This is a genomic window from Pontibacter rufus, from assembly GCF_015694705.1.
GTDB lineage: Bacteria > Bacteroidota > Bacteroidia > Cytophagales > Hymenobacteraceae > Pontibacter > Pontibacter rufus.
This window is the reverse complement of the sequence record NZ_JADQDR010000012.1, coordinates 1-57,671: the sequence shown is the minus strand read 5'-3', so window position 1 is coordinate 57,671 and position 57,671 is coordinate 1. Positions and strand designations below refer to the sequence as shown.

At 48.7% G+C, this 57,671-nt stretch carries 52 protein-coding genes and 1 tRNA gene (1 of these 53 running past the window's edge); 25 read left to right on the top strand and 28 right to left on the bottom strand.

The features are described from left to right. The 4 genes from gldD to mutY all read right to left on the bottom strand — a co-directional run. A protein-coding gene (gene gldD, locus I2I11_RS18110) for a gliding motility lipoprotein GldD (RefSeq protein ID WP_196269157.1) crosses the window boundary here: on the bottom strand, nt 1–550 show its 5' portion. The gene continues 71 nt to the left of window position 1, outside the view; the window shows 550 of its 621 coding nt (coding positions 1–550); the start codon lies at nt 548–550; the stop codon falls past the left edge of the window. Beyond that, the gene (gldE, locus tag I2I11_RS18105) at nt 510–1,880 is read right to left on the bottom strand and encodes a gliding motility-associated protein GldE (protein ID WP_230680403.1); all 1,371 of its coding nucleotides are present in this window, start codon (nt 1,878–1,880) and stop codon (nt 510–512) included. The genes gldD and gldE overlap by 41 nt, the downstream gene beginning before the upstream one ends. Nucleotides 1,881–1,906: 26 nt before the next feature. Continuing rightward, entirely contained in the window at nt 1,907–2,383 is a 477-nt protein-coding gene (locus tag I2I11_RS18100; protein WP_196269156.1) for a single-stranded DNA-binding protein, read from the bottom strand. A gap of 107 nt (nt 2,384–2,490) precedes the next feature. Further along, nucleotides 2,491–3,582 (bottom strand): A/G-specific adenine glycosylase, encoded by a 1,092-nt coding sequence (gene mutY / locus I2I11_RS18095; protein WP_196269155.1) that lies wholly within the window; start codon nt 3,580–3,582, stop codon nt 2,491–2,493. 618 nt (nt 3,583–4,200) lie between these two features. On the opposite strand from mutY, the gene I2I11_RS18090 reads away from it, so the two are divergent. The 3 genes from I2I11_RS18090 (at nt 4,201) to I2I11_RS18080 (ending at nt 5,626) form a co-directional block, all read left to right on the top strand. Beyond that, on the top strand, nt 4,201–4,575 hold the full coding sequence (locus I2I11_RS18090) for a hypothetical protein (RefSeq protein WP_196269154.1): 375 nt from the start codon (nt 4,201–4,203) through the stop codon (nt 4,573–4,575). Nucleotides 4,576–4,988: 413 nt separating this feature from the next. Next, entirely contained in the window at nt 4,989–5,231 is a 243-nt protein-coding gene (locus tag I2I11_RS18085) for a hypothetical protein (protein ID WP_196269153.1), read from the top strand. Beyond that, entirely contained in the window at nt 5,231–5,626 is a 396-nt protein-coding gene (locus I2I11_RS18080; RefSeq protein WP_196269152.1) for a type II toxin-antitoxin system VapC family toxin, read from the top strand. Before I2I11_RS18085 ends, I2I11_RS18080 begins: the two co-directional genes overlap by 1 nt. Nucleotides 5,627–5,674: 48 nt before the next feature. Here the strand turns inward: I2I11_RS18080 and I2I11_RS18075 are convergent, their stop codons facing one another. From I2I11_RS18075 to gldB, 4 genes are all read right to left on the bottom strand, one after another. After that, the gene (locus I2I11_RS18075) at nt 5,675–8,464 is read right to left on the bottom strand and encodes a TonB-dependent receptor (protein WP_196269151.1); all 2,790 of its coding nucleotides are present in this window, start codon (nt 8,462–8,464) and stop codon (nt 5,675–5,677) included. Between the two features lie 561 nt (nt 8,465–9,025). Then, nucleotides 9,026–9,493 carry a DUF4890 domain-containing protein gene (locus tag I2I11_RS18070; protein ID WP_196269150.1) on the bottom strand — a complete coding sequence of 156 codons (468 nt, stop codon included), beginning with the start codon at nt 9,491–9,493 and terminating at the stop codon, nt 9,026–9,028. Between the two features lie 128 nt (nt 9,494–9,621). Next, nucleotides 9,622–10,827 (bottom strand): glycosyltransferase family 4 protein, encoded by a 1,206-nt coding sequence (locus I2I11_RS18065; protein WP_196269149.1) that lies wholly within the window; start codon nt 10,825–10,827, stop codon nt 9,622–9,624. Nucleotides 10,828–10,989: 162 nt separating this feature from the next. After that, entirely contained in the window at nt 10,990–11,994 is a 1,005-nt protein-coding gene (gene gldB / locus I2I11_RS18060; RefSeq protein ID WP_230680402.1) for a gliding motility lipoprotein GldB, read from the bottom strand. A gap of 76 nt (nt 11,995–12,070) precedes the next feature. Between gldB and I2I11_RS18055 the strand changes: the two genes are divergently transcribed. Next, entirely contained in the window at nt 12,071–12,742 is a 672-nt protein-coding gene (locus I2I11_RS18055) for a porin family protein (protein ID WP_230680401.1), read from the top strand. 77 nt (nt 12,743–12,819) lie between these two features. On the opposite strand, the gene I2I11_RS18050 is transcribed toward I2I11_RS18055, so the two are convergent. From I2I11_RS18050 to I2I11_RS18015, 8 genes are all read right to left on the bottom strand, one after another. Then, nucleotides 12,820–14,418, bottom strand: a complete 1,599-nt coding sequence (locus tag I2I11_RS18050; RefSeq protein ID WP_196269148.1) for an Rne/Rng family ribonuclease — start codon at nt 14,416–14,418, stop codon at nt 12,820–12,822. 208 nt (nt 14,419–14,626) lie between these two features. Continuing rightward, on the bottom strand, nt 14,627–15,490 hold the full coding sequence (locus I2I11_RS18045) for a tetratricopeptide repeat protein (protein WP_196269147.1): 864 nt from the start codon (nt 15,488–15,490) through the stop codon (nt 14,627–14,629). A gap of 65 nt (nt 15,491–15,555) precedes the next feature. Beyond that, complete coding sequence (locus I2I11_RS18040; protein WP_196269146.1) at nt 15,556–15,861, bottom strand: HU family DNA-binding protein; 306 nt, start codon at nt 15,859–15,861, stop codon at nt 15,556–15,558. 490 nt (nt 15,862–16,351) lie between these two features. Next, nucleotides 16,352–17,035, bottom strand: coding sequence for an endonuclease III (gene nth, locus I2I11_RS18035; RefSeq protein WP_196269145.1), 684 nt, complete (start codon nt 17,033–17,035; stop codon nt 16,352–16,354). Between the two features lie 19 nt (nt 17,036–17,054). Continuing rightward, nucleotides 17,055–17,285 carry a hypothetical protein gene (locus I2I11_RS18030; protein WP_196269144.1) on the bottom strand — a complete coding sequence of 77 codons (231 nt, stop codon included), beginning with the start codon at nt 17,283–17,285 and terminating at the stop codon, nt 17,055–17,057. After that, nucleotides 17,260–17,862 (bottom strand): RNA polymerase sigma factor, encoded by a 603-nt coding sequence (locus tag I2I11_RS18025; RefSeq protein ID WP_196269143.1) that lies wholly within the window; start codon nt 17,860–17,862, stop codon nt 17,260–17,262. Before I2I11_RS18025 ends, I2I11_RS18030 begins: the two co-directional genes overlap by 26 nt. Before the next feature lie 497 nt (nt 17,863–18,359). Continuing rightward, a complete protein-coding gene (locus I2I11_RS18020; RefSeq protein ID WP_196269142.1) occupies nt 18,360–18,740 on the bottom strand; it encodes a group III truncated hemoglobin in 381 nt (126 codons plus the stop codon). 371 nt (nt 18,741–19,111) lie between these two features. Next, complete coding sequence (locus tag I2I11_RS18015) at nt 19,112–19,456, bottom strand: hypothetical protein (RefSeq protein WP_196269141.1); 345 nt, start codon at nt 19,454–19,456, stop codon at nt 19,112–19,114. 487 nt (nt 19,457–19,943) lie between these two features. Here I2I11_RS18015 and I2I11_RS18010 point away from each other — a divergent pair, with 487 nt between their 5' ends. Further along, nucleotides 19,944–21,215: an MFS transporter gene (locus tag I2I11_RS18010; protein WP_196269140.1), complete on the top strand. Its 1,272-nt coding sequence runs from the start codon at nt 19,944–19,946 to the stop codon at nt 21,213–21,215. A gap of 144 nt (nt 21,216–21,359) precedes the next feature. Here the strand turns inward: I2I11_RS18010 and I2I11_RS18005 are convergent, their stop codons facing one another. Further along, complete coding sequence (locus I2I11_RS18005; protein WP_196269139.1) at nt 21,360–21,482, bottom strand: 30S ribosomal protein THX; 123 nt, start codon at nt 21,480–21,482, stop codon at nt 21,360–21,362. A 388-nt stretch (nt 21,483–21,870) separates the two neighbouring features. Between I2I11_RS18005 and uvrA the strand changes: the two genes are divergently transcribed. Further along, nucleotides 21,871–24,678 (top strand): excinuclease ABC subunit UvrA, encoded by a 2,808-nt coding sequence (uvrA, locus tag I2I11_RS18000; RefSeq protein WP_196269138.1) that lies wholly within the window; start codon nt 21,871–21,873, stop codon nt 24,676–24,678. Between the two features lie 91 nt (nt 24,679–24,769). On the opposite strand, the gene I2I11_RS17995 is transcribed toward uvrA, so the two are convergent. After that, nucleotides 24,770–25,123, bottom strand: a complete 354-nt coding sequence (locus tag I2I11_RS17995) for an endonuclease domain-containing protein (protein WP_196269137.1) — start codon at nt 25,121–25,123, stop codon at nt 24,770–24,772. A 199-nt stretch (nt 25,124–25,322) separates the two neighbouring features. Here I2I11_RS17995 and tpiA point away from each other — a divergent pair, with 199 nt between their 5' ends. From tpiA to I2I11_RS17965, 6 genes are all read left to right on the top strand, one after another. After that, on the top strand, nt 25,323–26,084 hold the full coding sequence (gene tpiA, locus I2I11_RS17990) for a triose-phosphate isomerase (RefSeq protein ID WP_196269136.1): 762 nt from the start codon (nt 25,323–25,325) through the stop codon (nt 26,082–26,084). 96 nt (nt 26,085–26,180) lie between these two features. Continuing rightward, a complete protein-coding gene (locus I2I11_RS17985) occupies nt 26,181–26,552 on the top strand; it encodes a 7(1) septoil knot domain-containing protein (protein WP_196269135.1) in 372 nt (123 codons plus the stop codon). An 8-nt stretch (nt 26,553–26,560) separates the two neighbouring features. Beyond that, nucleotides 26,561–27,400 (top strand): 50S ribosomal protein L11 methyltransferase, encoded by an 840-nt coding sequence (gene prmA, locus I2I11_RS17980; protein ID WP_196269134.1) that lies wholly within the window; start codon nt 26,561–26,563, stop codon nt 27,398–27,400. 562 nt (nt 27,401–27,962) lie between these two features. Then, a complete protein-coding gene (locus I2I11_RS17975) occupies nt 27,963–32,762 on the top strand; it encodes a hypothetical protein (protein ID WP_196269133.1) in 4,800 nt (1,599 codons plus the stop codon). Nucleotides 32,763–32,909: 147 nt separating this feature from the next. Then, a complete protein-coding gene (plsY, locus tag I2I11_RS17970; protein WP_196269132.1) occupies nt 32,910–33,554 on the top strand; it encodes a glycerol-3-phosphate 1-O-acyltransferase PlsY in 645 nt (214 codons plus the stop codon). 113 nt (nt 33,555–33,667) lie between these two features. Continuing rightward, nucleotides 33,668–35,035, top strand: a complete 1,368-nt coding sequence (locus I2I11_RS17965) for a dipeptidase (RefSeq protein ID WP_196269131.1) — start codon at nt 33,668–33,670, stop codon at nt 35,033–35,035. 87 nt (nt 35,036–35,122) lie between these two features. On the opposite strand, the gene I2I11_RS17960 is transcribed toward I2I11_RS17965, so the two are convergent. From I2I11_RS17960 to I2I11_RS17925, 8 genes are all read right to left on the bottom strand, one after another. Next, nucleotides 35,123–35,776, bottom strand: coding sequence for a porin family protein (locus I2I11_RS17960; protein ID WP_196269130.1), 654 nt, complete (start codon nt 35,774–35,776; stop codon nt 35,123–35,125). Between the two features lie 170 nt (nt 35,777–35,946). Further along, nucleotides 35,947–36,624 (bottom strand): porin family protein, encoded by a 678-nt coding sequence (locus I2I11_RS17955; RefSeq protein ID WP_196269129.1) that lies wholly within the window; start codon nt 36,622–36,624, stop codon nt 35,947–35,949. Nucleotides 36,625–37,097: 473 nt separating this feature from the next. After that, the gene (locus tag I2I11_RS17950; protein ID WP_196269128.1) at nt 37,098–38,636 is read right to left on the bottom strand and encodes a YifB family Mg chelatase-like AAA ATPase; all 1,539 of its coding nucleotides are present in this window, start codon (nt 38,634–38,636) and stop codon (nt 37,098–37,100) included. A 144-nt stretch (nt 38,637–38,780) separates the two neighbouring features. After that, on the bottom strand, nt 38,781–39,446 hold the full coding sequence (locus I2I11_RS17945) for a hypothetical protein (RefSeq protein ID WP_196269127.1): 666 nt from the start codon (nt 39,444–39,446) through the stop codon (nt 38,781–38,783). A 302-nt stretch (nt 39,447–39,748) separates the two neighbouring features. After that, nucleotides 39,749–40,321, bottom strand: a complete 573-nt coding sequence (gene lpcA / locus I2I11_RS17940; protein WP_196269126.1) for a D-sedoheptulose 7-phosphate isomerase — start codon at nt 40,319–40,321, stop codon at nt 39,749–39,751. A 9-nt stretch (nt 40,322–40,330) separates the two neighbouring features. After that, nucleotides 40,331–40,666: a hypothetical protein gene (locus I2I11_RS17935; protein WP_196269125.1), complete on the bottom strand. Its 336-nt coding sequence runs from the start codon at nt 40,664–40,666 to the stop codon at nt 40,331–40,333. A gap of 131 nt (nt 40,667–40,797) precedes the next feature. Further along, entirely contained in the window at nt 40,798–42,636 is a 1,839-nt protein-coding gene (locus tag I2I11_RS17930) for an ABC transporter ATP-binding protein (protein WP_196269124.1), read from the bottom strand. Nucleotides 42,637–43,218: 582 nt separating this feature from the next. Continuing rightward, nucleotides 43,219–44,889 (bottom strand): hypothetical protein, encoded by a 1,671-nt coding sequence (locus tag I2I11_RS17925; protein ID WP_196269123.1) that lies wholly within the window; start codon nt 44,887–44,889, stop codon nt 43,219–43,221. Between the two features lie 207 nt (nt 44,890–45,096). On the opposite strand from I2I11_RS17925, the gene upp reads away from it, so the two are divergent. Continuing rightward, on the top strand, nt 45,097–45,753 hold the full coding sequence (gene upp, locus I2I11_RS17920) for a uracil phosphoribosyltransferase (protein WP_196269122.1): 657 nt from the start codon (nt 45,097–45,099) through the stop codon (nt 45,751–45,753). Between the two features lie 217 nt (nt 45,754–45,970). After that, nucleotides 45,971–46,378 (top strand): hypothetical protein, encoded by a 408-nt coding sequence (locus I2I11_RS17915; RefSeq protein WP_196269121.1) that lies wholly within the window; start codon nt 45,971–45,973, stop codon nt 46,376–46,378. Between the two features lie 89 nt (nt 46,379–46,467). Here I2I11_RS17915 and I2I11_RS17910 read toward each other — a convergent pair whose 3' ends face one another. Beyond that, nucleotides 46,468–47,817 carry a DEAD/DEAH box helicase gene (locus I2I11_RS17910; protein WP_196269120.1) on the bottom strand — a complete coding sequence of 450 codons (1,350 nt, stop codon included), beginning with the start codon at nt 47,815–47,817 and terminating at the stop codon, nt 46,468–46,470. 119 nt (nt 47,818–47,936) lie between these two features. Here I2I11_RS17910 and I2I11_RS17905 point away from each other — a divergent pair, with 119 nt between their 5' ends. Next, nucleotides 47,937–48,563, top strand: a complete 627-nt coding sequence (locus I2I11_RS17905; protein ID WP_196269119.1) for a hypothetical protein — start codon at nt 47,937–47,939, stop codon at nt 48,561–48,563. Between the two features lie 55 nt (nt 48,564–48,618). Here I2I11_RS17905 and I2I11_RS17900 read toward each other — a convergent pair whose 3' ends face one another. Further along, nucleotides 48,619–48,837, bottom strand: coding sequence for a hypothetical protein (locus tag I2I11_RS17900; RefSeq protein ID WP_196269118.1), 219 nt, complete (start codon nt 48,835–48,837; stop codon nt 48,619–48,621). Between the two features lie 182 nt (nt 48,838–49,019). Between I2I11_RS17900 and I2I11_RS17895 the strand changes: the two genes are divergently transcribed. From I2I11_RS17895 to I2I11_RS17850, 10 genes are all read left to right on the top strand, one after another. Continuing rightward, nucleotides 49,020–50,255, top strand: a complete 1,236-nt coding sequence (locus tag I2I11_RS17895) for a serpin family protein (RefSeq protein ID WP_196269117.1) — start codon at nt 49,020–49,022, stop codon at nt 50,253–50,255. Nucleotides 50,256–50,382: 127 nt separating this feature from the next. Then, nucleotides 50,383–51,717: a dihydroorotase gene (locus tag I2I11_RS17890; protein WP_196269116.1), complete on the top strand. Its 1,335-nt coding sequence runs from the start codon at nt 50,383–50,385 to the stop codon at nt 51,715–51,717. Nucleotides 51,718–51,789: 72 nt separating this feature from the next. Continuing rightward, nucleotides 51,790–51,865, top strand: a tRNA-His gene (locus tag I2I11_RS17885). 206 nt (nt 51,866–52,071) lie between these two features. Next, nucleotides 52,072–52,995, top strand: a complete 924-nt coding sequence (locus I2I11_RS17880) for a PfkB family carbohydrate kinase (protein ID WP_196269115.1) — start codon at nt 52,072–52,074, stop codon at nt 52,993–52,995. A 207-nt stretch (nt 52,996–53,202) separates the two neighbouring features. Continuing rightward, nucleotides 53,203–53,406 carry a hypothetical protein gene (locus I2I11_RS17875; protein WP_196269258.1) on the top strand — a complete coding sequence of 68 codons (204 nt, stop codon included), beginning with the start codon at nt 53,203–53,205 and terminating at the stop codon, nt 53,404–53,406. Between the two features lie 311 nt (nt 53,407–53,717). Beyond that, on the top strand, nt 53,718–53,876 hold the full coding sequence (gene rpmH, locus I2I11_RS17870) for a 50S ribosomal protein L34 (protein ID WP_162428478.1): 159 nt from the start codon (nt 53,718–53,720) through the stop codon (nt 53,874–53,876). 43 nt (nt 53,877–53,919) lie between these two features. Further along, nucleotides 53,920–54,324: a ribonuclease P protein component gene (gene rnpA, locus I2I11_RS17865; protein ID WP_196269114.1), complete on the top strand. Its 405-nt coding sequence runs from the start codon at nt 53,920–53,922 to the stop codon at nt 54,322–54,324. 30 nt (nt 54,325–54,354) lie between these two features. Then, nucleotides 54,355–56,004, top strand: coding sequence for a S41 family peptidase (locus tag I2I11_RS17860; protein WP_196269113.1), 1,650 nt, complete (start codon nt 54,355–54,357; stop codon nt 56,002–56,004). A 282-nt stretch (nt 56,005–56,286) separates the two neighbouring features. Further along, nucleotides 56,287–56,988, top strand: a complete 702-nt coding sequence (gene tsaB, locus I2I11_RS17855) for a tRNA (adenosine(37)-N6)-threonylcarbamoyltransferase complex dimerization subunit type 1 TsaB (RefSeq protein ID WP_196269112.1) — start codon at nt 56,287–56,289, stop codon at nt 56,986–56,988. Between the two features lie 3 nt (nt 56,989–56,991). Continuing rightward, nucleotides 56,992–57,504: a DUF2480 family protein gene (locus tag I2I11_RS17850; protein ID WP_196269111.1), complete on the top strand. Its 513-nt coding sequence runs from the start codon at nt 56,992–56,994 to the stop codon at nt 57,502–57,504. Nucleotides 57,505–57,671 lie beyond the last annotated feature (167 nt).

Genomic DNA, 57,671 nt, shown 5'->3' with positions numbered 1-57,671 from the left:
GGGCCAGCGAGTCGTTGGCAGTGGCGGTTTTAAAGTATAAGGCGCCACGCAGGAAGTGCTCTGTAGAGTCGGTTACATAAAACTGGAACTGGCTGGGAACTTCTCCGGTCAGCTCAAATACCGAAGCTATATCACCGGCAGGCGTCTTAATCTCTGACTCTTCGATAGAATAGGCTTTTATCTGGTGCTTGGACGTGAGCTTGCGGGAGTCTTCAATCAGGTCATTCAGCATTTTGTCGCTATGGCCGATGCTTTTGTAAGTGAGCTGCACATTTGCGCCCAGCGAGGGGTAAATAATGTTTATCCAGTGCGGCTGCGCAATGCCCGAAGAATCCGGACGGATTTTGGCATATTTAGAGTACTCGAAAGTATAGGGATGCTGATCCGGTAGCGGCTGGTAGGCGGCAGGCGGCAAATCGATGCGGTTGTAGCCTTTGGGCTTGGGCGTATACTCGGCACTGCAGGCGGCCACAGCAGCCGCTAAACCCAACCACAGCCATACCTGCAGCTTAGCCAGCTTTGTTATATTGTTCTTTTTTAGTAGCAACATTTATCTTAACCCGTTTGACGCGCTTTGAGTCCGCCGACTCGACCGTAAAATGGAAACGGCCATAAGAAGTGCGCTCGCCTGCCCGCGGAATGCGGGAGAACAGTGCCAGCATCAGTCCGGCTACTGTTTCGTTGTCGCCTTTAACTTCGTTAAAGGCATCAAAAGGCGCTTCTGTTATCTTACAAAAGTCGTGCAGCGAAGTCTTTCCGTCAAATATAAAAGTATTTTCATCGAGTTGAGAGTAGATAATGTCATCGTCGTCATCAAACTCATCGTTAATCTCCCCTACAATCTCTTCTACAATATCCTCGAGTGTAAGCAGGCCGGAGGTGGCGCCATACTCATTCACCACAATGGCCATGTGCACATGTTTTTCCTTAAAGTTCTGGAAAAGATCGGAGATGCGCTGCGTTTCGGGCACAAAGAATGGCGGCCGTATCAGTTGCTGCCAGTTAAAGTTTTCGCCCTCGTGCAGGTGGGGCAATAAATCCTTGATGTAAAGTATACCTTCAATTTTGTCGGTGCTTTCGGTGTATACCGGAATGCGCGAATAACCCCACTGCACAATGCGGGGCAGCAGTTGCGGCAATGTAGCCGTCGTGCTGAAAGCTTCCATGTCCACGCGGGGACGCATGATCTGCCTTACGGTAATAGAGCCGAAGTTAACCACACCCCGCAAAATTCGCCGCTCCTCCGGCGATGACTCCTCGTTGGTGAGGGCCACGTCCAGGCTGTGGTGCAGATCTTCGATGGTATGGTTGTAGCCCCGGATCATGTAATGCTTCTCGATGTAGCCGCTGATTGCCATCAGTACCCGCGAGAGCGGGCTCGTAATTGTTTGCAGGGCCCGCAGGAAAGGGGCGGTGCGCCGGGCTATATCGAGCCGTTTTTTCTGGGCATATACTTTGGGCAACACCTCGCCGCAGAATACAATCAGAAAAGTGAGCAACAATGCGCCGCCAACAATGATAGCGGCTGGCAACGACCTGGTGCCGAACACCAGCCAGGCCACATACGCAAACAGCATGATGAGGCTGACGTTGATGCCGTTGTTGAGCACCAGGATGTTGGTAAGCAGTTTACGTGGATTTTGCAGGAGGCTGTATACCAGCATCTCGGATTTGCGGGTGCTTGTGCGGCACCGGGCTATCTCCTGCTCGCTGAGAGAGAAAAAAGCTGCCTCTGCCCCCGAAGTGAGGGCAGAGAGCAGCAAAAGCAGGAACCCCGTAAGTATAGCGGCCAGATATTCTATACTTTGTAAGGTATAATCGTTCTGGAGTAATTGCAGTAAACTATAACTCAGGGGGTCGCCGGAATCTGTACTTTCCAAAATTAATGGATTTAGTTAAACATAGGTTAGAACGGCAGGTCGTCCGGCTCGTCGTTCTGGAAAGCCGAAGCATTGCCCTGGGACGAAGCAGATCCGCCACCAAAGTTGCCTGAAGCCTGTGCCGTTGCCGGTTGTTCCTGATAATTGCCGCTGTTGCCATTACCATTGTCACTGCGGCCGCCCAGCATGGTCATGTTGTCGGCTACAATCTCGGTGCTGTAGCGTTGCACGCCTTCTTTGTCCTGGTAGTTGTTAGAGCGTATTTTGCCTTCGATGTACACCGACTGGCCTTTGCGCAGGTATTTCTCCGCTACTTCGGCCAAGCCGCGCCATAACACAATGTTGTGCCACTCGGTACGCTCCTGCTTCTGACCGTTTTTGTCTTTAAAAGTTTCGGAAGTAGCCAGGGAGAATCTTGCTACCGCCACGCCGCCTTCCAGGTGACGTACTTCGGGGTCCTTACCTAAGTTCCCAACCAGAATTACTTTGTTTACACTTGCCATGCTTTCTTGTCTTTAGTATTTAATTATTTGGGCTACTCCGGCAACCTAGCCGGAGGCAATATGGCATACTGAATATCTGAATGCTTTGACTTTCAGAATAGTTCAGTTTATAAATTTACTAAAACTTTTGCATCTTTCAAATAGCTGCTGATAAGAACCGACTTCGGTAATTCCTCTATTTTTTCAGGGGTATACAGGGCCAGCCGGGTTTCCTGCAATACCTGCTCCCTTAAACGTGTATTCAGCTTTATTTGATAAAATCGAGCCGTGATTTTCTGGTGAGTGAGGGTATGTTTATAGTCTTTATGCGGCAATTGCAGTTGGGCCTCCTGCACCGGTATGCCTGCCGCTTCCAGTTCCTGCAGCAGCGCTTCCGGCCGCAGGTTTTTGTCGTCGCTCTCGTACAGGTAAAAATCATACAAGCCCTGCCAGATGTCGCCCTCCAGCCGCTTGCGCAGGTAGTAGCTTCCCTCAAATACAAACACAATGTAATGGAAGTAACGTGGCCGCGCTGCTTTCGCCTTTGATTTTACGGGCAGCTCCTGCACCATGCCATGGTTAAAGGCAAAGCAGCTTTGTTGCAGCGGACAAAACAGGCAGTCGGGCATCAGGGGCGTGCACTGGATGGCGCCAAATTCCATAATGGCCTGGTTGTAGGTGTCAGGCGCCTCAGCAGGCACCAGCTTATCCGCCAATTGCTGAAATACTTTTCTGGATGCAGGGGCAGCAATATCATCCGTTATGCCAAACACACGCGCCAGCACCCGGAACACGTTGCCGTCCAGCACCGCCACCTGCTCCCGGAAAGCAAAGGCAGCAATGGCGGCGGCGGTATAGCTGCCCACGCCCTTCAACTTCAGCAGCTCGCTATACTTGTCCGGAAAGTGGCCGTTATACTTGTCTGCTACCAACTTTGCCGTGTGGTGCATGTTCCTGGCCCTGGAGTAATAGCCCAGTCCCTGCCACAGCCGCAATACTTCATCTTCAGGCGCAGCCGCCAGTGCTTGCACCGTAGGGTAAGCCTGCACAAACTTATGATAATAGGGGAGGCCCTGCGCCACGCGCGTCTGCTGCAAAATTACCTCCGACAGCCATATAAAGTAGGGGTTAATGGTATCGCGCCAGGGCAGGCTGCGTTTGTGCTGCCCGTACCAGGTGAGGAGGGTGCGAGCAAAGTAAGTATGGTCGGTGGCTTGCATACAGCGTTGGTTTATACCTGGAGTTGATAGCAGGATTCAGAAGAACAGGCAAATTAATGTTTTGTTGGGATTTAGGTATCAGGCCGCCTATACTTATGCTTGCTAAAGCATGAGATTTCTTTTGCTGACAGCAGTTGTTTTTATTTCTTCGGTATTCATACTAAGCGGAGGCTTTTTTTACATATCTTGTATAAAGTATGTATGATATTAGCGTGTTTAGGAAAGCTGGGGAAGATTTTCCCTCGAATAGTTTGCACATTAAATCTGATAGCCATTGGCTCTTGGGTTATTGAAAGAACAAGAAAATCGCAGCACAACAAAAACTAAAACACACCAAAGCGTGCCTTAGCCTAGCCGTTGTAATTATAGAAAAGAAGAATTTGAAAGTGTAATGGAATGATGCGAGTAGCTTGTATTCTTATGTTTATTCTTACGGCTACATCAAAGGCGCAAGTGGTAGAAGAGAAAGTAAACAGCTACATTGACAGCATGAAGTCGGAGGGTGTGGACACTTTCCTAATCTACACTTACTATAGTTCAGGAAGACTACCTGCAATTAACCCTTGTGATTCCGAAAATAACCAGTACTTGTTCTGGGTAAAAAACAAACAGTCGTTCTTGAAAAAGTTCGACAAGTGTAACAGGTATGAAACTGTAAAGCTTCCTAAAGCGAGTCCAGCCAAGCTCTATGCTCTTAATAGACAAAGGATAGAGAAAGAGCAAATAGAAGCTCCAACTATGTTAATTAGAACAAAAGGAAGTAAGCCAGTAGAAGTGAGACAAGTTGTAAGTCATTCATTTTTCCACAAACTCAAGTTAATCACGCCAAATGTCTCATCAGAAAAGAAAGTAAGTGACTATGCTTTGAAATTTGAAACCTTTGATAATGGTAAGCCAAACATATACTATAAGCAAAATCAAAGCACCAAACTAAAAGAGCTAATTGAAATGACATCTGCTGCAGTAAAAGAATATGAAGCTGTAGCAAAGTAAATCATCGCCTAATAAAGTGCCGCACTTAGGATCAGCTTTGCTTCGCCCATCGGCTGCACGAGTAACGCCAGAGCGCATTTGAATACAGAATTATATTACTGATAATTCAAGATAAATTAACCTAAAAGAAATCAAAACAGCCATTTTATCGAGCGAATCTGACTCTGTTAACACTGCTTATACAATTATACAATTAGCTAATAAGTTGGGGATTAAGACCAGAATACTGACGGAGGAAGACGCTGAAGACTTAGCGATGGTATATGCCATTGAAAAAGGAAAGACGCGGGAATATGTAGATACCCTAGGTTTTATCAAGAACCTGCGTCAATGAAAGTTCGGATTGACAAATGTTAGCTAAACCAAAAGCCTGATAATTCTCGTTAATTTGATGGATTAAAATCAGGATTTTCATGAAAACAAACAGGATAGATATAGCAGATAACTTTTTTGGCATGATTAAAAACTTGAGTGCCGATATAAAACTTGATTTAATCAGCAAGATTTCGGATTCTCTGAGAGAGCAAAAGAGAGAACTTAAGGATGATTCGTGGAAAGAATTATTTGGTGCTTGGCAATCTGACCAAAGTGCGGAAGAAATGATTGAAAAAATACGAGCAAGCAGGCATACAGACAGGCAAATTGAGGATTTATAATGAATTACCTGCTGGATACAAACATCTGTATTTATTTCTTGAAAGGCAGATTTGGGCTTGTTGAAAAAATTGAGAAAATAGGGTTTGATAATCTCTTCATTTCGGAGATCACCATTGCAGAACTGAAATTTGGCGCTGAAAAGAGTGTTTATCCAGAAAAAAACAGGCTTATTATTAATGAACTGGCTGACAAATTTAAACAGCTCCCGATTTATAGTGCTTTAGATATTTATGCCAAAGAGAAAGCAAGGCTTAGAAAAGAAGGCAATGTTGTGGATGACTTTGATTTATTGATTGGAGCAACGGCTATTGTAAATGAAATGACTTTGGTCACAAATAATGAGAAGCACTTTGAACATTTACAAAATATAAAAATCGAAAACTGGACAAAATAAAATTATACTGCAGGGAATAACGCCCATACTTTATACCTGCCACCAAATTTAAAACCTGAAAATAGGATTAGTACCGCCTACTTTGCCGCCGAAGTTGCGGATGTTGTAGGTAAAAGTGAGCATCGCGTAGCGGCTCAAGGCCATAGTCTGGTAATCTTCTATCAGGTTTTCGCGGATGCTGCGGTAGGAACTGATATTCTGATCCAGCAAATCAAAGACAGAGAGCTTCAACTGGGCACGGTCGTTTTTCATGAACAGGAAGGTAACGGCGCCGTTCAGGCGGCCATAGCTTTTCTGCAGGCCCGGAGCTGTATTGGAGTTGTACCAGTAATCGAAAGTAGCTTCCCAAACAAGTTTCTTCGGCATCCGGATCACAATGCCTGATTCTGATTCGCGGGTATTGAACTGCAGGTTATCAAAAACATCGTTCTCATAAGTGCTGCGCTGGTGGCTCAGAGAAAAGGTCTGGTTCAGTTCCAGCTTGTCGTTCAGGTTTACCCTTGCTTCCAGCGACGGGTATAAGGCCCACGTCCTGCTGTAGCTTTCAAGCCCATTCAGCAGGATGAGTGTCCGCCTGTACGAAACACGCATGGCAGCGCCCACCGAGAACTGCCGGTTGTTATCATACTTGTAATCCTTCATAAAGCGGCCGTTGCCGTTTAAGCTCCAGTTGCCGTCTGTGTTTACCGGCCGGGAGGTCTGCACGCCGTTTTCATCTATCGTCCGCTCCCGCGTTACAGCATCGTTGCTAATGGAGCCATAGGCATAGGCGCTGTAGTTAATGGACCTTTTTGTATCATACTTCCTGAAACTCAGGTTAAAGGAGTTTGAAATAGTAGGCAGCAGTTCCGGGTTGCCATACTGGACAAACAGGGGATTGGAATTGTCCTGCACCGGCTGCAGATCAACAGCGTTGGGCTCTTCTACATTTACATTGTAGCTGAAGTATAAATCTTTCCAGTTGATGTTCAGGGACGGGTAAATGTAAAAGTAATTCTGTTTGATATCCGGGTTCTTCAGGAAGCTGTTTTTGATGCTTAAAGAAGTAAACCGGATGCCGGGCTGCACAGAAGCATCTTTTATTTTCCACCTGAAGCCTGTTGTCAGATAGTTTCGCCAGCCGCGCCTGTTCACGCCGTTCGATAAGCCGGGTACTTCATCAGTATAGTCGCCGGTTTGCTCTGCTGCGTTAAAAGTGCGGAGCGTGTTTTCGTCTTTAAAATATTCGGCATTAAGCCTTACAACAGCGCCTAAATTTTTGTGGATAGGTTCTGTGTAAGAAGCAGAGTTGTTTAAAGAGAGGCCGGTTCTGTCAACATTTCTTAACTGATCCAGGTAGGTGGTATAGCTGTCGGGCTCGTAAAAGTAATTAACAGCATCGTTGTATTGGTTCTGCAGGCCGGTATTATAGTCGTAATAACCATAAAACGTAAAGCTCCGGCCCTTCTTCCTGAACCTGCGATTCAAAGACAAAGTATTTGAGAAACTGGTCGCATCGTCATTTATACTTTGCTGATTGGTGCTTTCGTTCAGGCGTTCGGCAAAGTTCAATAGGGTGTTGGTCAAAGATAACTGGTCAGACGCCTGGCGGGTAAAGGTTATACTTGGCGCAATACTCAAATCTGTTAAAGAGTCCAGCTCCCACTCCAGTTTGCCGCCTACCCGGTGGCTTTGGTTCCGGCTATACTCATCCCGCGTCCGGCGTGTGTTGATGGTGTCCTGCTCCAGGAACTGCTCCGAGTTTACTATCTGGTTCAGGTCGGCATTGATGCCGCCATAAAAATACTGCAGATTTAGCTTAATGCCATTCTTAAACACCGTGTTGAAATTGGCGCCGCCACCCGATGACTGCTGGATGCCCTCGCCGGTTGCGCCAAACGAAATACCATTTAAAGCAAAGCCGCCATCGCTCCTGATCATCATCGAATTGAACCCGCTCCGGCTAAACCCGCCAATCCTGGAAATGTCCTCGAAGCCAAAGCCGGGGCGGTTCAGGTTGTTCGAATAGCCCAGCACACTTAGCTGCGTGGTGTCCCGGAACATATTCAGGATGCCGCCGCCTTCGTACCTCTCATGTGTTCCGGCGCCTGCATACAACTTGCCGAACATTCCTTTTTTGATGCCTTTCTTAAACTTCAGGTTGATTACCTGCGGGATATCGATTTCGGGCATGTCCGGATCGCGGAGAAGCGCCTCCGGGTCGTTCATCACCTGTACTTTTTCTATCACATCGGCGGGCAGGTTGCGGCTGGCTACTTTCGGATCGCTCCCGAAAAACTCTTTGCCATCTACCAGTATTTTATTTACCGGTTTCCCGTTTACCGTAATATCGCCCGCCGTGCTCACCGATACCCCGGGAAGTTTCTTTAACAGATCTTCTACCAGAGAAGTAGGCAGCGTTTTAAAGGAGGAGGCATTAAACTCGAGCGTATCGTTTTTTACCAGTACGGGCGGCATCTCAGCTGTAATCAGCACCTCACTGAGCAGGCTGGCAGATTGCGCCATACTTATATCTCCGAAATCTGTTTCAGGCTGTGCCGGTGTCAGGGTAAATTCCTTTCTGTATACGGCAAAGCCCATCATGGTTGCAAGCACGCGGAGCTGCTGGTTTAAGGGGAGGCTCGGAACGCGGAAGTTTCCTTTCTCGTCGCTCATCCTGAAGGTAACCATCGTCGTGTCCGAAGCAGTATAAACGGCTACTGTCGCGTAGGGCAACGCCTCTTTTGTTGTGGCATCCAGCAGCCTGCCTTTTATCTCGCCTTTGCTGCTTTGTGAAAAAGACAGGCCTGCGTTTAGCACCAGGCCCAAAAACATGATAAAGCGTAGCGTTTGTTTCATCTGTATGGCGTTTGTTTATGCGGCACTTGCATTGTTAAATAAACACGGGGAGTGAAAGCAGTATCTCTGTTATTGCTATTCTGCTGCAGGAATCCGGGAAAGTAGTTTAAGCGGAAGCGGTACAACCAATAACTTTGATGGACGCGAGTATGGTAAAAGGCAGATGTTAATGCGCGCTTCCATGTGCTTAACGCTTTGGTTGTATGTAATAATAGTAAAAAATATGTATATAATAGCTTTATGCGATGTAAATAAATCTATACTATACCACCATTATCCTGTTATTACCACATCATAATGCATCAGGCTGGCTTTCGGGTGATGAATTTTTAAGTATACAGGCTCCGGGCGCAAGCAGGCGTCCTTATCGAATTTAAGCTACAGGCGGGAGCAGCAAGTATAAATGCCGCAAAAGGTATGATTCCTGACACCTGTGTTGCAACGGGTATACTTCGCTTTAATACGGGGAAGATAGAGCGTAACAACAAGGGCAGCAGGTATAAACAAAAGAGGCAGGTCATAGCGGCCTGCCTCTTTTGTTTATACTATCGCAATGTCGGCTTAGCCGTTATACTTCTGGCTGCGCTCCCTGTTGCCTTTGTGGTACTGACGGCCTTTATGCTGCGCCTTCATCTCTTCGCGTTGCTGCTGATACTGTGCATATTGCTTTTTCGTCAGGATGTCTTTGAGGGCGGCATCCCGCTTTTCCCGGGATGCTTTCAGGTGCTCACGCTGCTCCGTGCTGCGTTTGTCGCCTTTATTGTGGTTGGCACGCATGGCCTGCATCTCCCGGATGTTTTCCAGGTTAAGGGCCAGCAATTTCTTCTCCTGCGATTTGCTCAGTCCGAGTTGTTTGCTGAGTTTTTCAGTTCTTTGCGCTGCTCTTTCCTCAGGACTTTTCCTATCACCCTTATCTTTTCTATTCCGATGTTCTGTACGGAATTTTGCTTCCTGCTGCGGCGCGCTTTGCGCAAACGAACTGCCTGCCATCAATATCCCGAAGGACAAGGCTATTACAACTTTTTTCATGAATCTCGTCTTTTAAAACCTTTGGATTATTTATCGTGGAGCAAAGTATAAGGCCTGATTTTATGCTTCAGAAATACATTACCAAAGCTTGTGCCAGAAATATACAGAGAGGAGTACCGAAGTATAGTTTAGATCTGCTTGCCAGTTACACTTAATAGTACTTCTTCCACTTGTGCTGCCAAGTTTTGCCGGTCGAATAACTCTTTGGCAATTGCCATCCCCCGCTCACCTGCTTGTTGCAGTGCCTGCGGCTGTGCCAGTATATCCTTTATAATCTGTGCCATAGCGGCTGGCTGTCCGGCAGGTGTATACCAACCGCATTTATACTTGTCTACAAAGTCTTTTGTCCAGCCCGGATTCGTGACAACAACGGGTGTGCCGCAGGCGAGGCTATCATAAAATTTAGCAGGAGAGTTGGTTGCCAGCACTGGTAAATCGTTAAAGGTGACCAGTGATAAATCTGCCAGCTGGAACCATTTAAATACCTCATGGCGTGGCTGTGGCGGCAACAATAGTAAATTAGGCATGCGCTGCGCCAGCTCCTGCAGTTGCGGCTCATAATACCCGCTGCCAATAAAAATAAACTGTATGCTTTCGTCAGATGCCATACTTGCAACCGCCTGCATCAACGCCTGCATACCGTTGGCGCGACCATAGGTGCCGGCGTAAAGTACCATTTGTTTGTCTGATAATTTATACTTCTGGCGCAGCGCCATCACTTGCGCAGGTTGTACGGCTGCCGCCAGTTCCAGGTCGGTACCGTTGTAGCTGGTCGTTATCTTATCCAGACTGATGCCCAGGCCTGCCACATAATCTGTCATATCCGGAGAGAGCGTGATGATGTGGCTGGCGCTGTGATACAAGCGCTTTTCTATACTATAAAGGCGGTTCTGCAAGAAGTTGCTCTTTACCGCACCCATCTCTATCGGAAAGCTCGGCCACAAATCCTGCACCTCAAATATCCACGGCACACCGCGCAGCCGCGCCACCTGTGCTGCTATCCACGGCGTGCTCAACGGCGTAGAGACAGCCCACAGCACATCCGGCTTTTGCAACTGCATCGTTCTCCTGAAAGCCGAAGCGGCAAACCCCGTGAACGATTTCAGCCGCAGCATCATGCCCATTTTGTTGGCATACGGTACCTGGCACTCGTGCAGTTCTACACCTGCCGGCGCCCAGCTATACTTGTTTGTGAGGCGGGTGTGCCGCCAGCCATCGCTGGCCACCAGGCTTATGCGGTGCCGCTGCGCCAGCTGCTCCATAAAAGTATAGTGGCGGCAGGTAGCAGGGCAATCGGGGTTGTGGTGGTGCTGGTTCAGGACGGCAATATGCATTCTCGATGGTTAAATGGCTACATTGTTAAATTGTTGTTCAGATATGTGTTCGTTCTCAAAATGACAAATCCAGTAAAGTTTTAATGAGCTAACCACAGGCAATGCAGCCAGTTAACTATCAGCAATTTGTCAAGCAACGATTAACGATGAACCATTAACAACCTACCGCCTCCGCTCGGGTTTATACTTCGATTCGCTGAAAATTTTCTGGTAATCTGTTTCGGCCATGAGTTGGGGCAATGTAACCTCGGGATTGCGCTCCATGTATTTGCGCACTATCTGCCAGCCTACCCAGGCACCAATGCGGCCGGGCGCTTTGGGATCGATTTCGGGGGTGTTGGGCCGCTCGCCAATGTACTTGTTCATCAGAAAAGGGCTTTTCTCGTACAGCAGGCTTTTTTCAATAAAATGTGCCCAGATGCGGCCTTCGTTATAGTTTATATCCGCTATCTGTTGCCCGGAATACCCGATGATCAAAGAATCGGGAACGCAGGGCATCACGGACTGCACAAAATAATAAGCCTTGCCGGCGCTGATCATTTCGCTGAGCAGGTTACGGTCCTGGTCGCCGGTCTTGTTAAACCGGTTCGAGAGCAACAGCAAAGCGGCCGGCACCATGTCTTCGCGTTCATAGCGTCTCAGGATGTAATCGTATACCTGTGGCCTGTACCTGGCCTTTGGCCCGATAAAATAATCCAGTCCAAACACTAGCAGGCTATCCGACACAAACAGGTCGCTGCCCATGCTGCCAAGGCCCGTAACAAAGGTTTTCACCTGTGGCACATAAGAGTTAGGATAGTTATACTTGATAACTTTAAAAGCCGTTTCCAGTTCCTGCTCTTCGCGGCTCATGTCGGCAAAAGTCTGCACTGCCTGTGTTTTCAGCGTATCCAGGGCCGGATTGGTGGTTAGTTCATAGAGCGGGTTTAGCAGCAGGGAGTCAGAAGGATATTGGTTTTGCTGCAAATATTTTTCAGCAAATACAGGATGCGCCTCCAGAAAATCAGCAATATCTGCTTTAGAAGTGGCGGCAAAGAAAGGCTTTTCCAATCGCTCAATCTCCACATCTACAGGTATTTTGGCTATTTCGTTGGGTAAACTACATCCTTTTTTCTGGCAGCCGAGGCAGCAGAATAGTATAGCTAGTATGGATAATCTGTAATACATTTGTCAGGTATTTTGTACAAAAATAGGGGGTTGTTACGTAATAGAGTAACAGCTTTATTTTAATTTAATTATACAGATGAAGAAACTTACACTTTTAGTGCTTTTTTTATGTGCCGGCTTTACCTCCATGGCGCAGATTGAGATCGGGTTGATGGTATCGCCCACCATAACAGGCAACCGCTTTGTAGCCGAAGACAAGTATAACCTGGAAAAAGAGAACAGCGGTCTGCACCTGGGTGTGGGGGTCGTGGCCGACTATTTCTTCGCCCAGAATTATGCATTCAGCACAGGTTTGCTGTTCCGCGGCAAGGGCAGCGAAGTTTCCTATACTTATAGCCACGACGACGGCTCCGGCGCCACCATCACCACAGCTGGTAAAGATGACATCGCGCTCCAGTACGTTGAGTTGCCTGTTACATTAAAGCTTTTTACCAACGAAGTGGCCCCTGGCACCATCGCATACTTCCAGGTAGGCGGCTCGCTGAATACGAAAGTAGCCGCCAAGGTAAACAATCATAAAGTAATTGACAGCGAGAAGGTGCTGAAGCGCTTTAACATTTTTGAAGCGGATGCATTGCTGGGTGGCGGCGTGGAGTACCAGGTGGGGCAGAGCACCAAAATTTTTGCGGGACTTACCTATCACCGCGGCCTTACCGATATTGATGACTATTATGAAAAGCTACTTGGCGATAAAAATATAGCGCTGAAAAATAATAGCGTATCCATCGACTTCGGCGTTAAGTTCTGATAAGCCTCGTTACACATACAAAAGCCGCCCCGATTAGCTAATCGGGGCGGCTTTTGTATGTGTAATCTGTATCGTTGTTAATCTTCGTCTGTGTCGGGCACCACACTTACATCTGCCAGTGCCGCACGCAATTCAATTTCCTCGCTTCTTTCATCCATCACTTTAAAATCAGTAATTCCGAGCGAAGTATCTTTTATCAGCTTTATCCACTTAAAGTATTTAAAGAACCATTTTACCTGCTTCGAATACAGGCCCTTGGTATAGTAGGCGTGCACAAAAGGATGCAGGTATATCGTTAAACCTTTGTGGTTGTGGCTTGTCAGCAGGTCGTCTACCGCTGCCTCAATTTCATCTGTTACCAGTATACTGGCCGTAATTTTACCGGTGCCGTTACAGGTCGGGCAAACTTCGCCGGTAATAATATTTTGCTCCGGCCTCACGCGCTGACGCGTTATCTGCATCAGGCCGAACTTGGAGATGGGAAGTATGGTAGACCTGGATCGATCTTTCCGCATTTCCTCTTTCATCACCTCAAAAACTTTCTGCCGGTTTTCCGGCGACTTCATATCGATGAAGTCAATCACAATGATACCACCTATATCCCGGAGGCGAAGCTGGCGGGCCACTTCTTTGGCTGCCGTCATGTTCACATTCAGCGCTGTGGCCTCCTGATCGGTTTCGGTATTAGATTTATTCCCACTGTTAACATCTACCACATGCAGCGCTTCGGTGTGTTCTATCACCAGGTAGCCGCCGCCCGGAATGGTTACCGTTTTGCCGAAAGCTGCCTTCAGCTGCTTTTCGATGTTAAAGTGTTCGTAGGTTTTGGTCTTGCCGGTGTAATGCTTCAGAATGTTTAACTTATCCGGAGCAATACTGCCGATGTACGTTTTGATCTCGTCATAGAGGGCGGTGTCATCCACCACTATGTTGTCAAAACTTTCGTTCAATAAATCCCTCAAAATGGAAGAAGAACGATTTAGCTCACCTATGATTTTGTCACAGGGCTTGGCTAGCCGCAATGTTTTAAACCCTTCTTCCCAGTTGTCGAGCATGTTGCGCATGTCTCTGTCGAGCTCTGCCACTTCACGCCCTTCGGCCACTGTCCGGATGATCACACCGAAATTTTCCGGTTTTATACTTGTGATCAGGCGCTTGAGCCGGGTGCGCTCCTCTTTGCTGACGATTTTTTTGGATACGCTTACCGTATTCGAAAACGGTACGAGCACCAGGTATCGCCCTGCCAGGGAGATTTCGCAGGAAAGGCGCGGGCCTTTCGTGGAAATTGGCTCTTTTACAATCTGGACCAGCAGCTGTTGCCCCTTTTTCAGGACATCGGCTATCTTACCCAGTTTGTCTATTTCAGGCTCAAACTTTAACTGGTTGAGTTTGGGTGTTGCGTTCTTCTGTGTCTGTACTGCTTTTACATACTTGTTCAGTGTTCTGAAATTGGCTCCCAGGTCATGGTAATGCAGAAAAGCATCTTTCTGGTAGCCAATATCGATAAAAGCAGCATTTAGTCCGGGCATTACTTTTTTTACAGTGCCCAGAAAAATATCACCTACGGTATAGTTCGTGTCCTTCCGTTCGAAGTGATATTCTACGAGTCTTTTGTCCTGTAAAAGCGCAATGCGTTCGCCATCCTGAGTAGAATTGATAATTAGTTCGTTACTCAATTTCTCTCAAAGATTAGTTGGATGTATAGGCCGAAGCCCACTATCGCCTGGGCAAAGTGGGCCTCAAATCACGCAGAAGAAATTACTTCTTCTTATGTCTGTTCTTTCTTAAACGCTTCTTTCTTTTGTGTGTAGCGATCTTATGTCTTTTTCTTTTCTTTCCGCAAGGCATAGTCTTGGTTTTTTATAAATTGATAAATTTCTTTTTCTACTTGTTCAGCGCGGCCAGTGCCTCTTCTACCGATGCTGTCAGCGCCGGGTCTTTGCTCATGCCCTTTACCTTGTTAAACAAAGCTCTGGCTTCTTCCTGCTGCCCCGTTTTGGCCAGCGACACGCCTAAATAGAAGGTTGCTTCTACATTCTCCGGATTCAGCGCAACAAGCTTCCGGAAGCGCTCTGCCGCCTTGTCGTACTGGTTAGACTGCATCGAAAGAACGCCCAGGTTAAACAGCGCCTTCTCGTTGTTCGGGTCTGCCGAAATCACCTCGCGCAGCAGCGTAATGCCCTGCATCGGGTTGGTGGTAGCAATGTACGTCATGGCTACATTGGTTTTGGCATCCAGGTTAGCAGGGTTATTCTTCAGCACCTGTTCATACATGTCGCGGGCTTTGGCGCCCAACTCGTTGGCACGCTCCTGTGTGGGGGCATACGTAAAAGCCTCGTAATAACTGTCTCCGGCCTTCTTGTAAGTTGTTTCGCCAGGCCGTGCTTCAGCGGCTATTTCGTAGTAATAGCCGGCGCTGTCATACTTGGCTGCCTCATAATAAGCTTCTGCGAGCTGCGCAGCCACTTTTGTACGCGTACGCTCATCAGTCGTTTTCTTATACTTGGTGCGTGCTGTGGTGAGGGCCATTAATTGTTCGGGCGAGGCTTCCGTATGCGCATCGGCAGCAACAGCTGCTGCATCATGTTCATGGCCATCGTCGGCTGTGTGCCCCTCTGCCGGAGCAGCTTCCTGGTTGGAGGCGAAGGTTTCTTTGTCCTTTTCATTTACAATTACTTTGGGCAAAAAGAACATAGCGGCCATCAAAGCGATGGCTACTACAACTATCAGTATTTGTGATCGTGACATTCTTTCTGCGTAAGCAATTGTTTATGAACTACTAACAAATTTAGAACCGCAAAGATACAAAAGAATTAGGAATGCGCTAATTCTTTGATTTTTTTACTGTTTTTGATCTTCTGGATAAAGGTTTTAGATGGCTTGAAGCTTGGAATAAAATGCTCATCAATAATGATAGAGGTATTCTTGGAGATGTTACGGGCTACTTTCTTCGCACGTTTCTTGTTCACAAAGCTGCCAAAACCCCGCACATAGATGTTGTTGCCGTTGGCCATTGAGTCTTTTACCACTTTGAAGAAAGCCTCTACTGTTGCCTGCACATCCGCCTTATCGATTCCTGTTTTGTCAGCAACCTCTGATATTACTTCTGCTTTAGTCACTTGTTTAGTTTTTTATAATTTTAATAATAAGTTACATTCTCCTTTAAAAGCATCAGGAAACGCGCTTTGATTTCCTGATTTTCGGGGCACAAAGGTAACCTGACTTTTCGATAAGTAAAAGCTTTGCTGCTAAATTATTACCCCTTGAGCATTAAACTTTTACGTACCGCCGCATGGACTTTGTAGTGCCTGTGTTGCCCGTTCTGCCTCTCTAACGCCCGCCGGAGGTTTATATTTTAACAGGACGGCAGGCATTTTTCTTCGGCACTAAGTTGCCCATTAGCTTGCCATAAAACCATAATTGTCAGGGGGAGCAGGCTTCAGAGCCTGTGCCAGGGAGGTGATATTTAGGAGCAACTCCGGGCTACAAGAGTATGAAACAACGGCTAATGAATAGCCGTTGTTTCATACATGGTTTTATTAATTATTGCAGCTACTGATACTGGTGCACTATGTGGTTTTAGGTATAAATCTATACTTGAAGGCTTATCTACAGGCTGCTCAGTTTGTTCTCCGGATCATCCGGAATGTTGGGGAAGTTCTTCTGGAAGAAAGCGCAGAAATGGGAGAGTGGGCAGATTTCGCACTTGGGGCGGCGGGCAACGCAGATGTAGCGGCCATGTAGTATGAGCCAGTGGTGCGCTTTGGCAATCAGTTCTGTGGGCAGGTTGGCAACCAATTCATTCTCTACATCCAGCGGTGTTCTGGCTTTTTTAGAAACCAAACCCAGGCGCTTGCTTACCCGGAACACGTGCGTATCTACGGCCATGGCCGGCTGGTTCCAGATAACGGATACAATTACATTGGCCGTTTTGCGGCCTACACCGGGCAGTTTCACGAGTTCCTCTACTGTGCTGGGCACTTCTGAGCCAAATTGCTCTACCAGCATCCTGCCCAGTCCGGCGAGGTGCCTGGCTTTGTTGTTGGGGTAAGAGATGCTTTTAATGTATGGCAGCACGTCGTCGGAAGTGGCGGCGGCCAGATGCTCCGGTGTGGGGAAGGCCTCAAAAAGGGCAGGCGTAACCATGTTCACGCGCTTGTCGGTGCATTGCGCGCTGAGCACCACAGCCAGAATCAGTTCATACGGGTTCGTATAAGCTAACTCTGTTTCCGGTTCCGGAAAGTTCTGCGTAAAATAATCTATCAGGAGGCGGTAACGTTCTTTTGTGCGCATAAAAAAAGTTTGCAGCCGGTTAAGACTGCAAACTTAAGCTTTTGGAGTAATTTAAAATATTGCTGATAGCGCGTTCACCTGGCGATTTTACCGCATTCTGAAGCAAAAACTGCATCTCCAGCAGTTCGGAGCAGGTTTCGGCCAGCTCGTTGTCCTGCATCAATACTGCTTCCAGTTGCATGCGGGCATCGTCTGCCAACTCATCGTACACATACTGGATCAGCTCATTCTGAGTAGAGGTTTTTATCATAGGTTATATCGTTGTATTGCATCTTCTTCCGAAGGTTGATAAGCGCATAGCGCATACGACCTAAAGCAGTGTTGATGCTCACCCCGGTTGCCTCAGCTATCTCCTGAAAGCTCATGTCGGCATAATGCCGCATCATCAGCACCTCGCGTTGCGTCTGGGGCAACGCCTGGATAAGCTCGCGCAGGCGGGCATGCGTGTCTTCTCTTATCTGCAGCGACTCAGCCGAGTCTTCTGAAAAAGATAAAGTATTAAACACATTGCTGCCGTCTTCCAGCGTGATCATCGGGCTACGTTTCTCTTTACGGAAAAAGTCGATCGCCAGATTATGCGCGATGCGGCAGATCCAGGAAGAAAACTTGCCTTCTTCGTTATACCGGCCGCCCTTCATTGTATGGACAGCTTTAATAAAAGCGTCCTGCATCAGGTCTTCAGCGGTATAGGTATCCTTTACAATCAGTAAAATGGTTGTAAAGACTTTGTTTTTGTGTCGGTTTACTAGCTGTTCAAACGCATTTTCATTACCTGCGATGTAAAGCGAAACCAAAGCGGAGTCGCTCAGCTGGGTAGTTTTATTCATCGTAAAGCTACATTAAGGGTAACGTAAAGCTTTATATCATATTGTTGCGTTTAGCTTTTAAAACAAATATTTTAAAGAAGTGTAAATCAAATGTAGAAAATGCATTTCGCTTGTGCAACAGTTAGCGCCGCCATTCCGAAAAAAAATCTGAAGTGTGCTGTATGCTGTCCGGCAATTCTTACGTTGCAGCGTTTAAAGCTAAATCACATACGAACCAGGATGTAGTTCAGCCTTCAGTACTAAAAAAATATTGGCAACGTATGCACCAGGCCTGCTGCAGGTATAGCGGCACAAATATCAAGCCACCCAGCAAAAAGCGCCTCAGGCCGGGATCCGATTAGCAAAATACTTTATTGAATTAATTATAAGGAAAGGAACAAAAATAAAGCCAATCTGCCAAAAAAAACTTTTGCCGCGGCAAATGTTTGTGTATCCGGCGTAAAGCAGCAGCAGTTGCTGCGTGTTTAAGTATAAGCGACAGGTATAAAAGCCTGCTGCTATTGCGCAGGTATAGTGCTGAACAGGCCCAGCTTCATCTGGAATATACGGGCAATGCTGGTGGCTTTCTGTTTGGTTTCTTCGGCTTTGGCGCCTTCAAATAAGCTGTTAACTGTTTGCGTAAACAGGCTTACCCAGCGGCTGAAATGCTGCTGGGTTATGGGCAGGCGCAGGTGCTTGGGGAATGGCTGGCCTTTGTACGCCATCGTGCCAAACAGCACCGAACTCCAGAAATTATACATCACAGGCAGGTGGTGCGCCCAGTTTACCTGCGCAAAACCGTTGAACACAGGCGATAAAAGCTCGTCCTGGTTCACGCTGTCATAAAAAGTATCTACCAGCAGCTTTATGTCTGCCTCGTTTTCTATGTCTTTTTTCATATCAAATTCCTGCTGCTTTATGCTAATGTCCTGCTTGTAGCTAAACACTGTTTAAGTATGGCAAAGGTAGCGAAGCGGCGGCAGCTTAAAAATGATAAACATCACCTGTAAGCGCTATGGTTCAGGGCACAAGTTTTTACCTGCTTCAAATTTCCCGAAATGCTTCGGCACAGGTTTAACTGGCGTGTGACATATTTTATACTTGCTTCTGCTATACTTACCCAAACTGCAAGCTTGCCTCATGTATGCTCCAAGATGAAAGCAGAACAACAGGAAAGCAGGATGTGTCGCAGGGCCATAAAAAAATCCTTCGACAGAGTTGTTGAAACTTATCGAAGGATGAATTGATAATAAGCCGGCCGTTGTGGCTTTTACTTTCTGCTGTAGCCTTTCAGCCGGTTCAGGATGAGCAGCAGGCGGCGGTTAATGTCGCGCTCCTCCACCGCATTGCCCTGCGCCGTAATGCTATAAGGGCGCTGCAGCTTCTGTTCTACCGATTTAAGGTGATCCAGGTAGCACTCCAGTGTGGTGCAGGACACATTCTGCAGGGCAGCATCGTTTACATCGGCTGTATTTTCTTTTTTATACTTCAGGTTAATGGCTGCGTTAATTTCTGAATTAATCAGGTTAGTTACATCTGTGTCAGTAGTTATCTCATGCTGGTTCACCTTTTTTTCAATGTTCTCCAGCAGGTTACGGATGTCAAGTCTTCTCATAAAATGATGCGTGTTAAATAAAAAATCGGTCAATAAACGTCTTATAGTCCCACAGGATACGCATCCCGGGCACTTGCGTTTGTTTCACAAAGTATAGTTAATAATAGCGCAATATGTGGGCCGAAACCATCACAAAAACATAATGAAACCATTACAATGGAGTAAATGTCAGGCTGGAACAGGAATGCGGCGGCCTTAAACTGGTGTAATTGTTTCTAAAAAATGTATACTTCTTAAGGTAAATTTGTGTTGCAGCCAAGCCTTAAATTTAAGCATTAAGCGTAAAATAGTTTATGCCGGATTTTATACCGGAATCAGACTGTTAACCTGAAGCATAAGTATAAATCGCAAGACTGCAACGCAGAAGTATGGCTCCTGGTAACAACGCTGCCAGGTGGTTTATAGTTTATTTTGAGGCGGCCATGCTGTTGGAAATTGCAGTTTGGCGTAGCTTTGCGGCAGAAGTATAAAACAAGCAGACAAAGCTATGAGCAGCACTAATCCGGCACCCAGGCATGATCCGTACGCGGTGCTGCGTATACCTGATTTCCGGTTGTACATTTCGGCGCGGCTCTGCATTACACTGGCCATGCAGATCCAGGCTGTCATTGTAGGCTGGCAGATTTACGATATCACCAAAGACCCTTTATCGCTGGGCCTGATGGGGCTGGCCGAGGCCATTCCGTCTATTGTGGTATCGCTTTACGCCGGCTACCTGGCCGATATAGTGGCACGCAAGAAAATAATTATAGTAACTGTAACGGCGCTGTTATGCTGTTCGCTCACACTGCTGGCGTTTACGCTCAATATCAGCCATGCACTCGATCACCTGGGAGCGCTGCCCATTTACGGAGTAATTTTTGTAAGCGGCATTGCCCGTGGCTTTATGGGCCCGGCGGTGTTCTCTTTTATGCCGCAGCTGGTGGCCGGCAAGCAACTGTACGCCAACGCCATCACCTGGAGCAGTACCACCTGGCAGACTGCCTCGCTCGTCGGCCCGGCCATTGGCGGACTGATTTATGGCTTTTTCGGGGTAACAGCCGCTTACAGCACCGATGCCACACTCGTGCTGCTGTCGCTGCTGTCGTTTGCCTTTATCGCTTCCAGGCCGCTGCCGGAAAACATTAACCCGCAAAGTATGATGGAAAGCCTGCGGTCGGGTATAAAGTTCGTGTTCAATAACCAGGTAATCCTGAGCGCTATTTCGCTGGACTTGTTTGCGGTGCTGTTTGGCGGCGCAGTGGCGCTGCTGCCCATCTTCGCTTCCGAAATACTGGAAACCGGACCCGAGGGACTTGGCTTTTTGCGTGCTGCGCCTGCTGTCGGTTCTGTGCTGATGGCCCTTATCATGGCTTACTACCCGATTTCGGTGAATGCCGGGAAGAAGATGCTCTGGTGCGTGGCGGGTTTTGGTGTGTGCATTATTTTATTTGGACTTTCTACCAACTTCTGGTTTTCGCTGCTGCTGCTGGCTCTCAGCGGTGGCTTCGACAGCATCAGTGTTATCATTCGGAATACCCTTATTCATACCCTCACGCCTGAGTACATGAAAGGCCGGGTGTCGTCGGTAAATAATATTTTTGTCGGTTCCTCCAACGAGATAGGCGCGTTTGAGTCAGGTTTTGCGGCCAAGCTGATGGGTACGGTCACCTCAGTGGTTTTTGGCGGCATTATGACGATTCTGGTGGTAGGCGTTACTGCTTTTAAAGCCGACAAACTGCGCAGCCTGGATATTACCCCCGAACTGGAAACCGCTTAAATGCAGTCTGCAGGTAGGTGCTACGTATCACGAACCTGAAAAACGATTAACGAAAAACGATCAACTACATCAGGTATAAAACACAAAGCACCGTTCAGATACGAACGGTGCTTTGTGTTGTTTTTAAAGGTGTATGCAGGCTATCTACTTAGCAGCCTCTTTAGTTTCGGTTTGCTCTTTAGCTTTATTGGCTTTGTGCGGGCGCCTGTTGCCGTAAGTTCCCTTCGTGATTTTGCCTTTTCTTGATTTTCTATCTCCTTTTCCCATAAAATAAAGTTTTATTTTTAGATAAATGCGTCCACCATACATACGGGTAAAAGGCAGCAGCAGATAAGTTTATACGCAGCAGACTTTGGTAGAGAGATAGAATTCAGACGGAGAACAGGCGCGGTTTGCCTTTATGCTGTTGTTCCGGGCGGAAGCGAGCGCTGTTGCTATTGTATAAATAGCTATTCTATCATCCCGGAAACAGCTAAACCAATTGCGCCTGGCGCGTGTTATAACCTGATGTGCTTCTCCTGAGAAAGCAGGTATAACAAACTGCTTCTTAAAGCGCTTAGCTATTCGTAACTTTACATCTTCATCAAAACCGAAAAACAGGCCTTTGTGGCGCCGCTGCAAGTATAAGCAGCCGCTGCAGCCAGCCGCCGTCTATATGGCATACATTCCTGATTATAACCTCGACGAACTCGACGCGCGCCAGAACATCATCATCAAAGGTGCCCGCGTGCATAACCTCAAAAACCTGAGCGTGGCGCTGCCCCGCAACCAATTTATCGTTGTCACCGGCCTTTCCGGTTCGGGCAAATCCTCGCTGGCCTTCGATACCCTGTATGCCGAAGGGCAGCGCATGTACGTGGAAAGCCTTAGTTCTTACGCCCGCCAGTTCCTGGGCCGTATGGACAAGCCTGACGTGGATTACATCAAAGGCATCAGCCCGGCTATTGCCATCGAGCAGAAGGTAAGTATAAAGAACAACCGCTCCACGGTAGGCACCAGCACTGAGATTTATGATTACCTGAAGCTACTTTATGCACGCATCGGCAAAACGATTTCGCCGGTTTCGGGCGAGGTGGTGCAGAAAGATACGGTGACGGATGTGGTGAACTTTATTTTTTCGCTGGAGAATGAAGCGCGTGTGATGATCCTGGCCCCCCTGCATCAGCAGCCGGATCGTACGCTGGACAAAGAGCTGGACTTGCTTTTGCAGAAAGGCTATTCGCGCATTTACGCTGATGGGCAGGTATACTTCATAGAAGAGCTGCTGGCGCAGGAAGCGCCTGAATTGGGGAATGAGCTTTTTATACTTGTCGATCGGGCTGTCGTTTACAAAAACGACGAAGACCTGCAGTTCCGCATTGCCGATTCGGTGCAGACGGCTTTTTTTGAAGGCCAGGGTGCGTGCCGTGTCAAGTATGGCGACGATCAGGAGCGTGTGTTCTCCGATAAATTTGAGCTGGATGGAATCGTATTCGAAGAGCCATCGGTCAACTTCTTCAGCTTCAACAACCCGTACGGCGCCTGCCAGACCTGCGAGGGCTTCGGCAGCGTGCTCGGCATCGACCCGGATTTGGTGATACCGGACAAGAGCCTGACCGTGTACGAAGGAGCCATCGCGCCGTGGCGAAGCGACAAAATGAACGAGTGGCTGCAGCCGCTTATCAAAAACGGTATCCGTTTCGATTTTCCCATTCACCGCCCTTACAACGAACTGACGGAGACCGAACAGGAACTACTCTGGACGGGTAATAAATATTTCGAGGGTCTCAACGACTTTTTCAGGCACATACAGGCGCAAACGCATAAAATTCAATACCGCGTCATGTTGTCGCGCTACCGTGGCCGCACCGTGTGTCCTGACTGCAAAGGATCACGCCTGCGCAAAGACGCAGCTTATGTAAAAGTAAACGGCAAAAGTATAACCGACCTGGTGCTGATGCCGCTCACGCAGGTGCAGCCGTTTTTCCAGAACCTGGAACTTACCGAACACGAGCAGAATGTGGCCGAACGCCTGGTAACGGAAGTGGCCAACCGGCTAAGTTACCTGCTACGCGTGGGGTTGGGCTATCTGACACTTAACCGCCTGTCCAACACACTTTCAGGCGGCGAGAGCCAGCGTATCAACCTGGCTACTTCTTTGGGTAGTGCGCTGGTGGGTTCTATGTATATCCTGGATGAGCCAAGTATAGGGCTGCACCCCAAAGATGCCGAGCAACTGATTGGCGTACTGCGCTCGCTGCAGCAAATTGGCAACACGGTGATTGTGGTGGAGCACGAAGAAGAAATCATGAAAGCGGCCGATCAGCTCATCGATATCGGGCCAGAGGCCGGCTCTGGCGGCGGTAACCTGATGTTTCAGGGTACTTTTGAGGAGATGACGCAGCATACGGACACTTATACAGCCAAATACCTGAGTGGCCGTATGGAGGTACCTGTGCCGCCGCAACGCCGCAAGTGGCGCAACGCCATTGAGATTATCGGCGCCCGCGAGAACAACCTCAAAAACCTGACCGTAAAAGTGCCACTTGGCGTAATGACGGTGGTAACGGGCGTAAGCGGCTCCGGCAAATCAACCCTGATTCGGAAGATACTGGCTCCGGCTATGCAGAAGCTGCACGGCAGTTCTTCTGAGAGTACCGGTAAATTTGACAAACTGGCGGGCGATTATGGTAAAATTCAGCATGTCGAGTTTGTAGATCAGAACCCTATTGGCAAATCCTCGCGCTCCAACCCGGTCACCTATGTAAAAGCCTACGATGCCATTCGGACACTGTATGCCGACCAACCGCTGGCGAAGGCTAGAGGCTTTAAGCCGTCGCATTTCTCCTTTAACATTGAGGGTGGCCGTTGCGAAGTATGCCAGGGCGAAGGACAGGTAAAAATTGAGATGCAGTTTATGGCTGACATCTACCTGACCTGTGAAAGCTGCCATGGCCAGCGCTTCAAGCAGGATGTGCTCGACATCAAGTATAAAGATAAAAGCATTGCCGAGGTGCTGGACATGACCATTGCCGACAGCATCGATTTTTTTGCCGATCAAGCCAAGATTATCGAAAAGCTGAAGCCGTTGAACGACGTAGGCCTGGGCTATATCCGGCTGGGGCAATCGAGCAACACTTTGTCGGGAGGAGAGGCGCAGCGCGTAAAACTGGCCTCGTTCCTGACCAAAGGTGCGCAGCCGCACCAGGAAAATATCCTCTTTATCTTTGATGAGCCCAGCACCGGCCTGCACTTCCACGACATCAGCAAACTGCTCACCTCCATCAACGCGCTCATCGAGAACGGCAATACCGTCGTCATCATCGAGCACAACATGGACATCATCAAATCAGCAGACTGGATCATCGACCTTGGCCCGGAAGGCGGCACCAACGGCGGCCACCTGCTCTTCGAAGGCACTCCCGAGGAGCTGGTGAAATTGGAAGGGAATGACACTGCACGGTTTTTGAAAGGGAAGTTGTAAGGGAAAGTATAGAAGTACAAGTATGATTTGAGCGGCTGATGTATCCAACCACCCCTAACCCCTCCTTTTCTAAGGAGGGGAATTTTACTGTCTATTTGAAATTTTCTGAAATTTCCTGTAGCACCGCATCGAGGTTTTGAAATATGTCTTTGTTCTCAAAACGTAGCACCTTTACACCTAGCTCATTAAGTATATTATCTCGTTTCATATCAGCTTCGGCTGCGGCAGAATGCAAGTGAACATGGCCATCTAATTCTATCGCCAGTTTCTCAGAAGGGCAGTAGAAGTCTAAAATATAATTGCCAATGCTGTGCTGCCTCCTGAACTTACGCCCGTGTAGCTGTCCTGCTTTCAAATACTTCCATAGTTCTCCTTCAGCCGGAGTTGAGTAATTTCTTAATTCTTTGCGATTTTCCTTCAGATATCTCCTGTTGTGTAGTGTCATCTTCACGAATGTTTGCTACACCCATACAACAGTGGCAAACTATAAATTCCCCTCCTTAGACAAGGAGGGGTTAGGGGTGGTTGGACTGGGACTGTAAAAAGTTAAATACTAAAACGCGCTAAACCAGAATTTACTAACTTGCCGTACAGCTGTATAGCTGCCAAAGCAAGTATAACCATCACCAATCAAAGTATAAAACATGAGAAAGAAGATCGTTGCAGGTAACTGGAAAATGAACAAAACTTACGAGGAGGCGCTCACGCTGGTATCGGAGATCGATAACATGGTGAAAGACGAGGTAACCGGCGAGGTGACTGTCGTTATTGCGCCGCCTTTTCCATACCTGCAAAGTGTGGGCAAACTAACGCAGGGCAATGATAAACTGCACCTGGCTGCCCAGAACGTAAGCGAGCACGAAAGTGGTGCTTATACCGGCGAAGTGTCAGCGCGTATGCTGCAATCAATAGGAACGGAATACGTGATTATCGGGCACAGTGAGCGCCGCATGTACCACCACGAAGATGCGCAGACCTTGTATCAGAAACTGAAAGCAAGTATAGCGCAAGGTTTAAAGCCAATTTTTTGCTGCGGGGAGCCCCTAGAGGAGCGCGATGCGGATCGCCACTTCGACTACGTAGGCCAGCAACTGCACGACAGCCTTTCATACCTGAGCAACGAGGAGTTTGACAAGGTGGTAATAGCCTACGAACCAATCTGGGCTATTGGTACCGGCCGCACCGCCAGCAGCCAGCAAGCACAGGAAATGCACGCTTATATCCGGGAGCAACTGTCGCGGCTGTTTGATGCGGAGGCAGCCTACAACACCAGCATTTTGTATGGCGGAAGCTGCAACCCCGGCAATGCCAAAGAGCTGTTTGCGCAGCCAGATGTAGACGGCGGCCTGATAGGCGGCGCCTCGCTCAAATCCAGAGACTTTACCGATATCATCAAATCATTCTAGAAATAATTAAGATACAAGTATAAAAAAGGCTTCCGATGAAATTTTCGGGAGCCTTTTTTGTTAGGCATATTGTTATCTTTGATTAAATTTATACCTATGCAATTGTTATTCACGCTCTGGCTGGCTCTCATGCCGCTTTATACCTCACCTGTACCGGTAACTGCGCCGGCCAAAACCACAGTGGCCAAAGATTATTGCAACATCTATGGTTCGGTGTACCTGGAGCGGGATCCCAAGTATAAAAGAGACGCTTCGTTTACTGTTTTCCTGAATGAGGACGAGGCTTTTGCTAACATGATTGTGTACCGCGAAAACAACAAGCTTTTTGCCGATGCTACCGCCGTCTGGTATCTTACGCCCAGCAAAGCTTTTGCCGACCACATTTTATACGTAACCGATAACCGGAACCTGGCAGATTTTACCGTGCATTATACCGATGTGCGCTCCTTTGCTACCTGCCGCGAATAATTACTGCCATGGACTTTATAGAAGTAACTTTACACGTAAACCCGGATTTCGCAGATATACTTACAGCCGAGCTGGGTGAGTTGGGTTATGATGCTTTTGTAGAGACGGCAGACGGATTCAGCGCCTACATTACCCAGGACAAGTATAACCAGCCGGCGCTGGACGAAACCCTGAACCGCTACGATGATTTTGTGCAGGTGGCCTACACCGTGCAAAGAATTGAGCGGCAGAACTGGAACGAGGAGTGGGAGCGCAACTTTGAGCCGCTCTTTATCGGCGATCAGGTATCGGTGCGGGCTTCGTTTCATGAGAAGCCGGCGCATGCAAAGTATGATATCGTCATCAACCCCAAAATGTCGTTCGGCACAGGTCACCACGAAACCACCACGCTCATGATAGAAAACCAGCTCACGCTGGACCACCAGGACAAGCGCGTGCTGGACATGGGCTGCGGCACCGGCATCCTGGCGATTATGGCCGGTGAACTGGGAGCTTCAGAAATCGTAGCGGTGGAGATTGAGGACTGGACCGTGGAAAATGCCCGCGAGAACGCTGAGTTGAACAATTACGCAAGTATAGACGTGCGCCTGGGCGGTGCTGAAACCATTTCAGGCGAAGCGTCTTTCGATATTATACTGGCCAACATCAACCGCAACGTGTTGCTGGACGACATGCCTGCATATACAGCAGTGCTGAAGCCTGCAGGATGGCTTTTGCTGAGCGGCTTTTACACCGAAGATTTACCCATAATCCGGGAGCGGGCAGCCACCCTGGGGCTGGATTTTATTTCCCATCGCGAAAAGCATAACTGGGTGTCGGCGGTATTTAAGGCCGAAGAGGCTAAATAACCGGATAGCAATTTGTGAATACCATTTAAGTATAAGCTATCTCCGGCTCCTCTTTGAAAGCAGTGCCGTCCCGCTTTCATGCCCACTAAATCAACCTTGCTATCAAATCCGCATTAATAAATTCACTCTAATCGCGCACCTCCGGGCGCGCAATGGAAGAACCGGAATCATACATCAGCCCTGCTCCCCGCAGAGGCCAGGGTAAATTAGCAGCAGATAGCATCAATTCTGTAAACCACAACCTGTATTGAACCCTAAGGCAATGCCATGCCTGGAGTGTTGGAATATAACACTTCCAATATTATTTTTGTTTTTGTACTATGTAATGGGTGTGATTTACTTAGTAGTATAAACTATTCAATCGGGTATTCTAATATTTGTTAAGCATTTCATTGATTAGTAGCAAGTTAAAAAATAAATGCTGTGTTTCTGATAAATTGATGTAATAATTTATAACTTGCCATATTATTATATTAGAGCGATTTATTTAATAGTTAAGATTGTACATCCCGAAGGTGTGATGCCTGATTCCCTAAGATTTGTGAACATTTTATCCAATGCTATGCGGCTTAAACTTTTACCTTTATTCTTTTTTTTAACGATTGCAACGGCACAGGCCCAAAGCCAGGTAAGATTGTCGGACAAGCCTGCAGATTTTCTGGCGGATGTAAAAGCAATGTTGCTGGCAGGCAGGGCGGAGCAGGCCGAACAGCTATCCGCCAGCCTGGAAACGGCCTGGAACAGCGAAAACATCACAGCCAAACAACAGAAGCAGGTGATTGACATTGCCCAGGACATGTACCGAAAGCGCCTGCGCACCAACCCGCACTTTGCGCAGTTTTTTACGATGGTGGCATCCGGTATAAACAACCAGCACCTGCGCGGCAGCGCTCTGGACGATATGCTGGACGTAACAGCCAAAGCCGTAAAACAGGAAGACATCAAAAATATGGAGCGTTTCCTGAGCGCCGCCAGCCTGTACCTGAGCACCAACCGCGTATTTCAAAACTCTTACTATAGCTTACGCGGTACAGGCGGCAGCTTCAGCTTTGCCTACAAAGGCGCCAGCAAGGCCGGAGATGAGCAAAGTGAAGGCCAGGATGGCTGGGACAATGTTTCTGAGGAGGCAGCCGTGGCACCGGAACAGTCCGCAGAAGAAGATGGCTGGGGCACCATCAGCGCCGCTCCCCAAAAAGAAGATAAGCAGAAGACAGAGAAAGCACGCAAAGAAAGTATAAAGAAGCAGTTTCTGCCGCTACAGCCAGAGGTAACAGGGCCTGTGCTTAAATTCGAGAATGTTACCCTTACCTTCGTTACGCCTTGGGATTCTGCCGCTATTGCCCGGACAGGCGGACAACTGATGCTGACTGGCAACCTGTTTGTTGGGGAAGGCGGTACTTTTGCCTGGCAGGCACATGGAGAAACGGCTGTTGCCGAGCTGCGCAAGTATAATTTTAATACTTCTTTCGCCGGTTTTAAGGCGCCGGATGTTACCATTACGTATCCGGCTGTGCTTACTGCTCCCGTAGACGGAGCCCTGGAATGGATAAGCAGCAAGCGCAAGGCAGGGGCATATCCTTATCCTAAGTTTTTCTCTTTTACCAACGATGCAAAGTTTAAACCCCTGGCTGATAATATAGCTTACAGGGGTGGCTTCTCGCTGGTGGGCAATATCATGGGCAGCAAACCGCTGGATGGCAGCCTGTCAGAATTGCTGGTGTCGCAGGGCGGGCGGCACAAGTTTCGCGCAGTTGCCCGCGACTATACTATCACCGATTCGCTCATACTTGCTAACCGCGCTTCGGTGGCCATTTACCAGCAGAAAGATTCCCTGACGCACCCGGCCATGCAACTGCGCTTCTCCAGGTCGCAGCAGGACCTGACGCTCACCAAAGACGACGGAGTTTATGCCCGCACTCCCTTTTTTGATACGTATCACAAGCTGGAAATCAAAGCGGAGCGCCTGCACTGGAATCTGAATAATCCGGAAGTAGATTTCTCCATCCTGAATACCAAGACGCTGATTCCGGTGCAGCTGGAGTCTACGGAGTATTTCTCTAATAACCGTTTTCAGCAACTGGTGGGCGTGGCTACTTTTCATCCGCTACAGGTGCTGATAGGCTACGCAGCCAAGGCGAAGCGCAACGAATTTTATGCAGCAGATGTGGCCCGTACCACCAACATCAAGGAAGCCGCCATTAAAGAAGCGGCAGCCACCCTTTCCCGCGACGGTTACCTGAACTATGATCCCGCAGGCGGCTACATACAGCTCAAATCCAAAGCCTGGCACTATGTAGGCGCTGCCCGCGACCTGACCGACTACGATCACCTGGTCATTAAATCGGTGGTGCCCTCCGGTCGCAACGCAACCTTAAACCTCGACAACAACGAACTGACAGTACGCGGTGTGGACAAAATTACTTTTAATAACGACACGGCCAGCGTATATATACTTCCGCGCCGTCGCGAAATTCACCTCCTGAAAAACCGTGACCTTGTATTTGATGGAGAAGTATATGCCAGCCGGCTGGCTTTCAAGGGTACGGCATTTAAGTTTAGTTATGATGAATTTTCTATCGACCTGGCTAAACTGGATACCGTGGCCCTGGTGTCGCATCGCGGGGGCAGGGGGGGCAAAGCTACCGACCAGGTGCTGACAGGTAAAGGCAGCAGCATGTCGGGCAAGCTGTACATCAACAAACCAGACAATAAATCAGGACGCAAACAGCTGCTTGATTATCCAAAGTTTGATGCAGTATCGGGTGCGCAGGTGGCGTTTAGCCGCCCAGATGTGGCGGGCGGCGCCTACGACAGCACCGTATACTTCGATATGCCGCCGTTTAAGATCGACTCGCTGAGTTCAGGCAAAGGTGCGCTGGCTTTTGACGGTACGTTTAACTCAGGAGGCATTTTCCCGCCCATTGAAGCCAAACTACAGCTGATGCCGGACGAAACACTGGGCTTTTATCACCAGCCTCCGGCCAAAGGGCTGCCCGCTTATGGCGGCAAGGGAATGGTTTACGATACCATAATGATGAGCTCCGCAGGCATCCAGAGCAAGGGCAAACTTACGTACCTGACGGCTACGCTGCAGGCGCCATCCTATACTTACTACAAAAATGCTGTTACCACCAATGCGGGTACTTCGGTAAGTATAGCTGAAGGAACGCTGGCCGGCACGGCTTTTCCGGTGGCTTCGTTAACCGGCTTTGCGATGAACTGGCTGCCGCAGGCCGATAGCATGTATGTGCAGACAACCGGTGAGCCGATGAAAATCTACAAAGAAGGGTTTGATTTCAGGGGTGTGGCCAAGCTGTCGCCGGGCGGCCTGTATGGCAGCGGTGTGGTAGATAACCCGGTGGCAAACGTAACGGCGGCGCAGCTACTTTTTAAGCAGCGGGGCCTCAGCGGCAACCATGCCACCATAATTGCCAAATCGGATGTGGCGGGCAAGCCTGCCGTCAAGGCGCAGGACATGGCTTTTGCATATGACCTGAACGAAGGCTTTGTGGATTTTGCCAGCGAGCAGAAAGGAGTAGCCAGTATAGAATTCCCGAAGGCACAGTATAAAACTTCGATGAGCAGCGCCCGCTGGGATATGAACAAGCAGAAAGTAAGCCTGCAGGCCGATGAAAACGGCGCCAAGAACTGGTTTTACTCCCTGCATCCGCAGCAGGACTCACTGCAGTTTATGGCCGCCAGCGGTGAGTATGATTTAAAGATGAACACCCTGCTGGCAGGCGGCGTGCCCTACATTGCTGTGGCCGATGTATACCTGGTGCCGGATAGCGGCAAAGTGGCTGTGGCTGCCGATGCTACCATACAGACGCTGCGCAACGCCAAAGTACTGGCCGACTCGGCACTGCAATACCACAAACTGTACGCCGGCAATATTGACGTGCTTTCGCGGAAGGCTTTTAAGGGAGATGCCGTAGCAGATTACAAAAACGCAGCGGCTGATTCGTTTAAACTCACTTTTTCCCGTTTTATGTATGGCAATCCGCAGGAGAAAAAGAGGGCGGTTTATACTTCCGCCACTGCCCAGGCCGAGGAGGGGAATCCGTTTTACATCTTTCCGCGCATTTTGTACCGCGGCAAAATTGCGATGCACGCGCCCCAGCAGTATCTCAGTTTTGATGGCGAGCTGAAGCTGAACTTTACGGGCAACCCCGCCGATGCTGACTGGTTTCCATACAAAAAAGACACGCTAAACCCGGACAACGTGCGCATCCCGATCATCAAACCAAAAGCCGCGGATGGCACACCGCTGCACACCGGCCTGCACGTATCAAAGCGTTCTGCTAAGCTATACAACACTTTTGCCTCGAAGAAGCAGGACGAAGAAGACCTGGATCTTTTTGCTGTGGATGGGTTGCTGTCTTACAACAAGGAGAAAAGCGAATTTAAGATTGGCCGTGCGGATCGTGCTTACGCCGACTCTTACCAGGGCAATGTGCTGCGCTACAACGAAACATCAAATACGGTGCAGTTTGAGGGCCGGCTTAACCTGCTGCAGCCGATGAAGAACTTTAATGTAGCGGCAGCCGGCAGCGGCGATGCCAACGTTGACAGCGCCCGCTACAAGCTTGATGCTTTTCTGGCTTTTGATCTGGAGATGCCGGACCAGGCGCTTACTGCCATGGCCGGGAACCTGCGGGGCAACGGGGCGGTTACCGGTGGAGCATCGGACATTAGTGAGGCCATGCGCTACAAACTGGCCGAATTTATAGGCGACGGTGAAGTACGCAGGTATGTGGAACGCGCAGCTACGGAATATGTGCCGCTGCCCAAGCTCTCTAAAAAGCTGGTGCGCAGCCTGGTGCTGAGCCAGGTAAACCTGCGCTGGTCTAACGAACAGAATGCCTGGTACAGCACCGGCAAAATAAAACTGGCCAGCATCCTGAAGGATGATATCAGCACAGAAATGGATGGCTACCTGGAGATGCGCCAGGACAAGAACGGCGAGCCGGTGGTGAACCTGTACCTGCAGGCCGACTCCTATACCTGGTATTACTTTAGCTTCCTGGAAAACGCCCTCACAATTACTTCATCCGACGAGAAATTAAATAACGCCATCCGCTCCAAATCTAAAGGCAGCCGTGGCGCCAGCAGCAACTACGGATTTTATGCCGGTGAGCCGATGGAGAAGAATCAGTTTGTCGATCACTTCAGCACTACTTATCTGCAAGGCAAAGATGCTCTTAATGTAGCAATCGGGCAGCCGGTGATAAAGGATGGAGCCGGCAATTTTGATTATATGGAAGAGCAGCCTGATCAAGTTGGAAAGAAGAAAAGGAAGAAGGACAAAATTGATCCGCTTGGGGCTGCCTCTGCGGTGGGCATAAATAACCAGAACCCCTAAGCAATGCGTATATACATTTAGAAGATCGCCTTTTTGGCGTTTGAAGCAGGATTTATTTATATTTGAGTTTCCTGCCACACGCTTATAGTACCTGTGCGTCGCCAAAGAAAGTTTTGGCGACGCACAGGCCTGAAAAAGACCTTATTTATGAATATACTCTTGATAGCTATACTTGGTGTAGCCGCTTATTTGATTGGCTCTATCTGTACGGGCGTTTGGGTGGGCAAAGCCTATTACGGCATCGACATCCGGCAGCACGGCAGCGGCAATTCCGGGGCCACCAACACGTTCCGGGTGCTGGGCAAAAAGCCGGGCGCAGCCGTCATGCTAATTGATATTTTCAAAGGATGGACTGCCACTTCGCTGGCGGGCTTCCTGATTATCTTTAACGCCGTGCCTGCTGATCAGTTGGTGGTGTATCAGTTGATATTTGGTGCGTTGGCCGTGCTGGGGCACATTTTTCCGGTATATGAGCGCTTTAAAGGCGGCAAAGGTGTGGCTACTTTGCTGGGCATGATGCTGGCCATACAGCCGCTGGTAGCGCTGATGTGTATCATTGTTTTTATGGTGGTGCTCTTCACCTCTAAGTATGTATCGCTGGGCTCAATGGTGGCGGCGCTGGCTTTCCCGATTCTGCTGCTGCTGCCGCGCTTCCACCCTGATAATCCTATCCTGATAATATTCGGGTTTGTTATTTTCGCGGTGGTGGTACTTACACATCGCAAAAATATCAACCGCCTGTTGCAGGGCGAAGAAAGTAAAGCCAACATTCATTTGGGGCGCAGAAGGTAAGTATAAGTCGCAAGTATAATTTGCCTCATCAAACATAACAGTATCATAGAAAGCCATCCAGCATTACGGGGATGGCTTTTTTGTAAATTTATTTCGAACGAAAAGAGAAACCCATGAACGATTATATCTCCGAAAACAAGGACCGCTTTGTAAATGAACTGCTCGAGATGCTCCGTATTCCGTCTGTCAGCGCTGATGCTAAGTTTAAGGCTGACGTACTGCGCACCGCTGAGTTTGTGCAGCAGAAACTGACAGAAGCCGGTGCCAACAATGTGGAACTGGTAGAAACGGCAGGCAACCCGGTGGTGTATGGCGAGAAAATAATAGACAAGAACCTGCCAACCGTGCTGGTATACGGCCACTACGATGTGCAGCCCGCCGACCCTTATGAGCTATGGAATTCGCCTCCGTTTGAGCCAGTCATCAAAGACGGTAACATATACGCCCGCGGTGCCTGCGACGACAAAGGGCAGATGTACATGCATATAAAGGCCTTCGAAACCATGATGCGCACCAACACACTGGCCTGCAACGTGAAGTTTATGATTGAGGGAGAGGAGGAAGTCGGCTCGGTAAATCTGGGAACATTTATAAAGGAAAACAAAGAGAAGCTGCAGGGCGACGTAATCCTGATTTCGGATACGGGCATGCTGGCCAACGATACGCCTTCCATCACCACCGGTTTGCGCGGCCTGAGCTACGTGGAGGTGGAGGTAACCGGGCCAAACCGAGACCTGCATTCCGGCCTGTACGGCGGAGCGGTGGCAAACCCTATCAACATTTTGTGCAAGATGATAGCCTCGCTGCACGACGAAAACAACCGCATTACCATTCCCGGCTTTTACGACAATGTGGAAGAATTAAGCCAGGAGGAGCGCGCTGAAATGGCACGGGCGCCGTTTGACCTGGACAAGTATAAGAAGGCGCTCGATTTAACGGATGTACACGGCGAGGCAGGTTATGTAACCATGGAGCGCAACGCTATCCGCCCGACGCTGGACGTGAACGGCATCTGGGGCGGCTATACCGGCGAGGGGGCTAAAACCGTAATTCCTGCGCAGGCCTTTGCCAAAATATCGATGCGCCTGGTGCCCCACCAATCCTCCGAAGAAATAACGGAGAAGTTTAAGAAGCACTTCGAAAGTATAGCACCTGCCAGTGTAAAAGTAGTAGTAAGGCCGCACCATGGCGGTGAGCCTGTGGTTACGCCTACAGATTCGGTTGCTTACCAGGCAGCCGCCAAAGCATACGAAGACACGTTTGGCGTGAAACCGGTTCCGGTGCGCAGCGGTGGCTCTATTCCGATTGTGGCTATGTTTAAATCAGAACTGGGGCTGGATTCAGTGCTGATGGGCTTTGGCCTTGATTCGGATGCTATCCACTCGCCAAATGAGCATTTCGGGATATTCAATTTTATGAAAGGCATAGAAACCATTCCGCTGTTTTATAAGCATTATGCTGAGATGAGCAGAAAGTCATAAGTCATCGCAAGTATAAAGTATAAATATAGCAAAAGGCCCGGTGTATCAATCACCGGGTCTTTTGCTATGTTCAGGGTATAGAGCTGCTCACATGAGGCTGGCCGGGCGGGGTGGCGGCATCAGAAATCCCACAGATATCTGCCATACCTGGTTTTTCTGATCAAGCGCTTTGGAAAAAGATCGGAATCCGCCGGTGTTGCGGATGCTCAAAAAAAAGCCGTTGTCCATAATAAGACCTATCCCGGCGGCATAGCCATAGTCCCAGCGGTTAAAATCATTAATAGAAACCGGCTCCGGCCCCAGGTCAACGGGTTCAGGCACAATGCCGCTGCTGCTGAAGCGGTGTACATCGCTGTCTTTGTTCAGAAGATACCCTACGTAAGGTCCGGCTTCGGCAAACAGGCCGCCTTTTTGTATTTTCAACAGCAGCGGAAGTTCGAGGTAATGCAGCCGCATATCGCCGCTAAGGTATTCGTCGCTGCTTGCATCTGCCGCATACTCACTGTAGGTAAAGCCTTTTTGATTATAGTTCAGCTCTGCCTGCACGGCCAGCCGCGACACAAACTCGTAACTTAAAAGCAGGCCGGCCTGCATTCCTGCCAAGTGCTGCATCTGATCAGAACCATCGCCTGCCGCCTTTGAGAAGCCGCCGCCTGCCTTTCCTCCGAAGCGCAGGTATTGTGCCTGCACAGCCAGCAGCGGCACAAGTATAAGAAACAGAAGTAGAATCAGCTTTTTCATAGTATAGCAGGTAAAACAGCAATTAATATTTGGTTTTACTGCTACAACTGCTATTTGGTTAGCAGGACCATGCCCGCATACTTTAAAGGCAATAAAAAAAGCCAGCTTCACCCGAAGGCGAAGCTGGCTTTTTTGCTAAAGAATTGCTAAGTATGATTACAGGAAGGCTGTTAGTATCCGCCTGATGGAATAGTGAAGCCAACAGTCAGCATAATTACGGAGTTACGGGCACCGGTTAGGTCTTCTCCGAATTCTCCATAGTCAACGTCCTGATCTACGAAGTCAGAAAAGCTGCCGTTGTAGCGCAGGCCAATGCTGATGCCATTGTTGCTGGCCAGGCCAATACCTGCGGCATAACCCAGTTCAAATCTTTTTAAGCCGTCTACACTTTGCGGGTCGTTGTCAGAATCCTGCAGCTCGCCGTCGCTATAGGTCTTGGTTTTGTTGTTTACGCCAAGCAGGTAAGATGCTTGTGGGCCGGCCTCAAAGTAAAGCGGGCCTGCTTTAATTTTCGCCAGTACAGGCAAATCTAAATAGTTGTAGTTCACGGTACCCTCGCGACGAACATCAATATTCAGCAGGTCAGAGTGAAATTCGTCTTCGTTGTTCTTGAAGCCTTTTTGTGAATACAGCAACTCCGGCTGGATGGAGAAAAAGTCTTCAACTATAGCCAGGTTATACGTGATACCGGCATGGAAACCAAACTTGTTCTCAAAACGGTCTTCATCGCGAAGATCACCTGAAACGTTAGAGAGGTTGGCGCCCGCTCTTATACCAAAACCAGATTGTGCCTGCGCAGCCGTGATGGAAGCCAGTACGAAAGAAAATGCAAATAATAACTTTTTCATAATTTTTTTCAAGTTGTTGCATACGGCTGTTCTGCAGCCAGCATACAGGTTTTAAAATAGTTTTTGTGTTTGTATGTATAACAACTGTAATGATGTAAGCGGCTAATCCGTAGCATCCGGTGTTTCAGTGGAAAGCCTTTAGCCGATGCATTGCCGTTACAGATGAGAGCTTAGCAATAAGCAGGCCAAAACATATTAATAAACTATATAGAGCATCATAATATTTATTTAGCCAAAGTATAGGGCGCTGCGTTATTGCTACAGGGTTATACGTTTATAGGATTATAAGTTGCCGGTAAGATTTGATTAGATGGGCCGGAAATGCTGCCAGCAGGCGGTATATGCAATATTTGGTCAAAATATTTTGCATTGAATTAGACACAAATCACTGCAAAATAGAGTATAACGGCCTGGTGCCAAACAGGTACGTTGACAATGCTGTGCTACAAAACCGTGGAAGGTGCGCTTTTCCTTTAACCTGCCCAGCCTTCCCTGTCCAGGCTGCGGTACTGAATGGCTTCTGCTAAGTGTTCGATTTTGATGTCGTCGCTTCCGGCCAGATCGGCAATGGTGCGGCTTACCTTCAGAATGCGGTCGTAAGCGCGGGCCGATAGTCCCAGGCGCTCCATTGCTGTTTTCAGCAGCGCTCTGCCGGCATCATTTATCTGGCATATCTCCTTCACCATTTGCGAGGGCATCATGGCATTGGAGTGGATATCGGGGTATACTTTAAAACGTTCTGTTTGCAATGCGCGGGCGCGTACTACCCGCTCACGCACTGCGCTGCTGTCTTCGGCTTTCCGGGTCGCCGTCATTTCATCAAATGTAACGGGCGTAACTTCCACATGCAGGTCGATGCGATCGAGTAGCGGACCGCTTACCTTGTTCAGGTAGCGCTGCACTACGCCGGGGCCGCATACACATTCTTTCTCCGGATGATTATAATAGCCGCAGGGGCACGGGTTCATGCTGGCCACGAGCATAAAATTTGCAGGGAAATCGATGGACGTTTTGGCGCGGGAAATAGTGACGCGGCGCTCTTCCAGCGGCTGGCGCATTACCTCCAGCACGGTGCGCTTAAACTCGGGCAATTCATCCAGAAACAAAACGCCGTTGTGCGACAGCGATATTTCGCCGGGTTGCGGATTGCCGCCGCCACCCACCAAAGCCACATCCGAGATAGTATGATGCGGTGCCCGGTAGGGGCGCGTGGTAAGCAAAGACGATGCCTGCCCTAACTTACCGGCCACCGAATGAATTTTAGTTGTTTCCAGCGCCTCGTGCATCGAGAGCGGCGGCAGTATAGATGGCAAACGCTTGGCCAGCATGGTTTTGCCAGCACCCGGCGGACCGATCATAATCACGTTGTGACCACCTGCTGCGGCGATTTCCAGGGCGCGTTTAATGTTTTCCTGGCCCTGCACATCCGAGAAGTCAGCGGCATACTGGTCTACGGTGCTCAGGAAGATATCGCGGGTATCGATTACGAGGGGTTCAATGGTGCGCTGCCCGTCCAGAAACTCAATAGCTTCCTGTATGTTCTGCACGCCAATTACATCCAGGTTGTTGACGATGGCTGCCTCCTGCGCATTTTGTGCGGGAAGTATAAATCCTTTAAAGCCTTCTTTGCGGGCCTGTATGGCAATGGGCAACACACCCTTCAGCGGACGAAGTGATCCATCCAGCGACAATTCGCCCATGATCATGTACTCCGCCACTTTGTCGGCCTGCATCTGGCCCGAAGCTGCCAGTATGCCCATGGCAATGGTCAGGTCGTAAGCAGAGCCTTCTTTGCGGATGTCGGCGGGCGCCATATTAATGACTACTTTCTGGCGCGGCATTTTGTAACCATAATGTTTCAGGGCTGATTCAATGCGTTGCTCGCCTTCCTTTACGGCGTTGTCCGGAAGGCCAACCAGAAAATACCTGGTGCCAGCCGATACGCTGACCTCAACCGTAATTGTATAAGCGTTTACGCCCTGCACGGCGCTGCCAAATGTCTTGATGAGCATGCTTTCGCTTTAGGAAGTATAAGTTTTTAAATCAATTAATATGGAGCCGGAACAACGGTTATGTACAATTGATTCCGATTGTATTTACAAAAATATAAAAGCCGGTGTCATACTTCAAAACCGGATATCAAGTGACAGCGCGGCTTACTGATGCTCCAGCCGTGTCATGTCTGGGTGCACGGGCAGATAGGTGTCGGTTACATCGGTGCCCTGCCGGTGCACCGTGATGGCAGTGCAAAGGCTGTCGGCTACGGTTATCTCAAAAGCAATGCCTTGTGGCTGGTCATCGTAAATGTATACCTGCTGGTTTTTCTGGTTAGTATAATAAGCTAGTGGCCTGAGATGGCTAAACTGTTTCCGAATTTGAGACAGTGCATCGCCGGTGCCGGTACCATCTATGGTTTTAAACTGCGGAGATGTAACCTGCACCTGATCTACTTTAGGCCCGTCGCCGCTGCCATCAAAATCGTTGACGGTATATACGGCCACATACTCGCGCGGCCCGTTGCCGGTCTTGCTTACCCAGAAAGAAAGAGCTTTGCCCATTGCGGCGTCTCCGCTGTCGGCTTTGCCCAGGATATTGTTAACTACCGCTGCCGGCATACCCAGTTCTACCTGGCCAACACGCTGGCCGGGCACAATCAGGTAAGCTGAATCAGGTACGACGGGTTTTGCAGGTTCAGCTGTCGTGGCCGTATCCGTCATCGTATCTGTGCCTGGGGAGGCTGTGCTGATTTCTGTTTGATTGCTGTCATGGGACTGGCAGGCGAACAGGCTGAGGGCAAGTATAAAGTATAATGTGTGTTTCATAGTGCTGCAAAGTATAAAGGAGCGCTGGATCGTAAAAGCCGGCAACGCCTGTATACGTACTTCTCGCAAAATGAATTATGCAGAGTGGGAGAGGATAGATAATCTTGCTGCAATCTTCCGGTTTTAATGGACAGCAGTAGTATAAGAAGTATAAGCTGGCTGCCTGGGTTTATACTTTTTGAGGTTTCCGGCTTTGGCGGCACCGGTTAATACTGGCATCTGAGGCAAATATATACTTTCTATACTTGTTGCCTAACCGGCCTCACGATGTCTTTCAGGCCTGTGAGTGCCTGGGGAAAGTACTACAGCAGTTGCTGTTCGATTAGAAGTATAAAGATGTGAATGACCTTGATGTGGATTTCCTGTATGCGGTCGGCGTAGCCTGTGTGCGGCACCCGTACCTCCACGTCGCAGAGCGGGGCCAGTTTGCCGCCATCCTTGCCTGTAAGGCCGATAACTTTCATCCCTTTGGCTTTGGCTGTTTCGGCTGCTTTAATTACGTTGCCGGAGTTGCCACTGGTGCTGATGGCCAGCAGCACATCCCCCTGGTTGCCTAATGCCTCCAGATAGCGCGAAAACACAAAATCGTAGCCATAGTCGTTGCTCACGCAGCTCATGTGGCTCACATCCGAGATAGCAATAGCCGGAATAGCTTTGCGGTCGTTGCGGTAACGGCCGGTCAGTTCTTCGGCAAAGTGCATGGCATCGCACATGGAGCCGCCATTGCCGCAGCTCAGTATTTTGCCACCGGCCTTCACCGATGCGGCCATTATTCCGGCTGCCCGTTCAATGGCGGCAATGTTGTTGCTGTCAGAGAGAAAGGCATGGAGCACTTGCTGCGCCTGTGTCAGCTCTGCCAGTATGGTTTGGTTCATCAGAAATTTTTATGCGGCCTCTGTCTCTTCGACGTGGGCCTGTTTGTAGCTGTTGCTCCTGAAGGCCTGCCGCTTTTCGTACAGGTCGGCTTTCAGGTTGTTAATTTTTAGTTGTGCCAGATACAGCGCCCGGCTAATGTCGGCAATGTACAGGTTTGTTACCAGCAGCTTAACCAGCATAAGGCCGGCGCCTGCTGCTACCAGCATTTTATAAATGTCAAGGACCTCGGCTCCGGCAGAAACTTCAAACATAGCCTCCACCTCAATTACGGAAGTCAGCAGTAAAATAGTAAACGCAATGTAAGCTAATACCACTACATCAAGAACGGCTTTAAGTGCTTTCATGTGGCTATAACAGGTTTAAGTACAATAATGTGTCTGTTATAAAGCTAAAAAATAATATCACTTTTAAAAAACATTATTCTTAAATTCATTCTATTGCGCAGTAATTTACCTAAAATTATACTATTTATCTGTTATGGAACCAGTTGCAGCTGCGTTAACCTGGCGTAAAGACCACTGTTTTGTGATAATTCGTCGTGTGTGCCGCGCTCCACAATCTGTCCTTGCTGCAGCACCAGAATTTCGTCGGCGTGCTGTATGGTGCTCAGCCGGTGGGCGATTACAATGGAGGTACGGTTCTTCATCAGGTTGGTAAGCGCCTCCTGCACCAGCTTCTCCGATTCTGTATCCAGCGCCGAGGTGGCCTCGTCCAGTATAAGTATGGGCGGGTTTTTAAGTATGGCGCGCGCAATGCTCAGGCGCTGGCGCTGCCCCCCTGATAATTTTCCGCCACGATCGCCGATAACGGTCTGATAACCATTTTCGGCCTGCATGATAAACTCGTGTGCATTGGCGATTTTAGCTGCTGCTATTACCTCCTCCTCGGTTGCATTGGTTTTGTTGAAGGCGATGTTGTTGAAAATCGTGTCGTTGAAGAGGATGGATTCCTGCGTTACCACCCCTATCTTATCCCGCACCGACTCCATGGTATAGTCGCGGATGTCGTGGCCATCCATCAGGATACTGCCACTGGTCGGGTCGTAGAAGCGGGGTATCAAATCGGCCAGCGTGGATTTGCCACCACCCGACGGGCCTACCAGCGCTATTGTTTTCCCTTTCGGGATGTGGATGTTGATGTCCTGCAGCACAGGTTTTTTACCATAGCCGAAGCCTACGTTCCGGAACTCAATTTCATGCGCAAAGCTGGGCAGCACCCTGGCACCCGGCTTGTTTTGTATCTGCGGTTGCGTGTCGATTACCTGCAGCACCCGATCGCCGGACACCAGCCCCCGCTGAATGTTGCTGAACGCCGAAGACATGGCTTTAGCCGGCACCAGCACCTGCGAGAACAGGATGATGTAGGTGATAAACTCGGCCGGCTTGAGGTCCGATTGCTGGTTAAGCACCAATGAGCCGCCATAAAAAAGCAGTCCGGCCACCACTGCAACACCCAACACCTCCGACAGCGGCGAAGCCAAATCGCGTTTGTTGGCAATGGAGCGCTGAATGCGGGCGTAACGGTCGTTCTGATCGTGGAATTTGCTAAGTATAAACGGCTCGGCGTTAAAGGCTTTTATCACGCGCATGCCGCTGATAGTCTCATCAATAATGGTCAGAATAAAACTGAGCGAATCCTGTCCTTGTTTGGCCTTACGCTTCAGCTGCTTGGAAATACCTGAAATAATGCCCCCGGACACAGGCAGCAGGATCAGCGTAAAAAGCGTCAGCTTTACCGACATCGAGAACAGAATGGCGAAAAAAGCGATGATGGAAATGGGTTCCCGCACCACCACCGTCAGCGTACTCACCACCGAACTCTCCACTTCCTGTATGTCCACGGTCAGGCGCGTCATCAGATCGCCTTTGCGCTCGTTGTTAAAATAGCCCAGCTGCAGTTCTGTTACGCGTTTGTAAATGGCCTGGCGCATGTTGCGGACCACATGCGCCCGCAGCGCCCCAATCACCCGGAAAGCCAGGTAGCGGAACAGGTTGGCCAGCAATACGGACACGATGATGATGATGCACACGAACAACAAAGCGCCCTGTTTGCCTTGCTGCAAGATTACCTGCCCGAAATAATAGTTGAAAAAATGCTTGATAAAGTCGAAGGTGAAGCTGAATTCCGGCTTAGTGGCTGCCATCTGTACGGCCTCCTGTGCGCCCACTTCCCCGAACAGCACGTTCAGCAGCGGAATGATGAGCGTGAAATTGAGCAACCCGAAAATGATGCCCAGGAGGGTATAAAGCGTATAAATCGGCACAAACCGGCTGTAAGGTCTGGCAAACTGAAGTATGCGGAGGTAAGTTTTCATGGTAAAATATTGCCTGCCGCAGCAGTGTACGGGCAAGCCGGCAGTGGCAGGTTGGCTGCCGCTTTCAGGATTATCGGTTTAAGTATAAATTAAGCGCCGGCTGTTTTCCGGCGCTATGCCGGTGCAAAGGTACTTATTTTATAAGGATGCCAAGTATAAAAGTAGTGGTTGTGTGTTGGGGGTTTGTAGGCTATGCTTTGTAGTTGCTGTTCATCCACGGCTTTATAAGCTTCTTGTTTCATCTTTGGCTTTGGTGCGCTCCAAGCCCGCGGGGCTCGTCCTTGAGTTGAGCGAGGCGGCGTGAACCTGCGCTGGAGCGCTGCCCTTCGGGCACCGGAACACACCAAGGCGCTCAACCCAAGGACTGGAATTCTTTCGATAGCTACTGTTCTTTCGAAAGCTTCGATTTTAAACGTTACTATGGTCGCTGTTTGTGCTTTAGTTGAAGTATAAGGCAGTATATACTTCTTTTCCCTTCTTTGTCATCCTGCAAGGATCCTGGTGGAAGGGAGGTTAAGCTATCGCTATGAAACTCGGCCTTTGAGTAATGGAAGCGGAACCCCGCTCCTGTTTAAGGTAAGGTTAAAACTCATGCAGCCGTTGCGGGATGTTCCAGCGGAAGGCCACGGAAGTATAAACCGTGTTCCTGTCCAGTGAATTATCTTCCGCGTTGGTGCGGCGCACGATTTGCTTCAGGTCGATAAAAACGTTGTGTTTGAGCATGAAAGTGGCTGTCAGGTCGATATGGATCTGGTTTGTTTTGATGCCCTGCCCAATAGTGTTGCCATATTCCTGCGCGCGATCCAGGTAGGAGAGCAGCACGTTGTTGCCCCAGTTCAGCGTGTCGGCAGCGGATACCACATCCTGGCCGTAGCCTGTGGCAATGGCTTTACCCGTCAGCATCAGGCGTGGCAGGGGCTGGTAATGCACAATGCCAATCAGCTCGTAGAGGTTCGCACCAACCGGGTGCGCCAGCGGCTGGTTATAATGTTGGTAATTGGTAAACTGATTGATATGCTGGTAAGTATAGGGCCGGATGATGTTCACCTCGCCCTGCAAATCAAGGTTACTTAGCCCGAAAGCATCGATATACTTGGCGCCCAGCTGGCCTCCCTGCTTGTTGCCCCACCAGCCGCTGCCGGTTTTTACTTCATTCAGCAGAAACTCGTCCAGTAGCAACTGGCCATACAACTGCACGCGGTGGCGGATGTTCCATCGGAAATCGGCGCCCAGCATGGCATTGTCTTCGCTGCCCATGGCCTGCTCTATACTTCTGTAAAAGATAACCGGGTTGAGGTACTGCAGTTCAAAACGGCCTTTGCCGCGCGCAAATATCACCTGTTCGAACACGCCCACATTCAGGTTGTTTGTCACGTTTATGCCCAGGCGGTGCAGCGCCATATACTTTTTCGGGAACAGGATATCGGTATTCTGACGGCGGTACTCAGCCGTTAGTTCCTGGAACAGGTTCATGTATTGCAGCCGCCATACTTGCGTGTTCAGCTTCAGGAAAAAAGCCGCCGGTGCATAGTCGGAATAGATGAGAGAACGGTAGCCGTCGCCGATAAAATGGCGATCATGGCCGAGCTGAATCTCGACGTGCCTGCTCAGCGCATAGTTCACGTAGCCGCGTGCCGTCAGGAAATCGTAGCCATCTTCTTTAAATGGCTTCCAGAACGCTTCGTGTGGCACTACATTGTCGCGGGCAATGCGGTCCTGCACGTAGCCCGGAAAGCGCGCCTGGTTCTCGCCGATAAAAGTATAAAAGCCAAACTTATCATCAATGGTGCCTTCCAGCTGCACGCCGCGCGTGTTCACGTAGCGCAGGCCGTCAGTTTGGTTGTCGAGGCCCGCTTCCAGTCCCAGTACGGGATTCACGCGTAGCGTAAAGTTTTCTTTTTCGATGTGGTAGAAATCCGACTGGTTCTCATAAAAGCGGTTAAGTATAGGCCGCCTGCTGTGGTTGCTTTCGTCGGTGGTATAGTTCCAGTTGTCGTTGAGGAGGTATGCGGTGTTAAATTCATCCGCCGCGCCCTGTGCATTCCGGGCGCTTACCTCTGCCAAATCTGCGACCTCCAGCCTGCCGTACGGCCGCACAGCCGTTTGTAAATGCGGCACCTGGTCGCCATACTTTATCTGGTAACGGTCTATCAGGTGGTAAATGTCGGGGTTATACGGCACGTACACGTCCTGCGCCCGGGCGGCGAATCCGGCGGCAAGGCAAAAGCCGGACACGCAAAGTATAGCTTTCATATCAGGTATTCGGGTTGGAGCGAAGCAAATCAGAAATGCGAATGTACGAAAAGAGACACAAGTATCAGGATGTTAGATATAAGACTTTATGCTGTAAATAGCACAGACAAAAGCGGAGCTGTATAAAGCACTAATTTTTATGCAAAGTGTAGTGTGCCAATTACGCCTTGCGTATCTTTCGCCCGTGTCTATACGCTGATACTGCTCATGCAACGAACAAACCTCCGCATCCTGACCGAAACGCCCTCACTGGCCAACCATTTTGTAGCTGAGCTGCGCGATGTAAGCGTGCAGCGCGACAGCCTGCGTTTCCGCCGCAACCTAGAGCGGCTGGGAGAACTGCTGGCTTACGAAATCTCTAAAACATTGCCTTATACGCAGCAAACCATCACCACACCGCTGGCCGAAACAAAGACAATGCTGCTGACCGAGCAGCCGGTGCTGGCAACTATACTTAGAGCGGGCCTGCCGCTGTACCAGGGAATGCTGAATTATTTTGATAAAGCCTACAGCACGTTTGTGGGCGCTTACCGGGTAGAAGAGGAGCATACTGAACTTGTTATCAACATGGAGTACCTGGCTTCGACCGACCTGCATGACAAGATCCTGATTCTGGCTGACCCGATGCTGGCGACGGGGCGATCGCTAATGAAGGCGTATGAAGGAATGCTGCGCCACGGAAAGCCCAAACAGGTGCATTTTGCCGCAGTTATTGCCTCGCCGGAGGGCATTGCCTACGTGCAGCAGCAAGTACCCGAAGCGCTGATTTGGCTGGGTGCGCTGGACGAGCGCCTGAACGAACGGGCCTACATTGTGCCGGGCCTGGGCGATGCCGGCGATTTGGCTTTCGGACCTAAAATATAACCTGAACTTATATGCCTGCCAGTCCGTTATACCTCTTCATGCAGGAAATACATTAACTTACCCTTTACTCAAATAGATTATTGAAAAAATTATACACTTATTAAATTTTTAGAGCGTGTAGGTATATCTAGCGCTTTTTGGTAGTTTTGAGTACAATTCTTTCATTGAAGCTGTGGCAGTAGAGATTTTGAAGTACCTTTCGGTGTATTTGGTAAGTATGGTCAAGTTTTTTGGTGGCCCTTTAACAGGGGTGTCACTAGGCTTGTCTTACACAGAAACCGTGCTGCTGACCATGGCAGGCATGATGACCAGCGTGTTAATATTTTCTGTAGTGGGCCGGGCATTTTCTAAATGGATGTCTAAACGGCGGCGGGCGCAGCGCAAGCCGGTTTTCTGCAAGCAAAACCGCCGCATTGTGCTAATCTGGAGGCGTTTCGGCGTAAGAGGTATCGCTTTTCTGACGCCCGTTATCTTCACGCCTATTCTGGGCACTATAGTGGTGGCCCTGTTTGGCACCTCCCGCAAACACATCCTGATACATATGTTCTGGAGCTCGCTTTTCTGGAGCGTCACACTTACCTTTATGGTAACAGAATTCGAGAAAGCGGCGGTGAGGCTGTTCTAACTGCCTGAGATAATTTAAAGTTCTAGGCCAGTCAATCAGATAATATGATGCTGTTTATTATCCTGTTGGGATGGCAATAAGCCTTTCCTTTACTTTTTTCCGCCTTTCTTCTTCGTTTTCTGCCAACTGGCATTTTTCGGGTTGCCTTTGCCTCTTTTATCTCTTGATTTCGGGATGGCTTTTTTCTCGTGGAAGGCGCCTTTAAAATCCGGATTGTCGCGCCGCTTGATAAAGTCTGTTTCGCGGGCCATTTCCTGCGCTTCCTCAAAGGGCGTTTCAAATACTTTTACTGCTGCCGGAAGCGGCAGCACAGGTATCTGCATCCGGATAAGCTTTTCTATTTGATGAATATGGTACATTTCCACCTCATTGGCAAACGTAATGGCAGCACCCACATTTTCAGCACGACCCGTACGGCCAATGCGGTGCACGTAATCCTCATAAATCAGCGGCACATCAAAATTAATAACGTGGCTCACCATGCTTACGTCGATGCCGCGGGCTGCCACATCCGTTGCCACTAAAAAACGCACTTCGCCGCCTTTAAATGCCTCCATTGAGTTGATGCGCGTGTTCTGGCCTTTGTTGCCGTGTATGGCCCGCACTTCGCCATAGTTGCGGTGCTCCAGAAACTTAGACACGCTCTCTGCATTTTTCTTGCTCCTGGTAAAGATAATAACGCGGTTCAACGCCTCCGTATCCTGGATCAGGTATTCCAGCAGCTCAATTTTGGTGCGCAGGTTGGGTACCTGGTACAGTACCTGACTTACGGTTTCTACCGGCGTGGCCTGTGGTGTTACCTCCACCCGCACCGGAAACTCCAGGAATTCCTCCGATAATTGCACCACCTTATCAGGCATAGTGGCGGAGAATAAAAGATTTTGGCGCTTGCGCGGAATGACCTCCAGTAACTGCCGGATTTGCGGCATAAAGCCCATGTCCATCATCTTGTCGGCCTCGTCAAGTATGAGCGTCTTCAGTTCTTTCAGGATCAGGTCGCCTTTCAGGTAGAGTTCCATCAGGCGTTTGGGCGTAGCCACCAGTATGTCAATGCCCTGGTTTATCGTTTCGATTTGCGTTTTGGGTCCCAGGCCGCCGTAGATGGCTGTGTGGCGCAGGCCGGTATACTTCGCCAGCAGCGTGATGTTCTCCTCAATCTGCATCACCAGCTCGCGGGTAGGCGCAATGATGAGCGCGCGCGGGTGCTGGCCCTGCGCATATTTCACTTTCATGAGCAACGGCAGCAGAAAGGCAGCTGTTTTGCCTGTGCCTGTTTGGGCGATACCCAGTATATCATGCCCTGCCATTATCAGTGGAATGGCCTGTAGTTGTATAGGTGTTGGTTTTTCGTAACCGGCCTCGGTAATGGCGTTCAGCAGCTGCTTGTTCAGCTTAAAATCTTCGAACGTATTAACTTCCTTTTCTGCTTCCGCTGCCATGGTATTTAAATTTATACTTTGTAGTGATAAACAAAAGTACGGCTTTTTATGGTAGGGAGGTGAGATGGATAGATTGGAGCGATTATAGTTGTATATTTAGATAGCAGAAAACAAACTTTATGCTCAAACTATACTATAAAATACTGCTTGCAGCTGCTTTTTCTATGATAGCTCTAAAATCAGCTAAGGGGCAGGGTGAAAAGTATGATGTGAATGAAAAGATTGAAATTGCCAGACAAGAACTGATGGAAAGTAAGGCTGACACTTTCTTAATTTATACTACAGGTTGTACAGGCTGTTATATTCTTCATGAAAAAGGGTACGAACCACCATGTGCTTGTGAAGATGAAAGCTTAAACGCCAAAATTTTGTGGAAAGAGAAGGGACAAAGTTACTTGAAGGAGATAAGTTGCTGTAATGAAACTGTAGCTAAGCTGAACAAACTCCCAGGTATATTTTCTTTTTATGAAGTACACAAAACCAAGTTGCAGAAAACGAAAGTAGGTACTACAGAAGTTAAGAACGATGGTGCCAAAGTCATTTCGCTACCGCCAAGTATAAGCCACTATTCATATCAAGGTGTAGTTATGAAGTTAGGCCATTCTGTATATGAGTTTTACATTAAAGATTATCAAAAAGAAGGAGAGTATGCAGAAGAGTGGAAGAAGTACCTATGGTTGGAAGCACAAGCTGAATGGGTAAAACTTATTGAGAAAGAATTGAAGCAGGGCTACAGTGAAGACTAAATATTTCTTTAGCAGTCGCTTTGCCTATTTCTTAAATTTATCAGTAAGAATAACATTATAATTCATTCAGAAACTCGGTAAGGCTTTGCTTCGGTTTTTTCCCCTGCTGCATATGGGCAACATCATCAAAGGCTTCTGCCAGATCGCTTCTGATTTTCAGTTTCTGCTCATAGTATAATAGTTTCTTTTGAAGTCGCTGCCATTCAGCAATCGATAATTGTACGGCTTTCGGATTACCATTCTGATCGTTCAGGTAGTCGATGTTTATTTTCATACTCTATAAAGATAACTGATTTTTAAATTTAACGAGTATGGTAAAGTAATAGATTTCTGTTCTTTAAGGATCTCTATACCTTATGCAACCCTTTCAACCGTTTAGGGGTCATGGTGTTACAAAGTATAAAAGGCGAAAAACACCTGTCGCCGGTTTCTGGTACGCTATCTAAACTGTACATCATGCAAAAGAATTACATCAAATCAGCTGTTGCAGCAGTTATTGCTGCGCTTATGGTGCTTTCCGGCTGCGAGCCTGATGCTGCTTCGCCTGATAATCCCCCAAACCTGCGTCCGCTGACTACACAGGAAGCAGCGACGGTCCAGAGCTCCAATAATTTTGCCTTCCGGTCTTTTGCGCAGCTGAGCGAGGCAGAAGGAGCGAAGAATGTGTTCATTTCTCCGCTGAGCATTAGCATGGCGCTCACCATGGCCTACAATGGTGCCGGAAGTTCTACGAAAGAAGCCATGCGCCAAACCTTGGGTTTTAAACTGCCCACGGACGAAGAAATAAATCAATCGTATAAGTCGCTGGCCGGGTTGCTGACCGGCATGGACAGGAAAGTGACTTTTACCTATGCCAACTCGCTGTGGCATAACAGGGATTACCAGCTACAAGCACCCTTCGTTAAACTAAACCAGACCTACTTCGATGCGACTGTGCAGGGGCTGGATTTTACTTCTCCCACGGCCAAAGACCAGATGAACAGCTGGGTGAAGGAGAAGACCAACGGTAAGATTACAGGTATAATTGAGAGCACCAGTGCCGATGATGTACTCTTCCTCATAAACGCCATTTACTTTAAAGGTACCTGGACCTACCTGTTCGACAAAGAGCTGACAAAGCCGGCGCCTTTTTACAAGGAAGATGGCAGCACCGTATCGCATGACTTTATGACCACAAAAAAAGCCAGGTATTTATACTATCAGGATGACAGCAAAAAGCTGATTGATTTGCCTTATGGCAACGGCCAGTTCAGTATGACCTTGCTGGTGCCTACCGGGCAACATACTGTAGATGATGTGGTACAGGAACTAAACGATGAAAGCGTATCCACCTGGTTGGCCGCGGCAGATACATCGGGAGTGGAACTGCACATACCCAAATTCAAGCTGGAGTATAAAACGGAGCTGAACGAAACATTATCGGCTTTAGGTATGGGCATTGCTTTTGGCGACGATGCAGATTTCAGCCAAATGGTGGTGGGAGACCGGCCATTACAGATATCAGAAGTAATGCACAAAACCTTTCTGGAGGTGAATGAGGAGGGCACAGAGGCGGCCGCTGTAACGTCTGTCGGATTTACTACTACATCAGTCGGGCCGCCGGCGTTAAAAGTAAACAGGCCCTTTGTTTTCCTGATCCGGGAGAAATCTTCCAACACCATACTCTTTATAGGCAAGCTGATGCAGCCATAACAGGTATAAATGCTGCACTATATAAAGAAGTTTAGTAGGCAATATCGATATCAGCCAGTAACTATTTTGATGAGAAATGCAGGATTAAGATAATGTGCTAACTTTGTTGAGCACGTATCCTAACTCTATGAAATCAACCTTTATCAAAAACGCGCAGCTCGTAAACGAAGGAAGTATACGCACAGCCGATGTGCTTATCAAAGACGGGCGCATTGCGCAAATCGGCCAAAACCTAAGTGCTGAAGCTGACGAAATTATAGATGCTACCGGTTTATACCTGCTGCCCGGTGTGATTGACGACCAGGTGCATTTCCGGGAGCCGGGCCTCACGCAGAAGGCTACCATCGAAACTGAGGCGAGAGCAGCTGTTGCGGGCGGCACTACATCTTTTATGGAGATGCCTAACACGGTGCCCAATGCGGTAACGCAGGAACTACTAGAGGACAAGTATAAAATTGCTGCCGAATCTTCGCTGGCGAACTACTCCTTTTACATGGGCGCCACCAACGATAACTTAGCCGAAGTGCTGCTCACCAACCCGAACACCGTGTGCGGTATCAAGATTTTTATGGGCTCCTCCACGGGCAACATGCTGGTGGATAATGCTGAAACGCTGGAGCAGATTTTCTCCAAAGCCAAACTACCCATTGCGGTGCATTGCGAAGACGAGCAAACCATCCGCGATAACATGGCCATTTACGAGGAGAAGTATGGCGATGACATTCCTATTAAATGCCACCCGGAAATCCGCAGCGAAGTAGCTTGTTTTAAATCCTCCTTTCTGGCCGTTAAGCTGGCTGAAAAGCACAACACGCGCCTGCACATTTTACACATTTCTACCGAAGAAGAACTCAAGCTGTTCCGCAACGACATTCCGCTGGCGCAAAAGCGCATCACCGCCGAAGTATGCGTGCATCATCTCTGGTTCGATAAGGAAGATTACGACAAGTATGGTACGCTGATAAAGTGCAACCCGGCTATAAAAGAGCATCGCCACAAAGAGGCGTTGCTGCAAGGCTTATTGGAAGACAAACTGGACGTAATCGCCACCGACCACGCGCCGCATACCTGGGACGAGAAGCAGCACAAGTATAAAAAAGCACCGTCGGGAGTGCCGCTGGTACAGCATTCGCTGCAAATGATGCTGGAGTTTGTAAAGCAAGGCAAGCTGACGCTGGAGAAAATGGTAGAAAAAATGAGCCACGCGCCAGCCATACTTTTCAATGTGCGCGGGCGCGGCTATATCCGCGAAGGCTACTGGGCCGACCTGGTGCTGGTAGATTTAAATAAGCCCTATACCGTTACCAAAGAGAACACCTACTATAAATGCAACTGGTCGCCGCTGGAGGGCCATACTTTTGGCAGCAGCATTCTGTATACTTTCGTGTCGGGGCACCTGGCTTTTGCAAACGGGGTTTTTGACGAGAGCGAAAAAGGCGATCGGCTGCTGTTCGACAGGTAAATATTTTAGTAAAAATGCGCAGAGAATATTGCATCATGTGATTTCGTGTGTATCTTTGCAATCTCAAAACACGGTGGTTGTAGCTCAGTCGGTTAGAGCACCAGATTGTGATTCTGGGGGTCGTGGGTTCGAGCCCCATCTTCCACCCGAAGCCCTTGAAGCAAACCTTCAAGGGCTTTTTTGTTTTATCTTTATATCAAGTGAAGTATAAGGTGCTTCAGTAAGTATAGCGGAGGTGAACTCACCCTGGCCCCTCCGGGGAGGGAAATAAAAATTAGCAGAAAAGGGTGTTTATACCTGACGTACTTTAACTTATTCACTCATTCAAAACTCACTCATTCAAAATTAAAAAATATGAGCTTAACAGTAGTCGGTTCGATGGCGTTTGATGCGCTGGAGACGCCCTTCGGAAAAACAGATAAAATTGTGGGTGGTGCGGCCTCGTATATTTCATTGGCCGCTTCGTACTTCGTGCAGCCGGTAAACGTGGTATCTGTGGTAGGCGGTGATTTCGACCAGGATCATATCCAACTGATGCATGAGCGCCACATCAGCACCGAAGGCGTGCAGGTAAAGGAGAATGAGAAATCCTTCTTCTGGTCGGGCCGCTATTTTAACGACATGAACAGCCGCGAAACGCTGGTAACGGAACTGAACGTGCTTGGTGATTTCGATCCTGTTATTCCGCAGAGCTACCAGGGCTGCGAGTTCCTGATGCTGGGCAACCTGGCGCCGCAAGTACAGAAAACCGTAATTGAACGCCTGCACGAACGCCCGAAGTTGGTGGTAATGGATACCATGAATTTCTGGATGGATATTGCCCTGGATGATCTGAAAGAAACCATGGCCCTGGTGGATGTGCTCTCTATCAACGACGAGGAGGCGCGCCAGCTGAGCGGCGAATACTCGCTGGTAAAAGCAGCCAAAAAGATTGTAGCGATGGGCCCCAGATTCCTGATCATTAAGAAAGGCGAACACGGTGCGCTGCTGTTCCACGGGGAAAACGTGTTTTTCGCGCCTGCATTGCCCTTGGAAGAAGTGTTTGACCCAACCGGCGCCGGCGACACGTTTGCCGGAGGTTTTATCGGTTATCTGGCCAGCACCGGCGACACCAGCTTTGAAAATATGAAGCGGGCTGTCATTTACGGATCGGCCATGGCTTCGTTTTGCGTAGAGAAATTTGGCACCGAGCGCCTCAAAAACCTGACGCAGCAAGATATTGACAGCCGCGTGCAGAAGTTTGTAGAACTGGTAGCCTTTGACACGATACTGCAATAAACAGCACTATAAATTACTGCATGTAAAAAAGGAAAGCATACGCTTTCCTTTTTCGTTTTAGCTCCTGCTGCTGAAGGTACTACCGTTATGGCAACAGCGCTTTTGTACTAAAATCAGAGCATGCGGCAAAGTTTAATCTCAAATATAGACAACAAAATTCCGGCGGCAGGGGTAAAAGTAAGTATATACTGAAGAGGGAACTGAACTATGAACGATAATAAAAATAACAATAAAGAGAGATTACAGCAGCAGTCGGAAGAGCGTATTTCATCTGACATGAAGAACCAAAGCCAGCAGGGAATGCATTTGGACCCTGCTAAAAAGACGCTGCAGCAAGACGACTCAAAAGTGCAAAACCCAAACCGCAATTTAGCAAAAGGCGGTAACAACATGCCTTACGATAAAAAGTAAAGGTTACAGAGCAAAATACAAACTATGAAAATAACGAAAAGAGGAAGGCCCTGGTGGTCTTCCTCTTTTTTTGTGCTTATTCCCATGCCACAGGTGGTTTCTACGTAGTATAATATGTTCACACCTGCATCCCGAAAGCACGTAGCCGCACAAAATCAAAGGTTTAGATCTACCTTAGTATAGTAATAGCCAAAGATTTATACTTACCCGGGGCTTTTAAATTATCTTTCCGGAAATATAATCCGGGATGCCTTTGTTATTTTACAAAGCTTTACTAATTTTGCAGGCCATAATAAAACCATTGGCAGACGATGAAAAGAACATTCCAGCCTTCTCAGAGAAAAAGAAGAAACAAGCACGGTTTCAGATCAAGAATGGAGACCGCTAACGGCAGAAGAGTATTGGCCAGCAGAAGAGCCAAAGGCAGAAAGAGACTAACCGTTTCTGACGAAAGAAAACACAAGGCGTAATCCCTTGCGGGATGCGCTTTGCTTGCTGTAGCCGCTCATGCAAATGGAGCCAGCTAACGGGTATAAAGCAGCGCAACCGGCTTCCTATACTTTTCCGAAAGAAGAACACTTGTGCAGCAGGCGCCACATTGCGCTGCTCTTCAGCAAGGGTTCTTCTTTTAATTTGTATCCGCTGCGGTTCGTATACCTTACGCCGCAGGATATGCCGCCTGATAAAACGCAGGTGCTTATCTCTGTATCCAAGCGTTACTTTAAGCGCGCCACTGATCGCAACCGCCTCAAGCGGCAAATGCGTGAGGCTTACCGCCTCAACAAGCATCTTCTTACACAAAATCCGGCACAGGCACCCCGCCTGCTGGGCATCCTTTACATTGGCAAAGAAAAAAAATCCTTTGCCACAATTCAAAAAAAACTAATTTCAGGTTTAGAACGTTGTCAGACTAAATAGTCTTTCCCCGCGTCCTCAAACCTGAAATATATGTACAAGAAGTCTATCGCCGCTGTGCTGGCAGGGTGCCTTGCCCTGAGCCTTTTCTCTTTTAAAACGGATTCCGAACGTTATTTCGAAATCGCCAAAAACCTGGATGTTTTTGCGACGCTCTTTAAAGAGGTAAATACTTTTTATGTAGACGACGTTTCACCGGCGCAGCTGATGCGCACCGGCATCGACGCCATGCTCCGGTCACTGGACCCTTATACCAATTACATTCCCGAAGACGATATTGAGGATTTCCGCACTATGACGACCGGGCAGTACGGCGGCATTGGCGCCATTATTGGCAACCGCGACGGCAAAATTGTGGTGCAGATGCCGTACGAAGACTCTCCCGCTTACGAAGCCGGCCTTGCTATTGGTGATGAAATCCTAAAAATAAACGGCATAACCGTAACCAATAAAAGCACCGAAGAAGTAAGTACTTTGCTGAAAGGGCAGGCAAACTCTCCGGTTAAGCTGGAGGTGCGCAGCTACGGGCAAACCAAACCGAAGACGATTGAGCTGAAGCGCTCCAACATTACCGTAGACAATGTGCCCTATTATGGCATGCTCAATGAGGAGATTGGCTATTTCCAGCTTTCCGGCTTTACGGTGGATGCCTCTAAAGAAGTGAAGCTGGCAGTGCAGAAGCTGAAGGAGCAGGGAGCAAAGAAGATTGTGTTTGATTTGCGCGGCAACCCCGGCGGCTTGCTGCACGAAGCCGTGAACATCTCCAACATATTTATAGACAAAGGCAAAGACATTGTGAGCACCAAAGGCAAGGTAAAAGAGTGGAATAAAACCTATACTGCCCTGGACGAGCCTTTAGACAAAAACATACCACTGGTGATACTCACCAGTTCGCACAGCGCCTCGGCCTCCGAAATTGTAGCCGGCGTAATGCAGGATTATGACCGCGCTGTGCTGGTGGGCGAACGCACTTTCGGCAAAGGATTGGTGCAGGCCACGCGCCCACTGTCTTACAACTCACAACTGAAAGTAACCACAGCCAAATATTACATCCCGAGCGGCCGCTGCATCCAGGCTATCGATTATACCCATCGCAACGAGGACGGTAGCGCTCCCACCATTGCCGATTCGCTGCGCGTAGCCTTTAAAACTGCTGCAGGTCGCATAGTATACGATGGCGGTGGCGTGAGCCCTGACGTGGAAGTGAAAGATCCGGTATATTCTGAAATTACCCGTACTATTGCCAACAAAGGGTATTTATTTGATTATGCTAATAAGTATAAACTGGAGCATGCCAACATCCCGCCCGCCAGTAAGTTTGAGCTTTCTGATGAGGAGTACCAGAAATTTATAGCTTACCTGGGCGGCAAAGATCTGTCGTATACTACAGGTATAGAACGCGAGTTGGAAGATTTGGCGGAGAAGGCGAAGGATGGCAAACACTACGACGACATCAAGCAGGAAATTGAGACCATCAAGCAAAAAGTATCGCACAACAAGGCCAACGACCTGACGCGCTTTAAGCCGGAGATAAAAGAAGTGCTGGAAGCAGAAATAGCTTCGCGCTATTATTTACAGAAAGGCTACATCGAAGCTACTTTCGACGATGACCCGGACATTCTGGCCGCCATACAGGTGCTCAACGATCCGCAGCGCTACGCCTCATACCTGAAAGTACATTAAGTATAAAGTGTAAGCAAGCACGAGGAACGGATTTAAGTATATGGTAAAATCCCCTCCTTAGAAAAGGAGAGATTAGGGGTGGTTGGATGGCGGTGGCGTTTTGTGTTATAGTACAACGTAACTTCCCCCTCACTCAAGCAACAAGTATATAGTATAAGTATAAAATAGGCGGAGGCGGTGCTGACTTAAGTGCTGCCTCCGTCTGTTTTACCATCAAGGCCGATTTGCCTGCTTGTCTGGCTTGCGCTACCTTTGCAGTTCATTTTACACATCAACACAAGTATGGCGGTACTTTTAGCTATCGAGACATCATCTACGGTTTGCTCTGTTGCCTTGTATAAAGACAACCAGTTGCTCGGGGCCTCAGAACTACAGATAGAAAAGTCGCACTCGTCGCACATCACCGTTATGATAGCGCAGCTCGTTGAAAACTGCGGCTTAGCACTTGAAGACTTGAGTGCTGTAGCAGTATCAGGCGGGCCGGGTTCGTATACAGGTTTGCGTATTGGCAGCTCCACGGCGAAAGGACTTTGCTTTTCGCTCGATATCCCTTTGCTTGAAGTTTCTACATTACATGGTTTGACCGCACAGGTAATAGCAGCCACGCCAAACCCCGAGCAGTATCTGTTTTGCCCGATGCTGGATGCCCGCCGCATGGAAGTTTATACTTGCCTGCTCAACCATCAACTGGAGGAAGTAGAACCTGTTGCGCCCCTTATACTTGAATCGGATATCCTGCAGGAGAGACTGGCGCAGCAGGGCATCATCTTTTTTGGGAGCGGGGCCGGTAAATTTAAGGAGTTGGTAAGCGGGAACAGCAATGCACTTTTCATCGATAGTATACTTCCGTCGGCTAAAACAATCGGGCAGCTGGCACTAAACAAGTATGCGCAAAAGCAGTTTGAAGATGTGGCATATTATGAACCCTTTTATTTGAAGGATGTTTATATAACAGGTGCCCGTAAGGCGCCAGACAAAGTATAAATTATGGAAGAGCTAATTAACAGGGTGGCGCAAAGCGCCCTCACAACTATAAACCTGGAGGAATTGCTTCATCCGGGCGAACGGGTAGTATACGATATCAAGGAGAATCTCTTTCATGGGTTAATTTTGAGGGAGAAAGATTTCAGAGCTTTTGTTAAAGAGCACGACTGGTCTGCTTATGATGGTAAAAACATAGCTATTATTTGTTCTGCCGATGCCATTGTGCCGACCTGGGCTTATATGTTGCTGGCAACGAAGCTGCAGGGACACGCAAACTATTATGTGTTTGGCGATTTGGAGGTATTGGAGCAAGCTTTGCTGCAGGAAGCTATTGCTAAAATAGATCCGGAAGAATATCGCGATGCAAAGATTGTAGTAAAAGGCTGCGGCAGCATACCCGTGCCCACCTATGCCTATGTAGAAATCATGCGGAAACTGCTGCCTGTTGCTTCCAGCCTGATGTATGGCGAGCCATGTAGCACTGTTCCGTTGTATAAGCGGCCGAAGAATGTGTAAAGCTGGCAGGCATTTTGGAAAATGCTGCACAGATGTGAAAGCCAAAACTGTCAGAAGTTACCATTCGTTCCTGTAGCCACAGGAACGAATGGTCTTTTGGGATAGTTTATTTCGAAGAGCATGCGGGGGCTTGGCCAGGTTGGTGTCTGATTGTGCGGGGATGTATA

Bases quoted from the DNA above. Each gene is read 5' to 3' on its own strand.
- prmA (WP_196269134.1), top strand. From the start codon at position 26,561: ATGGACTTTATAGAAGTAACTTTACACGTAAACCCGGATTTCGCAGAT.
- rpmH (WP_162428478.1), top strand. From the start codon at position 53,718: ATGAAAAGAACATTCCAGCCTTCTCAGAGAAAAAGAAGAAACAAGCAC.
- I2I11_RS18030 (WP_196269144.1), bottom strand. From the start codon at position 17,285: ATGATAAAAACCTCTACTCAGAATGAGCTGATCCAGTATGTGTACGAT.
- I2I11_RS17905 (WP_196269119.1), top strand. From the start codon at position 47,937: ATGCTCAAACTATACTATAAAATACTGCTTGCAGCTGCTTTTTCTATG.
- I2I11_RS18085 (WP_196269153.1), top strand. From the start codon at position 4,989: ATGAAAACAAACAGGATAGATATAGCAGATAACTTTTTTGGCATGATT.
- lpcA (WP_196269126.1), bottom strand. From the start codon at position 40,321: ATGAACCAAACCATACTGGCAGAGCTGACACAGGCGCAGCAAGTGCTC.
- nth (WP_196269145.1), bottom strand. From the start codon at position 17,035: ATGCGCACAAAAGAACGTTACCGCCTCCTGATAGATTATTTTACGCAG.
- I2I11_RS17965 (WP_196269131.1), top strand. From the start codon at position 33,668: ATGAACGATTATATCTCCGAAAACAAGGACCGCTTTGTAAATGAACTG.
- mutY (WP_196269155.1), bottom strand. From the start codon at position 3,582: ATGCAAGCCACCGACCATACTTACTTTGCTCGCACCCTCCTCACCTGG.
- I2I11_RS17850 (WP_196269111.1), top strand. From the start codon at position 56,992: ATGGAAGAGCTAATTAACAGGGTGGCGCAAAGCGCCCTCACAACTATA.
- I2I11_RS17960 (WP_196269130.1), bottom strand. From the start codon at position 35,776: ATGAAAAAGCTGATTCTACTTCTGTTTCTTATACTTGTGCCGCTGCTG.
- I2I11_RS17910 (WP_196269120.1), bottom strand. From the start codon at position 47,817: ATGGCAGCGGAAGCAGAAAAGGAAGTTAATACGTTCGAAGATTTTAAG.
- I2I11_RS17950 (WP_196269128.1), bottom strand. From the start codon at position 38,636: ATGCTCATCAAGACATTTGGCAGCGCCGTGCAGGGCGTAAACGCTTAT.
- I2I11_RS17935 (WP_196269125.1), bottom strand. From the start codon at position 40,666: ATGAAAGCACTTAAAGCCGTTCTTGATGTAGTGGTATTAGCTTACATT.
- I2I11_RS18020 (WP_196269142.1), bottom strand. From the start codon at position 18,740: ATGAAAAAAGACATAGAAAACGAGGCAGACATAAAGCTGCTGGTAGAT.
- I2I11_RS18005 (WP_196269139.1), bottom strand. From the start codon at position 21,482: ATGGGAAAAGGAGATAGAAAATCAAGAAAAGGCAAAATCACGAAGGGA.
- I2I11_RS17995 (WP_196269137.1), bottom strand. From the start codon at position 25,123: ATGACACTACACAACAGGAGATATCTGAAGGAAAATCGCAAAGAATTA.
- I2I11_RS18075 (WP_196269151.1), bottom strand. From the start codon at position 8,464: ATGAAACAAACGCTACGCTTTATCATGTTTTTGGGCCTGGTGCTAAAC.
- I2I11_RS17900 (WP_196269118.1), bottom strand. From the start codon at position 48,837: ATGAAAATAAACATCGACTACCTGAACGATCAGAATGGTAATCCGAAA.
- I2I11_RS17985 (WP_196269135.1), top strand. From the start codon at position 26,181: ATGCAATTGTTATTCACGCTCTGGCTGGCTCTCATGCCGCTTTATACC.
- plsY (WP_196269132.1), top strand. From the start codon at position 32,910: ATGAATATACTCTTGATAGCTATACTTGGTGTAGCCGCTTATTTGATT.
- I2I11_RS17880 (WP_196269115.1), top strand. From the start codon at position 52,072: ATGAGCTTAACAGTAGTCGGTTCGATGGCGTTTGATGCGCTGGAGACG.
- I2I11_RS18015 (WP_196269141.1), bottom strand. From the start codon at position 19,456: ATGAGAAGACTTGACATCCGTAACCTGCTGGAGAACATTGAAAAAAAG.
- I2I11_RS17895 (WP_196269117.1), top strand. From the start codon at position 49,020: ATGCAAAAGAATTACATCAAATCAGCTGTTGCAGCAGTTATTGCTGCG.
- I2I11_RS17915 (WP_196269121.1), top strand. From the start codon at position 45,971: ATGGTCAAGTTTTTTGGTGGCCCTTTAACAGGGGTGTCACTAGGCTTG.
- I2I11_RS18055 (WP_230680401.1), top strand. From the start codon at position 12,071: ATGAAGAAACTTACACTTTTAGTGCTTTTTTTATGTGCCGGCTTTACC.
- I2I11_RS18080 (WP_196269152.1), top strand. From the start codon at position 5,231: ATGAATTACCTGCTGGATACAAACATCTGTATTTATTTCTTGAAAGGC.
- uvrA (WP_196269138.1), top strand. From the start codon at position 21,871: ATGGCATACATTCCTGATTATAACCTCGACGAACTCGACGCGCGCCAG.
- I2I11_RS18010 (WP_196269140.1), top strand. From the start codon at position 19,944: ATGAGCAGCACTAATCCGGCACCCAGGCATGATCCGTACGCGGTGCTG.
- I2I11_RS17930 (WP_196269124.1), bottom strand. From the start codon at position 42,636: ATGAAAACTTACCTCCGCATACTTCAGTTTGCCAGACCTTACAGCCGG.
- upp (WP_196269122.1), top strand. From the start codon at position 45,097: ATGCAACGAACAAACCTCCGCATCCTGACCGAAACGCCCTCACTGGCC.
- I2I11_RS18045 (WP_196269147.1), bottom strand. From the start codon at position 15,490: ATGTCACGATCACAAATACTGATAGTTGTAGTAGCCATCGCTTTGATG.
- tsaB (WP_196269112.1), top strand. From the start codon at position 56,287: ATGGCGGTACTTTTAGCTATCGAGACATCATCTACGGTTTGCTCTGTT.
- I2I11_RS17860 (WP_196269113.1), top strand. From the start codon at position 54,355: ATGTACAAGAAGTCTATCGCCGCTGTGCTGGCAGGGTGCCTTGCCCTG.
- I2I11_RS17890 (WP_196269116.1), top strand. From the start codon at position 50,383: ATGAAATCAACCTTTATCAAAAACGCGCAGCTCGTAAACGAAGGAAGT.
- I2I11_RS17875 (WP_196269258.1), top strand. From the start codon at position 53,203: ATGAACGATAATAAAAATAACAATAAAGAGAGATTACAGCAGCAGTCG.
- I2I11_RS18065 (WP_196269149.1), bottom strand. From the start codon at position 10,827: ATGCATATTGCCGTCCTGAACCAGCACCACCACAACCCCGATTGCCCT.
- I2I11_RS18100 (WP_196269156.1), bottom strand. From the start codon at position 2,383: ATGGCAAGTGTAAACAAAGTAATTCTGGTTGGGAACTTAGGTAAGGAC.
- I2I11_RS18025 (WP_196269143.1), bottom strand. From the start codon at position 17,862: ATGAATAAAACTACCCAGCTGAGCGACTCCGCTTTGGTTTCGCTTTAC.
- I2I11_RS17975 (WP_196269133.1), top strand. From the start codon at position 27,963: ATGCGGCTTAAACTTTTACCTTTATTCTTTTTTTTAACGATTGCAACG.
- gldB (WP_230680402.1), bottom strand. From the start codon at position 11,994: ATGTATTACAGATTATCCATACTAGCTATACTATTCTGCTGCCTCGGC.
- tpiA (WP_196269136.1), top strand. From the start codon at position 25,323: ATGAGAAAGAAGATCGTTGCAGGTAACTGGAAAATGAACAAAACTTAC.
- rnpA (WP_196269114.1), top strand. From the start codon at position 53,920: ATGGAGCCAGCTAACGGGTATAAAGCAGCGCAACCGGCTTCCTATACT.
- I2I11_RS18070 (WP_196269150.1), bottom strand. From the start codon at position 9,493: ATGAAAAAAGTTGTAATAGCCTTGTCCTTCGGGATATTGATGGCAGGC.
- I2I11_RS17925 (WP_196269123.1), bottom strand. From the start codon at position 44,889: ATGAAAGCTATACTTTGCGTGTCCGGCTTTTGCCTTGCCGCCGGATTC.
- I2I11_RS17955 (WP_196269129.1), bottom strand. From the start codon at position 36,624: ATGAAAAAGTTATTATTTGCATTTTCTTTCGTACTGGCTTCCATCACG.
- I2I11_RS17945 (WP_196269127.1), bottom strand. From the start codon at position 39,446: ATGAAACACACATTATACTTTATACTTGCCCTCAGCCTGTTCGCCTGC.